This window comes from Anabaena sp. 54, from assembly GCF_017355725.1.
Lineage (GTDB): Bacteria > Cyanobacteriota > Cyanobacteriia > Cyanobacteriales > Nostocaceae > Dolichospermum > Dolichospermum heterosporum.
The window spans coordinates 1-56,929 of record NZ_JAAVWA010000035.1 but is presented as its reverse complement, the minus strand read 5'-3'; the positions used below and the strand labels follow the sequence as shown (position 1 = coordinate 56,929).

Genomic DNA, 56,929 nt, shown 5'->3' with positions numbered 1-56,929 from the left:
GATGTAACCTGGAATGGTGCGTTACGCTGTCGCTAACACACCCTACTTTTGCACCTTATTTAATTCACATTCCTTAGCTGTTCGCAAAGCTGTTAATTAACTTTCGCGGCTGGAAGTTTGGATGTAAAGCATGATTAAAAACACGGCGGGTACTAGTACGAACAAAATGCTCGCTACGAAACCCAAATCATTAACTTGCATAGCAAGATAGCCTTTTATGTAATTTCGAGTCAACTATTCCAGAATAGCATTATAGATGACAGAGTGAAGCCAAATTTTTTAAAAGCTCTTAAGGTTTGGTGATGACGGTAATAGGTCCGTTCACTACGGTTTGACAAGCTAGACGGTAGTTGTCAGGCTTGTTTTTGAATTTGCGGTTTTCTAAATCTGTACGTGGAGATAGGTTTTCTAGTCCTTCGATAATTTGGACAACACAAGTAGTACATTGTCCAGCACCGCCGCAATTGGTCATTTTGCCGAAAAATTTATAAATATCAATGCCATTTTCTACAGCTTTGAGTCGGAGATTAGCACCATCTGCGGCGATTATTTCTTTATTCTCTTTGACAAATTTAATGTTTCCCATCGTAGCTTCCTGGTAATTGAGGATGTAACTGGATTAATTATATTGATTTATTGCAAAATATTAAGAAATATTAATTTTACAAAAAAATAGGACAGGTGGATGTTACCTGTCCAAAAAATTGGAGATGGGTAATTTATCTAAAACCCACTGCTGCTTGCCAAACAAATGCAAGTAACAAGAAGAAGACGGGAATAACAGGTAATACATCTACCAAGGGGTCGAAAATTTGGTAAGCTTCAGGCAATTTCGCTAGTAATAGTGCTGCTTCCATGTTTGTTTAAATCCACCTAATAATCAAATATCTTTTATATGCGACATCCATTTTAACATGGTTAGGTGATCCGATTTTAGATTTTAGATTTTGGATTTTGGATTGATTGAGAATCCGGGCGACTAGAAGTCACGGCTACACAGGCGAAACCCACGCAGGTGGGTTTTAAAGGGATTGTGTTGATTCAGTTATCGGTTTTTTCTAGTAGTTCGTCAAATTTATTTTGACGGGTAATGATCGGAAAAAACTTCTGTTCTTCCCTCCCCTACCCCCTCCTACCTCCCCTACCTCCCCTACCCCCCTACCTCCCCTACCTCCCCCACCCCCCTGCTTACCTTCACCCATCATTTTCGGGTTGACAGACTACTAGTTCAATTTCTGATGGTTCTAACCAATGACCAAAATCTGTGACAAAACGATCGCTCAAAATTGATGCGCGAATCTTTTGAGTAAAGCGAATTAATTCGGTGATGTTATGAATAGTCAACAAAGTATAAGCTAATATTTCCTGCGATCGCACTAAATGAGATAAATAAGCCCGACTGAAATTTTCACAGGTATAACAAGGGCAAGTTGCATCCAATGGTGTAAAATCTTCACGAAACTTAGCATTTTTGATGTTCCAGCGTTCACCGGAGACAATAGCTGTTCCATGTCTAGCCCAGCGGGTGGGAATAACGCAATCAAATAAATCTACACCAGAAGCGATCGCAATGGCCATTTCTCGATAAGTTCCCACACCCATCAAATAACGGGGTTTATTCACCGGTAACAACGGCGCTGTAGTTTGGACAATTTGCGCCATTAAATCCGTTGGTTCACCCACGCTCACCCCACCAATGGCATATCCCGGCATATCCAACTGCGCCAATTCTTGAGCAGCACGGGCGCGTAAGTCTAAATATACTCCCCCCTGGACAATGGGAAACAATGCCTGATCCTGGCGTTGATGGGCAGATATAGAGCGTTTTAACCAGCGATAGGTTCGGTCTGTTGCAGCTTCTACTTCTTGACGGGTGGCAGGATAGGGAGGACATTCATCAAAAGCCATGATCACATCCGCCCCTAAAATATTCTGAATTTCAATAGAGCGTTCTGGCGTTAATTTAATGATTTGCCCATCATGAGGAGAACGGAAAGTTACACCTTCTTCAGTAATTTTCCGCATTTCGCTCAGACTGAAAACCTGAAATCCACCGGAATCGGTGAGCATGGGACCAGACCAACCCATGAACTTATGTAATCCACCACCACCAGCAACAATAGCTTCTCCCGGTTGGAGATGTAAATGATAGGTATTAGCTAAAACCATCTGCGCTCCTGTTGCTCCCAGTTGGGCAGGGGTGATAGTTTTGACATTAGCTAATGTTCCCACAGGCATAAACCTGGGTGTTTCTACAATTCCGTGGGGAGTAGAAAATATTCCGGCTCTAGCTTTGGTCTGGCTACAGGTAGCGAGACTTTCAAAGGAAAAATTGGCGCTCAAGGCAAAAATACTAATTAGCTAAATTTATCCATCAACTTAACATTTTTGGTGTTACTTAGGGCGTTCGTGGGGGTTTTTGTCTTGTGAGGGTCATACCCCGCAATCCACTATGACCCCAAAGAGGATATGATTTCTTTAGTTAAGGTTTTGTGATACCTCCTTTCTTCTCAGGAATTACGCAAAATATCCCTCAAACCCTCATTTCTCTGTGTTCTCTGTGCCTCTGTGGTTCGTTATTCCATGAATTATGCGTAAGTCCTACTTCTACTTCATTCTTTCTCCTGACGGTCACTGAGCGAAGTCGATAGCGTAGCGTGGCGTTAGCCATAGTGCTGACTCCTTTAAAAAGAATCACAGCAGTCGTCATCAATTTCCGCATCCCATCTAGCGGCTAGGACTTGATCCATCATCGCTTCTATAACCGTAACGTTAAATTGGCGATCGCGTCTTGCTTGCAAAGGAGTAGAAAGAGGAATCAACCGTAAACACATTTCCTCTTGAACTAAGTCGAAGTAGGTTTCTTTTTGTGGAGATAGTTTTAACTCCAGATAATCAAAACTATCCACATTCACATATAGTGCATTATTGGTGACTAAGGTAGACCGATGGGAATTAGCGAATACTTCCATTACATCCCCGTCACCCTCACTCAGTAGCTTATTTTCTTGGGTGTAAATGTAGTGGACTCTACCTAAATCATTCAGCAATCGGCGGATATCGAGTTTGTTGACAACTATGCCCATGTTGACTATGCACGGGGCTGGCGTTTTGGTGTGGGGTAGATGATGACTCATAGAGAAATAGCGGTTTATGAAAGGTGAGTGACAACGCAGCCAGACTATCAATGAGATGGATTGTTAATTTCCCATAGTTCCAAAATATCAAGTTTAGGAGGCGATCGTCTCATCTTTTGAGGTAGATTGTCAGTCTGGGAGTGATTTATGATGAGAACATTTATATTCATGAATACTGGAAGTATTTAGCTAATTGAACTCTTTCTAAAGTATGGCTAACGTTTTGCGCTGGTGGCAACAGCAATTGCTAAATTTAGTTGCGGCTGTGATTTTCTATACAGCTATTCCCTTACCCTATCTGCAAAATTTGGACTTCCAGAAGGTTGCTTGTTTTGCACCGGTGATTGGGTTGATGATTGGGGGGATTTTAGGTGGATTAGATACGGGAATGAATTATTTGGGTGTCCCCGTGCTAACTCGTAATGCCTTGGTAGTAGGTGCGTGGATAGCAATTACGGGAGGGTTACATTTAGATGGTGCGATGGATACGGCTGATGGTTTAGCGGTGGGTGATCCTCAACGCAGGTTACAGGTAATGATGGATAGTGCTACTGGTGCGTTTGGGGCAATGTCCGCTATTGTGATTATTATTTTGAAAACAACAGCTTTAACAGAGATAGCTGAAAACCATTATTTTGTATTAATGGCTGCTTGTGGGTGGGGACGTTGGGGACAACAAATGGCTATTTGTCAATACCCTTATCTTAAACCTACTGGTAAGGGTGCATTTCATAAACAAGCCATTCGTTCTTATTTTGATTTATTTCCCAGTTGGTTTTTGTTAATTGGTTTAAGTGGTGTTGTTTGGGTAATGAATCCCCATAATTTAGTTTTAGCTGTGGGGATGGTTTTATCTGGGAGTGTGATTTCTGTTGTTACCCCAGCTTGGTTTAATTATCAGTTGGGTGGACATACAGGAGATACTTATGGCGCTGTGGTGGAGTGGACTGAAGCGTTATTTTTGTGTATAATGACCAGTATTTAGGATTTACCAGATTTTTTAAATTTGGCAGATTATAATAAACATTATTACGGAGAAAAAGTGTTTATGGCAACATCAGAAGATGTATGGCAACTGTTAGCAGAATTAGCTACTGCTCAAAAAGAAACTGACCTACTATTGAAAGAAGTTAGTCAGCAACAGAAAGAGAATGCCGAACAACAGAAGGCAACTGACCGCCAACTCAAAGAATTAGGTAAACAAATTGGGGGACTCGGTGCAAAATTTGGCAGTTTTACAGAAGGTCTTGCCCTGCCTTCAATGGAAACTATTTTGGGACAACAATTTGGGATGGAAGTTATCAGTCCCAGTGTGCGAGTTAGTAAGGGAGGACAACACATGGAAATTGATGTTCTTGCCTATGCTAATGGTGAGCTAAATACTGCCTATATCGTCGAGGTTAAAAGTCATGCAAGGGAAGATTCTATTACTCAATTAAAAAGTATTTTACAACGGTTTCGTAACTTTTTTCCTGAACACAAAAACAAACGACTTTATGGCATATTAGCCTCTGTTGATTTGTCTAACGAATTACGCGAGAAAATTCTGCAAGAAGGGCTTTATGTGGCTCGTATTCATGATCAAGTTTTCGAGTTGGATATTCCCAATAATTTTCAGGCTCAAAGTTATTAGTGCGATTGCCAATTATTGCAGTGTAATATAAAGATCACCATTATTCCATTATTCCTATAGATTATGTTAAGGAAGACAACGAATTATTAAGCTAACCGACAAGAATGGCGATCGCTATAGGCTGGACTAAAGCGTTGTTTTTGTGTATAATTACCAGTATTTAGGGTTTACCAGATTTTTTGAATTTGGCGGATGATACTGTAATTTAGTAACTAAAGGGTCAATAAGATGGACGCATTAAATCATGGGGAAATCGTCGGTACTCATCATTTCCCAGATGCGGTTACTGATCATACGGCGCAAAACTTCAGTGATCCCCGACTTCTTTGAGAAGTCGGGGATCTGAAGATTTAAGGGGTTTCATTACCTGCTATTCGGGTTTGGTAGTGCAATTGTAGGGACATAATGTTATTATGTCCTTAAGTTATCTGATTTTAAGAAAGGATTTTACCAATGTTAGAAAAGCTAATTTCACTTTCGGAAACAGAAGACCAAATTTTGCAAAAAATATCTGATAATCTTGGCATTTCCGAAGAAAATTTAATTCGTCAGGTTTTAACTGATTTTTTGGCAAGACAAGCAGATGAACTTAATGAACAAACTTGGTTAGATGCTGTTACAAATAACCCTAGCCTTGCTTTTCTTAATGATCCAGAAGAAGATATTTATAACCTGAAAGATGGACAACCTGTAGCTCATGAAGGGTAAAATCGTTATCAAACAGCGAGTAGTGATATAACAAGAATAGTTATGAGAGATATAGATTATGAATACAACTCAAATGCGTAATCAAGTCAAACAAAATATTGATAAATTATCTCCAGAAAAACTAATAGTTATTGCTGAATTTTTACGTGATTTACTTAATGATGAAAATGAAGATGCAACAGAAGAACTATTAAAAATTTCTGGGTTTGAATCTGCTTTTGAACAAGCAAAACAACAAGTTCAAGAAGGGAAGGTAAAAGATTGGCGGATGATTAGAGATAACGTATAAAGTTCAATTATCATTAGAGGCAGAAAAAGTTTTTGCTAAAAGCAATAAAACCTTAGCGAAAAAACTAGCAAGATGTTTTCAAACACTTGAAGAAAATCCTAGTTTTCATCCTAATATTAAGCCATTAAAAGGTAATTATTCAGGTTATTATCGTTATCGAGTTGGAGATTATCGAGTTGTTTATTCCATTGATGATGAAGTAGTTTTAGTTAATATTATTCTGATCGCTCATCGTAGTAAGATTTATGAGTAACATTTATTTTCTTGGATAATAACAAGCGGTTTCTTGTGGCACAATTGATAGAGGTTAATCCATGCTAAAAACCGTTCAGGGAATTTATAAGGATGGAAAGATCCAACTTGCTGAAATACCAAAGGACATTCACGAAGGCACTGTATTAGTTACATTTCTAGAAAACAAAACTAGAACTTGGTCAAATCTAATTTTGCAACATCAAGGTTTTGCAGATAGTATTACCTTTGAGTCCTATCGAAACGAATTGCTGCCACCTGATGAAACCATATTTTCAGTTTAATATTTTTAATTGAATTTATGCAATATTTACTTGATACTTGTGTAGCTAAATATCGCCAAATTGTCCGCGAGTTACTAATTTCTCATGCGACAATAAACGAGCCAAATAATGTTAGAATAAAATCACCCCTCTTAGATTTAGCTATGCGTGCGATTGAAACCACTGGTATCCTAAATACCCAAGGGCAAATCAAACTTGATCATCCCATTCCCCAAGCAAAGGACAGGGTTGTGCGCGTTATTCTTTTAATGCCAGAAGATGAACTTAATGCACAAACTTGGTTAGATACTGTTGCAAATAACCCTAGTTTTGCTTTTCTGCATGATCCAGAAGAAGATATTTATACCCTGAAAGATGGACAACCTGTAGGTTATGAAGGGTAAAATCGTTTTAATTCAATTTCCCTTTGACGATTTATCTTCCAGTAAAGTCCGTCCTGCCTATTGTCTAACCAATACAATTGGAGCATATCAGCACATTATTTTTGCCCTAATCACCAGCCGTATTCCCGAAAATCCCCTTCATACAGATATTATTCTCAGACCAGAAAATCCAGATTTTATTATGAGTGGTCTTCGTAAATCATCAACCATCAGACTTGATCATTTGGTAACACTTCGATCCTCACTTATTCAGCGTGAGTTAGGCTCATTATCATTAAAGACTCAAACCTTAATTGTGGATATTTTGTGTGATATTCTACATTTCTAAAAAGCGTTCTGAGATTAATCCATACTAAAAACTATTCAGAGTATTACAGAGATGAATAAACTCAGAAACAAGGTAGTACAACGTTTGGAAGTTTGGAAGTCATCCCTGATGATAAATTACAAGAGGTTCTTAGCTTTTTAAATTATCTAGTTTGGCAAAGCGAAAATCCTCAAACCCAAGAAGATTAAGTGGCTTCTGTGCCGTTGGTTATCTCTTGTGAGACAATTTCTTTGTTGAATTAAAAATAATTCTTAAATCTATGAGCAATCAAACTTCTATTCCGGTTATTGTCAACGGTGCGGCTGGTAAAATGGGACGAGAGGTAATTAAAGCGGTAGCAGCAGCATCTGATTTGACTTTAATGGGTGCAATTGACACAACTCCTGAACATCAAGGTAAAGATGCGGGGGAATTGGCGGGTTTAAGTGAACCCTTGGAAGTACCAATTACGAATCAATTAGAGCCAATGTTGGCGTATGTGGCTGGGGAGAGACAGATGCAGCCGGGGGTATTAGTTGATTTTACTCATCCTGATGCAGTTTATAGCAATATTCGCAGTGCGATCGCCTATGGAATTCGTCCAGTTGTGGGAACTACGGGTTTAAGTCCGGCACAACTCGAAGAATTAGCTGATTTTGCCGAAAAAGCCAGTACGGGTTGTTTAGTTATTCCTAACTTTTCCATTGGTATGGTACTACTCCAAGAAGCCGCCCTCAGAGCTTCCCAGTATTTTGATCATGTAGAAATTATCGAACTCCATCATAACCAAAAAGCTGATGCTCCTAGCGGTACAGCCATTCAAACTGCTCAACTATTAGCGGAAATGGGCAAAACTTTTAATACTGCTATTGTGGAAGAAACGGAGAAAATACCCGGAGCTAGGGGCAGTTTAGCAGACGAAGGGATTAGAATTCATAGTATCCGCTTACCAGGACTAATTGCCCACCAAGAAGTGATTTTTGGCGCAGCAGGACAAATTTATACCTTACGTCATGATACCAGCGATCGCGCCTGTTATATGCCAGGAGTAATATTAGCCATTCGCAAAGTTAATCAGCTAAAGTCATTAGTATATGGGCTAGAAAAAATACTTTAACTGTTAGCAATTTTCGATTGGTGATTTTCCAATCCAAAATCCAAAAGCCAAAATCCAAAATGTAAAATATGCTCGTTCCCTTAACTCGCCAAAAATTTGAACAAATTATCCCCCTAATTGCCTCTGGACCACAATATAAATACTATTGGGGGAAAGTAAGCAGTTTTGTGCAACGGATACTAATTTCTGTGGTGATCTTAGCTGTACTACTGCTGATACAATTCTTGTTTAGATTAGAATTTGGATTAATATTCTTCTTTGGGGTATTTGGCGCTTTCTTTTGGCTTTGGTATCCCATATTCCAAGCAAGTATACGCAATAGAAAATGCCGCCGTTACAAATACAGTGGCTTTTTTCGGGGACGAGTGTTAGACTGGTGGATTACGGATCGGTTAATGGGTAAACAGGAAACCGTGAATAGTAAAGGTGAGTTAGTCATCATCGAAAACCGCGAAAAGCGGATTAACTTAGAAATAGGCGACGATACAGGATTTACTGTGGAGTTTGAAGCTCCACTACGTAACGCTCATAAAGTCATTGCTCGTGGACAAATAGCTGAAATGGTGGTTATGTCCAATAGTTCTGATTTAAGCACTATTGAAGAATTCAGCGATATATATATTCCTAGTCGTGATTTATGGGTAAGTGATTACCCCTATGTCCGCAGAGACTTTTTCAACGAGGTTAGTGTGCGCTTGCGTGCGAACCAGGAGAGAAAACCCCGCCGTCGTTCGGGAAATAGGAAGTAGGGGCGCAGGGCCTGCGCCCTTCATCAGGAGTCAGGAGTCAGGAGTCAGGAGTTAGAAAGAAGAAAGAAGGAAAAAAGAAAAATTGCTCCCTACTCCCCCTACTCCCCTTACTCCCCTTACTCCCCCTACTCCCCTTACTCCCCTTACTCCCCCTACTCCCCCTACCCCCTGCCCTACATCATCCGCCTACATTTCTATCCTGTCCATAGGCCTGCCAAGCCAAATCCACTAAACCATCAACAATAGCAGCAGCTACGACAGCGTTACCCTTGCGACCTTCGACAGTAATATAAGGAACTAAGGATTCTTGTAATCGTTCTTTTACAATTTTTGAATTGATAAAACCTGCTGGGGTAGCAACTATTAAAGCGGGTCTAATTTCTTCCGCTTCAATTAATTCCACCAGTGCAGTTAAAGCTGTTTGTGCTTGACCAACTACAAATATCCCTTCTGGATAACGCCTAGCCAGAGTTTCAATGCCCCAAGCTGCACGGGTTTTTTCCTTTTGGGGTCGTGTTATTGCTTCCATACTGCAATACACTGGATTAGCAAAAGTATTTTGAATATCGTGGGATATACCCACCTGCACCATTGGCGCATCTACCACAATAGTAGTTCGCGTAGCTAAGGCGGCTGCTCCAGCTTGTAATGCTTGTTCTGAAAACCGAATCAAGGATTTATACTCAAGATCGGCTGTAGCGTAAACTACGCGACGGACGATTTCATACTCTGCTGGTGAAAAAATATGATCACCAATTTCATTATCAATAATTGCCAAACTCTGAGCATCAGTTACGTGCCATTCCATTGCTATTTAGCTTCTTATATATTAGCCTTTAGCTTATCAGTATTTTGGAGTTTGAACTGTAAAATTGCAAATTTCCCTTCCTAATCCCTATTCCCCAGTCATTTTTCAGGATTCAGCATCGGGAGAAATCCGATTCAGCATGGGAGATAAATAAGCTACTAAAGCACCAATGGCAAAAGCGGAAATATTGCGGACTAGAGGCAACCAATCGGTTGTCCGGGTAATAACTGGAGCAATACCGAAGGCAATAAATAACATTCCCCATAAAGGTGAGAAAATTAATGCCCATTGCCAAGCAACTATTTTTTTATCGCCACGGGGTTGGCCAGCAAAACCACAAATAATCCCGCCAACAGCGGAGGTAACAAGGGTGAGTATCCATTGTTCTCTAGGTAGTCCTGGAACGACGTTACAACCACCTTTGAGTAAACAACCTTTAACTGAATTTAGAGCCTGGAGAATGGCTTGATCTTCTCCTTCTTCACGAACAAAATATAAGTTACCAAAGCGGGTTTGTAGTTCAATCCAGAACGTGCGAGGTAAGAATTCATAAACTGCATCACCCACACTAAAGCTGAGGATGTTACCACCACGGGCATCTGCTACCAAAAGAATACTTTTATCATCTAAACCCCAATATTTAATCACTGCTCTACCTGGGGTACGATCGTACTGAGTTAAAACGCGCAGTTTCCAACCGGTGTCAGTTTCAAACTGTTCTAATTCTTTAACTAGCTTTTCTTCTTGGGGGTCAGGGAGAGTTTTTGCTAAATCTACTACTGGTGTTACAAAGCTGGGTAGTAAATCGGGATTTTCATAAGCTAGGGCTGATGGGGAATCAATTGCTAAAATTGAGCCAACAAAGCAAAATACGGCAATTGATACTAAAATTCGTCGCCAAAAACACAGGTGCATGAACGTTTTTATACTATAAAATCAAGAGGATAATGTAACAAGTGCTTTTTAAAGCGTAATGTAAAAGTGATATTTCTTTACACTTCTTTACTTTACTCTAATATTTAGGTATCTTAACAAAATCTGATAGAGAAATTGGGAACAGGAGTCGGGAGTCAGGAATAAACTCCATAAAAATGCTTGATTTTTGATGGTATCAACACTTAAATATGCACATAGTTAAATTTGATACAGCAAATTGAAACGGTTCATAGTTTAACCAAATATGAAACCCCTCTGGTAAACCTCTCCTTTGCACCTCTCCCTAACCCTCTCCTAAGAGGAGAGGGAAAAGGAATAATATTTAATACTGGAGAGGCTTTGAACCTTGTTCTTTGTATGATAAAAAAGTCCAGCTTCTAGCCGTTTTGAGTATAACTGCAAAGCCAATTTTACTCCTGAGTCCTGACTTCTGCTGTATGTTTCGGTAGTTTCTCATTCGGTTTCGGATTGGCAAGTGTTTTTGTATTTTTCCTGGGATTTTTTTGGCGTGTGAAACTTTTCCAAGCGGCTTTAAAGCCAATGAAGACGCTACGAGTGCCGATTTGCATACTTTCTGCTTGTTTCTTGGCATTATCCAGGCTTTGATCAAATTGTTTAACAACTTGACCGGCGCTTTTGACACCTTCACTAACATCCTCAGTTAAGTCTGTTATTTCTATACTGGTGTCGCGGATAGCGTTGAGAGTGGCCGGTAACTCCCGTGAAAGGGTGTCAAAGAATTTTTCGGCACTACGAGCAGCACGGGCTAATTCCTGCAAAGCGGGGATGGCTGCCACTAAAACGGTTGTTAGACTGACAGTAACTAGGAGGATGGATAGTCCCAGCCAAAATAAAGGATCAATCACGGTTAAGTAGGTTGGCGTTGAAAATTGTCGTTATAGCAAGGGCAAGGGCAAGGGCAAGAGTAAAGAAGTTTTCAGCGATTTTATGTTTCTTTACACAGGTTGGTTTTATTGTGTTCACCTACTTATGGCATTTTTGAACGTTCTAGTTTTTCAGTCAGGGAATCGGTGTCGTCTGGGGTGCTGCTGATATCAACAGTATTTTGTTTGTGGAAACTTTGGCTTTCGCGCTGGGTAGCATCTATGCCAACAGCGATCGCTTCCCGCAATCTATCTACAGTTTCTTCCCAGTTGTCTAGGGTGCTACTAGAAAGACGATCTGCCTGAATTTGGACACTGGTAGAAATATCTTCCGCTAATTCGGGGATAGCATTGGCAGATTTTTTAATTAGTTTACGGGTTTCGCGGCCTGTGCGCGGAGCAACTAATAAACCGACTAAAGTGCCGATAGCTGTTCCTAACATCAAACCAGCAATAAAGATTCCAGAACGGTTATTAGACATTTTTTTATTTTTCTACTCCATAAAATTTAATTTTATACAGGAGTCTAGTACCCCAGGGCGGAAGTCAAAAGTCAAAAGTCAAAAGTCAAAACGAAGACAGTATAGGCTTTTTAACGATTTAGAATGGTTGGTTTATTTATGCCGTGTTGTACTATAGCAATCCTAAATGAAATGTGAACATCTCTTATTTTCCTACCTCTGTGTCCTCTGTGTCTCTGTGGTTCGTTAAAAAAACTAGTTCATAACTCAAATAGGAGTCCTATAGTTTTCTTTTAAGTATATACTTAAGCTTCTTCTTGACTCCTGCCATATTTTAACTATAAGTTGCCACTTTCTTCCCTACCAGCCAAAGATTAGATATAGCATATTTCAAACATACTGTTTCTTTGGCAGCATGACAAGAAACCTTAACTGTTTGTGTTTTCACATCATCTTTTATAAGTTTGGCGTGATAAGTGTAGAGAGTACCGGGAGGTTGTTCAAAACTCAACTCACCAATAATTGTATGATTATCTAAGCTTTTTTCGATGATTTTACCTGTTACTTGATAGTTAAACCAATCCCAACCTAAACGCAGCATGAGTTCTCTTTCCAAGATTTGGAGGGGATTTGGCAATATTCCCCAACCACGATAAACTTTATGTAAACATTGTATATCCCCAGTGTGGGTAAGAATTGATTTAAAGGTATCTTGATCGAGGATGCCATAATATCTTCCTTGGGGAAAATCTATGGCTGTAGGAGCAAATCTATGTCCTCCAAAGTGACTTGACTTCCAAATTCTGATGTGATTTAACTGTAAATCAGCAATTGTATTTTGAGAGTAAAAGTAAAAAGGATTGCCATATCTAGCACAACATTGATCATGGCTACCATGAGTACATATTAAGATATCTCTGGTAATACTGGATTCTATTTCATAATCAACACTCATCCCTGCTAACCATTTACTGACAACTCCGGCGACTTGTTCAATATTTGGTAATTTAAATTCTTGTTTTCGGTATCCTTGACTTAATCCCTGTTGCTGTTGATAAATTAATAGGGTTGTTTCTTGTCGTCTATGGGATTCATCATTGGCAATTAATAGAAACCGAATTGGTAGTTGATCGCGGGTTATATTTTCTACTAAACTGCGTAAGTTATCTGGTACCCATTTAGATTCAAAGGCTTCATAAACCCAAGGGGTAGGACATTCTATTAAAATGTAGGTTTGGTAGTTGGTAGCGCTACCAATGATATCTTCTTGGATTTCTCGTGAATTATCTGCACAAAAAAGTTTATTCATTTAGACTTACTCAAGTAGAAAGTTAATGGTCAATGTTTAGATAAAATCCTGATTTTTTAAATTGCTTTTGCTTAAATAAATCCTATTGAAAAAATTATCTCAAAAACTATTCAAAAATATACAATAATTAAAAATACAGCATTATTTTATAATTTACAGGAGTTATTTTAAAAATGGTTACGGCTAATTTATGACTTATTTGATGGATACCGAATGAAATACATTCGCTAAGTAGGTTGGCGTTGAAAATTGTTGTTATGGCAAGGCAAGAGGCAAGAGGCAAGAGTAAAGAAGTTTTCAGCGATTTTACGTTTCTTTACATAGTTTGGTTTTATTGTGTTCACCTACTTAGTTAGTAAATTATATCTTAATTTATCTATATTGCGAAATATTCTCAATTGTCTGATAAAAAAATATAAAGATGTAAATCTTTATCTTGAACTAATCGTGTATTTTAATTCCAGCCTAATCTACCTCCCCTACCTCCCCTACCTCCCCTACCTCCCCTACCTCCCCTACCTCCCCTACCTCCCCTACCTCCCACTTGCCTTCACCCGTCATTTTCGGGTTGACAGACTACTAGTTAGTTAGGTGAATTCTACAAAAATATATCTTTGTATTAATTTATTCTTCATGAAATTTAACAATGTCCATAGTCTAACAGAAATTTAGAATCACTGTGATTGGATTTACAAATGTAATGAATTAGGTTAAGTAGGTGAACACAATAAAACCAAACTGTGTAAAGAAACGTAAAATCGCCCAAACCCTCTTCACTCTTGCCTCTTGCCTCTTGCCTTGCCATAACGACAATTTTCAACGCCAACCTACTTACATATAGGACATAAGTATGATCAATATAGAAATATTTTATATCCAAATAGTGAAGACGGTTTCATAATGAACTACAGCAAAATTGTTATTCAGTAATAATGGTGAATGCTTGATAGTTGTTTCGTAAACTCCCTATTTTTAATTATATGACATTAATTTTAGCTCTAGACTTTGGCGGGACAAAATTGGCAGCAGCAACAGTTAAGGCTGGTGGTAAGGAGTGGTTGGATCATGAATCACGATTTTCTCCTACAAATGGTGATGCTTTGACTGATTTGGAAATCATGCGATCGCTCATTGATTCCGTGCTAAAAGGAAGAAAGCCGGATGCCATTGGTGTCAGCTTTGGTGGTCCAGTGGATGCCACCACAGGGTTAGTCCGCTTATCTCATCACGTTCCTGGCTGGGAAAATGTTCCCCTTAAACAAATACTTGAAGAAGATTATCACGCACCTTCCAGTATAGATAATGATGCTAACGTTGCTGCTGTTGGTGAACATCGCTTTGGGGCTGGTCAAGGATATGATAGCCTATTTTACATTACCATTAGTACAGGTGTAGGTGGAGGCTGGATACTTGATGGTAAGCCCTGGCGAGGTGCATTAGGCATGGCGGGAGAAATTGGACATATTGTGGTAGATCCTAGAGGTCCCTTATGCTTATGTGGAAAACGGGGATGTGTAGAACGTTTAGCTTCTGGTCCCTACATGGCGCAAAATGCACGGGAAATGTTGGAGAAAGAACCACCTAGCACTAACGGTAAAATCAGAGGAGACGTACTCAGGTATTTGACTGGTAATAATCTCAACTTACTTACAGGCAAAGTCGTCAGCACCGCAGCAGCCAACGGAGATGAAATAGCACAAGAAGTATTATACAGGGGTGCATGGGCTTTGGGGGTCGGTATTGGTAATGTCGCCAACCTCATGAATCCTCAACGGTTTGTTTTAGGTGGTGGTGTTACCAAATCTGGGGATAATTTCTGGACTGTGGTGCGAAAGGTGGCTAGGGAAACCGCACTCCCAGAGGTGAATTTTGAGGTTGTGCGGGCATTATTGGGTGATGATGCACCTTTATGGGGGGCTGTGGCTTTGGGTTTGAATGTTTTGGATTAAACTTCTTTCTCACGCAAAGGCGCAAAGGCGCAAAGAAGAATTAAGAGTCTGTCTCAAATATTCGCTTGTTGTCTTTGATAAAGTGACCAGTACAACCCTTTTTGTTTTAATAGTTCTAAATGTGTTCCTCTTTCGGCTATTACTCCTTTTTCCATGACTAAGATTAAATCAGCACGTTTGAGGGGGGCAAAACGGTGGGCAATTAAGAATACTGTGCGGTTAGAGGAAACATTTTTGAGGTTTTGTAATACTTGTTGTTCGGTTTCACTATCTAAGGCGCTGGTGGCTTCATCTAAGATGAGAATTGGTGCAGATGCTAGGAATAATCTGGCTAATGCTATGCGTTGTCTTTGCCCTCCAGATAATGCTGTTCCTCTTTCTCCTACGTTGTTTTCATAGCCGTAAGGTAGTTGACTAATGAAGTCATGGGCTACTGCTAATCTGGCGGCTTCGACAACTTGTTCGGAGGTAATATCTGGATTGCCTAATGTAATGTTTTCCAAGATTGAACCATTAAATAAAAAGTCTTCTTGGAGAACTACGCCTATTTGTTGTCTTAAAGATGCTAAGTCAGCACTTTTGATATCAAATCCATCAATTAGAATTCGTCCTGACTCAATTTGATAGAGTCTTTGGAGAAGTTTAGAAAGGGTACTTTTTCCTGAGCCACTTCTGCCGACAATGCCTACAAATTGTCCTGGTTTAATGTTAAAAGAGATGCCTTTTAATACTGGTTCGGTGTTGGCATGATAACGAAAGAAAACTTGGTCAAAATCAACTTCACCTTTGAGGGGTGGTAATACTAATCCTGTGCCGGCTTCTGTTTCTGGGGCAGCGTTGAGAATATCACCGATTCTATCTACTGATAATAGCACTTGTTGGAGGTTTTGCCACAACTGGACTAACCGTAATAGGGGACTTGTCACTCTTCCTGATAACATTTGGAACGCGATTAATTGACCAATGGTTAGTTGATGATCAATTACTAATTTTGCCCCAAACCACAGGATAATTAAGGTAGAAAAGTTAGTGAGAAAGTCACCAATATTACTACTAATATTAGATGTGGTGGAAGCTTTAAAACTGGTACGAATGAAGCGGGCAAATAAACCTTCCCACCGTTCTCTCGCTACTGGTTCTGCGGCATGGGCTTTAACAGAATGAATGCCAGTGATTGTCTCGACTAAAAATGATTGACTGTCCGCACTCCGGTTAAAGGTTTCATTTAGCCAATTTCGCAAAATCGGTGTGGCGATAATAGTTAATGTGGCAAATAATGGTAAGACAGCTAAGGCTACAAATGTTAGAGGAATGTTGTAATAAAACATTAATCCCAGGTAAACTACAGCGAAGATACTGTCAAGAATGACGGTTAAAGCTGTACCTGTGAGAAATTGGCGAATTTGTTCTAATTCTTGGACTCTAGCAACTGTATCACCCACTCTCCGCGACTCAAAATAAGCCAAGGGTAAACGCATTAAATGGCGAAAAAGTTGAGCCGATAAACTCAAGTCTAAACGCCGGGCTGTGTGGGTAAAGATGAATAGCCGCAGCATACCCAGGATAGATTCAAATGTCGCCACAAACAAGAGGGCGATCGCCATCACATCCAAAGTAGCTAAACTCTCCTGTACCATCACTTTGTCAATGATGACTTGAGTAATTAATGGAGAAGCTAAACCCAATAATTGCAAGGTAAAGGAAGCTAATAAAACTTCACCTAATAAACCCCGATATTTCCAAACTGCGGGAGTAAACCAAGCTAAATTAAATTTCTCTTGCTGGGAAATTAGTTCAGTTTGCCATAATGTACCATCCCAACAATTATCCACCACAGATTGAGGTAAATGTTCACAAATATAATCAGGATTTTGAGGATTAGCAATAATTAAAAAATTGCCTTTTATGCCATAAGCTACAACCCAATTAAATTGGGGATTTTTATCTTCCTGATTACCTTGATTCCACAACAATACGGCGGGAAAAGTTAATTGGCGTAATTCATACCAATTAACCTGTAATTTCCGCAATACTAACCCTAATTTCTCCCCTGCTTCTACCAGATTTTTCGGCTTTTGTCCTCGCAACTGACGTTGTACCCATTCTAATTGCACAGGATTTTGTAAATATTGCGCCACCATTGTTAAACAAGCTGCACCTGTATTTCCACTTCCCACAAAGGGATAATTAGAAATTGTGGGTTGTTCCCATTTCGCAGGATGTGAAGGTGAAGAAATGGGAGAATTAGGAACTGGTAAAATAGTTTCAATCTCTTCTACCTCTGCTGAATTATTCCAAAATTCATTAACTTGAGGATTTAAAACCTTTTTCCACAAAGCCGAATTCCAACACACAACTATAACTTCCTTACTAGCAGCTACAGCTTTACAATCAGCAAATAATGGTTGACAGTTGCCAAACCAATCTCCTGCTTGTAAAGTAGCTACGGTTTTATTTTCTTCTTCCTCTCGTAAACGCACTTTACCAGCGGCAATAAAAAATTGATAGTTTCGCTTGCCAAAAGCATCACTACCTAATTTTTGTGACCAAATTTTTTCGCCAAGTTTGTAGTTATGTATTTCTGCTTGCTGTTTTAATTCGTTTTGTTCTTCAGCATTTAGCCAGGATAGTGGCGGTTCATTCCAGGGTAAATTGTTTAACACATTTATTCGTTAAAATTGATTATTTAGAAGTTTTAATCCAATTGAATTTTGACTGTCAGATTTTGAATCTTATCCCCTAGCCATTTCTCAAATAACTCATTTTTTAGTGATTGTTGTAATTGAGTATCTTCTAAAGATGCTGGAAGAATTTGTTCTAATCTAAATAAAGCAAAACGTCCTTCTATTTCTATGGGATTGATCAATTTTCCAGGGGTGGTTGAGTCTACAGCCGCACGTAATATGTCTGGTATCGTCCCCCGACTAATTGGTCCCATCATGCCATTAAATACTCTTTCATCGGCTAATGAATACTCTTTTGCCAGTTGTTCAAAACTACTTCCTTCTTCAACTTGAGTTTGTAGTTCTTCTGCTAATTCCCGACTGTCAACTAGAATCCGCGACAGGATAACTCTATCCAAGTAAATTTTCTTTTCAATAAAGTATTCTGGTAATTTTGATTCTGTGACTAATTCTTTGAGTTTCTCTAACTGAAAGCTAAAGGTAATAGATGTATGAAAAGTTGTGTAATCTGTACCATTGCCTGTTAGCCATTCTTGAAATTTTTGGGCATCAGTTAGTTGATTTTTTAGACGAAAATCAATAATTGTCTGTTCAATTAAGGTGGAACTAATCTCAATATCTGTTCTAGCACTAATTTCTTTTTCAATTACGTGCTGACGCAGTACGTCACTCATGAAATTTCCTAGTCTACCAGATATTTGTAAGTATTTGACTACTTCAGATAGGGTAATTTCCTGATCATTTACAGTTAAAAAAGATGAAGATTCCATGAAGTGATTCTAAGGATAATGCTAAAACATCTATAAGACTTTCCATTAAATAATGGGGAAAACAGTAGAAAACTATATCTAGCAATAATAAAGATTCGATAAATTAAATATGTAATTAATAAGTAGTTACCAGATCCCCGACTTCTCAAAGAAGTCGGGGATCTATTTCTTAAAATGAACTCAATAATTTTATATTATAAATATTTTCAAATCTGTAAGCAGTATAACAAAAATAATAATGTTGGGTTTCCTTGTGTCAACCCAACCTACGAAAATTGTAATTTTAGTCAACAATTAAACAAAGATACTTTGGTAAATTAATGCCAATATTATCGCCGCAGTTGCACCAATCAGGGTATTAAAGATATTGACAACCTCATTGGTCAGCCAAGTATATTTAGATTGCAAAGTCGCACCAATGACACTTTCTAAATTCGTAGCGATAAATGCGGCTATGACACTCCATAAGATGCCAAGGGGATTAATTAAATTTACTCCCCAACCAATGAGTGCGATCGCTATTGATGCTACCATACCAGCTAAAGTCCCTTCTAAACTTACCGCCCCTTCTGTCCCTCTCGGAACTGGTTGTAGTGTCGTAATTAAAAAGGTGCTTTTACCATAAGCTTTACCAACTTCACTGGCTGTAGTATCAGAAAGTTTAGTGCTAAAACTGGCAACATAACCCAAACATAACAAATATTTAAAATCAGGTAAAAACAATACTCCCAACGCACATAAAGCCGCTATTAATGCTGAACCCCAAACGTTTTCTGGTCCTCTTGCACCGGCACGTTTTTCCGCAATTCCGGCGGCTTCTTTTTCTGCCATACCAATGCGCGTTACCCCAGAACCGACAATAAAATAAAATACCACCACTAGATATCCCTGCCAACCTAGTGTTCCCCAAATGATTACTCCTAATAATCCAGCATTAAGTATACCTGCCGGGGTGAGCAATTTTTTGGGAATAATTGCGACTATTCCTAGTAAAATTGCATTTAAGCCTACTCCCATTAACCAGGGATTAATAGAATCTATTAAAGATAACATCTGTGATAAATTATGAGTATTTTCAGATTTTTATGCTAATAAAATGATTTTATCCTCTTTTACCACATTCATATTAAGATTCCTTTCTCCCTTGCTTTTCTATTGCTTGTTGTACTACTTCAATTTTTAATTCCAGTGCTTCGGCAATTTGTTCTACACTCAAACCCATTTTCAAAAGACGAGGAATTGCTTCTAACTTAGTTTCTTCCTTAACTTCTTGATAAAATCGAGTTTGTCGCCATTCTGTTAATCCAAACATCGCTTCTAACTCCTGACGGGTATAGGTGGAAAACTTATAAATTAGCATCCTTTCTACTAATTCTAAAAGATAAAGACTGTTTGCTGCATCTGCTTGTTGTACTAAATTAATTAAACTTCTTGCTGTTTGTATTGCTTCATCTTCAGGCGCAACTACTAATTGAATTATTTCTAAACCAATTGAAGATGATGTATCAGTTAATTCATCTAAATAAACTACATGAATTTGTCCCGCAGCTAGTGAACTTTGATATGCCAAGGGTATTCCAGGATCGTTTTGTTTCCGACAATGTATTTCTAACATAGTTTTTCTATAAAAATCTCTTTTTGTCTCATTTCTGACTTCTTTAGTTACCGTTATTTCCTGTTTTTGATATGTCCAAATTATTTCTTTTACTCGATTACAAGCTGATTCAGCTTTACCATTTATAAATGCTATATGGCTTGTGAACAAATTTATTTAAATCATCTAGTTTTAAACTATCAGTATGGAGATTATAATGGCCGTAGTCTCCAGCAATTTTTCTAAGAAATTTAGCCTGGTTTGACTCAGATTTAGTTTTTGTAACTAGATAACCTACTGCTGAATCAACTAAGCAGAGATAAGGATTAATTGTTCCTAGTTCTTTCCGAAAATCTCTTTCAATCTTGCTAGGGGTTTCTTTTTCTTCAGTTTCGTGAGGGATTTCGATTTTTTTATGCTTTTCAGGTTTTTGAGTTTTTTTTGATTGTTTAACCATTGCTTATTCCATTGGACGGATGCATCGCACCATTCTTTAGTTACCTATTTTAACCAAGATTGATACTTTTCTATCTGCCGATTTAAATAATTAGCAGGAAGTCTCACCGTAGAATCATTCTTGAAACGCAAGAGCGCAGAATAAAGCTGATTAACAGTAGCAACATTCCTGGTATACTTTTCATAGATTTGCTCAGAGAATTCTTAGTTTAACCCGGTTTACTACCAAAATTTATAAAATAGTTATATTCTCTCACCCATCCCCACCATGAACCAACCCATATTTCACCTCGCCTTCCCCGTCACCAATATCCCCGACACCAAAGCCTATTATGTTGACGGTTTAGGCTGCATTCCCGGACGCGAAAACCCCCACGCTTTGATTCTCAACCTTTATGGACATCAATTGGTAGCCCACGTTACCAAGGATATTCTAATACCTCAAAAAGCAATTTATCCTCGACATTTTGGACTAATTTTCACCCAAGAAGCAGATTGGCAAGAATTATTAGAAAGGGCAAAAAATAAAGATTTAAAATTTAGAGAAGAACCCAAATACCGCTTTACCGATTCCCTTCTAGAACATCAGACTTTTTTCTTAGAAGATCCATTTTATAACTTAATGGAATTTAAGTATTATCGTCATCCAGACGCGATTTTTGGCAATGCTGAACATACACTCATTGGGGATACGCATTAATCGGTTCTACTAAAGCTGCGGCTACTTTTTCTAAAGTCCGATCATCTGTTAACATCCAAGGGTGAAGTGCAACTCGTAAAATAACTTCTTTACCTAAAGGTATTTGCGAACTTGTAGCAGGTAAAATCATCAAATCATAAGGTGTCCAAATAGATGTAAAATTCAACTGCTTTAACATCTCGACATCAGCATTTAAATCATTGAGAAAATCACTATGAGGACGCATTTGCAAAGCACCAGCCAGCCAAGTACCATAAGCAACTATAGTTCCATAATGAGGTGAAGAAATCGTAATAAATCGCTGGACTCTATTTATTCCCCCCAACCGCTGAATATAATAACGGCTGACAATTCCTCCCATACTAAAACCCACTATATCCAGTGGTTGCGCTGTTGCAAAGGTATCATTTACATAATTAGCTACCTGCTGGGCTAATTTCTCCAAAACCTCAGAACCATTATTAGGGATTAAATCCACCGTATGCACAGACAACCCTTGTTGTCGCAGATAAAACGCCATTTTATTGAAAACCGCCCCGGTATCGTTAATACCATGCACTAATAAAACGGGATTTTGCTGTTTTGTTGCCATAATCTTAATTAGTTATTATTGTTAATAATTTAACTCAGTATTGTAATCCTAAATATACAATTATGTGACAGTTTTGCAACTGAATAGAAATTATTAAGATTTATTAAAAAAGCTCTCATAATCTTATAGTTATAATAAAATTTAATAATTAATTTGCGTTATTTACCGAATACTGTTTTAGACAAAAAGAACCTACAAATAATTGCCAGTAGTAATTATGGGCTTTTAATCAGCAGATAGTAGGTCTAATGATTGACCGTAGATAACGCAATCAAATGTAATATTACACCGTAATTTTTAACAATTTCGGTAACGTTCCAAACTATTCAAACCAGGAGCATTTTTTATGGGCTTTATCAAAAATATCATTGCGGGTATTGTGGGTTTTATTACTGGATTGTTTAACAAAAAGGGTGATAGCTACTACCTAGAACTCAAGGAAGAAGCTAACGTTAGTCCATCTCCAGCAACAGTAGCAGCACAACCTACACCAAAAGTTGAACCAAAAGCTACACCGGCAGCAGTAAAAGTTACTAAGCCTGAACCAGTTAAAATATCAGTCCCCACTGAAGCCAATTTTGCCACCAAATATCTCATTCCTACTAATAGTCCTCGTCGTCGTCCTGGCGTAAATATGAATGTCTTTTTAGATATGGCACGTCAAGTTAAAACTCCCGGATAAGTATCAAAAAGATTATAAATCGTCGCTATATTAGTCCACTCAGGTGGACTTTGTTTGTGTAGTAGCGATTTATAATCGCCGATACTTTCAAAACACCCTACAAAGCATTTTTAGTAAAGATAATCCCACTATATAAATGAAAAGCTGTATCCCAATTACTTTGTTCTGGGCGAAATAGATTAATGTGAGATGGGATTTGTTTGAGGATGTCTGTTTGGTCTATAACTATTTGTGCAAAGGGTTTAAAATCTGACCACACCTTAACTTCAGGTAACTGGTTCTCAACCCATGCCATTAAATTATTCCAGTTTATTCTTATAGTATTATGGTTAGCTTGAGATTGAGAGTCTAAACCTTGCTGAAACTCATAGCCTTGATCATAAATTCGCAAAATACTCCGTCTATTTGGTAGATGTAAATCACAAAATTGAGCATAATCTTGAGTTTTAGTTTTTCGTTCTATTTTCCCCTTAGCATTAACATCTACAACTTGTTCAAAAATGGGTAAAAGTCCCATTACTCTATCAGTAACTTCTGATAAATCAAATTTCATCGAACCAGTTTGATTTGCTTCATTTTGACAAACTACTTTGATTTGAGATTTATTTATTGATAAATGTTTAACTTGAAATACTTGAATTTGTTGAATTTGAGGAATTTTTACCCAAAAACAGGGAATACCAGCCTGTTGTAATTGTGTTCCATAGAATGCTAATTCTCCAACTTGAGCAATGCGATAAACCCGCCAATTTTGGCTAGGTAATATCATTCTTGCTGTGTAAGCATCTACCTGCATGATTTGGGCAAAATTGCTGGCTGCGATGGTTTTCAGTTCGTTATTAATCGGTTCTAAAACTAATATTCCCAATTCCTTGTTATCAGGTGCGGTTGTTGCTTTAACTATAGCTCTTTGTTTTTCTTCTTGTTTAACTTCTTCTAATCGCTGTAAACCTTGACGGGCTTGAGAAATAATTTTACTATGCGTCGTCGTGCGAAGTAATTGACGATATACTTTTTCAGCTTCTAGGAATTGATGAGAAACTTCTTTTAACTTACCAAAATACAATTGTACCCAAGGATTATCCGGGGACTCTACCAACATTTGTTGGATTAATTTGGCTGCTGTTTGATAATCTTTACATTCAAAAGCTTTAATAACTTGCTCTATCATATAGTGTTTTTCTAATGAAGTGTCATAGCTACCCAACTTCTTTAATAAGTCCGGTATCTGAGTATTATTCCTAAATCAATAGCAATATTTACTACCTTCAGGTTTACTATTTTCCTTCGCGGTTCGCATTGCGCCTAATAAAGTGGATACAAAAACACAGCGCTTTGCTTGGCCGCCAGACTTACTAGATAGAGTGATTCGGCCTAATTGGCTGAGGGGAACACTACCTATGTAATCAAACTGGACTCGTCTTACACCATTAGACAATTTGTCTAATGTGGATTCATTTTCATCTAACTTCACACTAGCATCTAAGTCGTTCCATTGAGCATTAGATGGGTTAATTGTAGCCGGATGAATTGCCCATTGTACAATATTATTTTGTTCTCGAAAACTAACGTGGTAAGTTAACTTTTCCTTTCTGGCTTGGCTTTGGGCTTCACGCATGGCTCGATAAACTTGATCTTGGGCAACATTTAAGTTGCGAGTTTTTATAAACGCTAACCAGCTTGGTGCAACTATCGCTGATAATATCCCTATCATTAACACCACTGCAATCATTTCTATTAAAGTAAAACCGTCGTTATATCGCTTATTTAATAAATAAATCATCCCTAATTATTTGCCAATAAGATAATTATACAGCAGGAGTCAGCACTTCGGCTTCGCTCAGTGATCAGTCAGGAGTAAAACTGGCTTGCTGTCCGGTTTGGAATTTAGAGCCTGTACCGTTCGGCTGACGCTCACGGAAGCCTCATTAGTCTGCAATCTGCTGTATATATGTTGCTATATATAATGCCTTTTTATATAGCGGTTTTTTACTGATATTTGATTTTTTATAGATACTAATTAGTTGATATCTCTATTTATATAAAAATCCCCGTCCTTGCACTCTCACACTGGTTGTAGGAAAAAAATTTTTTTTAATTTCTGTATATTTAATTGCATTTGCATTGTTATAAATACGAGCTAGGGCATTACCTCGAATAAATACCTGCGCTGTTGTATTAGCTCTATCTACACAGGCATAAAAACCATTCATACTCGTTGGTTTAATTGCTGACCAAGTAATTCCCTGTGTTGTAGTTGTAGCTGCCATATCACTAGGACAAGTAGCTGCTAGTGGTGAATCTGTAGTTTGATCTACATAATCAATCAACACTATAGCATCAGCAGTATAAGTAGTTCCAGAATTCTTCCATTTGTTCATTCCTATTTCTAAACTATCAGAGTCTTGAAAATAATCATGAAATGGAGCAAAACCGGGACTCGGACAATTTTTGTCATTAACATACTTTTTAGTATATCCAGAACAAGTTACACCGCTAGGAAGTTCCACACCGTCTTTAATTTGCCATCTAGCAATACGAGCCGCTTTTGACCAAGTTGTATTACTATCTTTGATTAAATAATAAACAACTAAGGAATAGACAAAAGTATCATCATTGCCTGATACAGTGGGAACTACACCACTAACTAATTCCCGGTTCCAAAAAACCAATATAGGAGTTTTAGTATTATCACTTTGGTAAGCCATTTGAGCTTTTATAGCATTAATACCAGCAGCATCATAAATATAAACAGCCTGTTGTAAATCACGAGAAATATAATTAAGTGCAGTTTGAATTTCTAACTCAGAATTTGCCTTAGCTTGTTCATCTCTCTCTGCGGTCATGACACTAATCATAAAGTTGAATAATGGTGCAATAATTAAAAATGCAATCACCAAAGCTACTAATAATTCAATGAGCGTAAAACCGCCAGATTTATTAATAAATCTGGAAACTTTTATTTGATTTACAAGGATCAATTTCAGCGTTTTCATCATCGAATTTTACCTGTTAATTTAATGTAGGTTGGGTAAACGCAAGGAAACCCAACATGATACACCCACTACAAACTAGATAATAAGCAATCTATCCCACATTCCGCAGGTGTTTTTTGAATTTTCGGAATTATCCATAACCCAATGATAACAAGGCTTTCAGACAATGACACGCAATTCTATATTAGAGCGATCGCCGATATATTTAAAGCTCGAATCAAGTTTATTGAGAATAATGTCAATAAATTAGTTGGTTTGAGATTAAATTCATTGAATACCGACCTAGATAGCAAAAAGCATGAACTGGTTATTATGATTGGGTTTTAGCTGTTTTATGAAATTCTTTTTTTGACAAAATAACCTGCTGGGAAAAATATTTTGAGTATATTTACTCATGCTGAATGTGGGATCTATTGACAAGATTGATTATTACCATCCTGATCTTTTGCTAGTCCAAGACGGTAACATAGAGCCTGAAATGTAGTATTACTGTGGGCAATATCAACAGTTCTTTCTATTAATGGTGTTTGCTGATTACCTATACCAGATACAACAGATGAAGCTACTTTTTTGGCATTACTTGTACTCGCTAAAAGAGGCTTACTAAAATCAACATCTGAGCGATAAACCCGAACTGCTAGACGATAACCACTGGTTTTTGGATGAATACCACTAACGATTATGGGCATAGCTTGAATATAAAACTCGTTGAATAGATTTGTATGGTTTGGTTGACAAGCTGAATCACTGGCTATACAAGTCTTTCCATCTTCTTTGAAGAGATACAAGTTTACATCTACATCGCTTTTGCTTTTAGGAACTGGCATTTGTGTGATACCAATTAAATAATCTGCGGAAGTTCTGACCGTTGTCGGGTCTAAAGTAATTTTTTTACTTGGTGCTGTACTTGAACCCGTAACAATTGAACCAGTTTTAATACCATCAATAAAAGTATTTGCAGCCTGAGTTGCTTTTTCTACGCGCCGGGATTGAACACGAATAGCTGTCGACAGGACTAAGATAGGAGTGATAGATACTAGGAGAATACTAACTACAACCATAGCTATGAGTGATTCAATAATTGTAAAGCCGGAATCACGGTAAAATAATGTTTTGGATTGTGATTTGGGTTTCATCATTTACAGGTAGAAGGGCGCTGATTTTGAGCTAGGGCGTAGGGAGTACCGGAATTGGTCGTTTTAGCACATAACAAAGTCTCTACCCATTTATCATCTTTGCCAACTTCCCGGAAATACTCATCTGGTAAATCCGGTGATGTGAGTACCAATTTACTAGCGAATCTGTCGGGAGATTGTGATAAAAGCGCGACATCATAATTCCAATTTCTTGTGGGCGGAAGATAACCTGTAGCCGCACCACTATCATTTACAATAGGATATACAATGCTACTAGCTCCCACATTAACGTTATATGTCCCCGTAGCATAAGCACTTTTTTTCAATTGGATAAAAGAACCAGAAATCTTTGCTGTTTTTTGACCATTAGAAGATGCCCAATTCTCCATAAACCGGGTAAAGTTTTGTAAACCACCATTATCTTCTGTTGGCCGGGCTGGACTATCTCCTGCGGCGACATTCAAGTTAAAAGTAGTGTCTGCTAATACTGGTTGCAACCAGTTCCTACTATCTTGACTCTCTTTTGGTGTTTTTGATGTATCATTTACACTACTTATTACTGTAGTGTTAGTAGAGTCAGTTTCAGTGGCAAAGGGTTTTTGAATTTGTAAAACTGGTTCAAATACATTACTACTATTGGGTAGTAACCAAGGAACAAGAAATTGATTACCACTGGAGTCTAGGGCTAGTGCTGGTGAGGTTGTGCCACCTACTGGATATTCTGCTAGTTTATTGCCACTGGCAGGAATTCCGTAGATAGTTAGAGGAGTAGTTAGCAAAGTGGTAGTTAAATCGCGTTTAAAAGCCAGTCGCTTAAATGGTAATGCTTCCCAACCATTTGAATTTCCGCTAGAACTGTTATATCCATTGAAAGCAACATTATTTATTGTCCAGCGTTTAGTTTTGACAGCGCATTGAGCAGTGGTATCCGTTGCACTACAAAAACATTCGTCTTTCACTGCTGAACTACAAATTTCATAAGCATACTGTCTAGCTGGTATCATCCTCACCAATGGTGTGACAAAGTTATTTACATAGGAACTACCTTGGTATCCTGTTGTGGCTGTATCAAAGTCTTTAGGAAAACCAGAATTATTTATATCAGCCCATTTACCATTTGCACCAAAGAAATTAACTGCGGAAAACCCTGGCGCTGGTGTACCAACTAGACTATTATTCCAGTCATAATCTCCTTCATCACGAAAACCTTCTCTAAAGTTGCCAGAAAGCAAGGTAACCGCATCACCTAAGACTGTTGCGGGTCGCCATTCATCCCCAGTAGGACAATTGGGTAGTTGAGGATTACCAGAACGACAAGCAAAGTTAGGATTAAGGTTGGTGCTAGTACGAGTGTAAAAATTATTCCAGTCATTTGCTAGAGTTTGTGTAAATTCCTCTTGAGTATGGAGATTAAAGTTACCTTTAATGTATACGGGCAAATTACTGGCTAAAATTAAACCTTTTTCTTCTTCTCGGTAAGTATTTGTTGTTCCCCGTCCTAGTTTGCTTCCATTGATGAGCATAATTGCATTGGGACGACGAGTAGAATCAAGAATATGGTCAACAGGACTTACTAATTTTTGCGCGTCTGTTTGTATGCCTGATGTACCAGACGCATCTAGTAAAGCATCATTACGAGTTGCGTAGATAATACCACTACTAGGTAACAAGTATTCTTGCGATGGTGAGGAAGTACCAATGGTTTTTGTTCGCAGTTGGTTAAGGTCCAACACAGTAGCCCGAATTTCTAAAGGTTGTCTGTCTATGATGGGATAATCATAGGTTGTATTATTAGATGAACTATTACGGACAATTTCCCTGGAGTCCAATAATGATGTTTCATAAATTGCACCATGAGGAATGACGGAATTACTGGGACTAATAGTACCATCGAGAATTTGTAGGGCGCAGATTTGAGCATCAATAGTAGACTGTTCAGAAATAGTCCGGTTTGCTGTTTTTGCTAATGCTTTGACCAGTAAGCCATCATCTATTAATCGCCCATTGGGATAAGTTAATTGAGATAGATAGCTTAAGACTTTAGCATAATGACTCTCACCTTTAGTAGATGTAGGTGCAGGATAAACTATGCCATTGTTGGATAGTCCACCCGTGGCAACATTCCAAGGTAGTCCTGTGAGATTTTTGGCAGTAGTGCTGTTGGTAGGAACATAAAAACTACTCACACAAGCTATAGGAGTGGGTATTTTAGCGTTATAGTTAGCAGATTTGTAATGATATACTGCTGTAGCCCGCATTTTCAAATATGGTGTATTAGCATTGGTAATCTCACGCCATTTATATGTAATGGAAGAATCATATAGATAGTATGGTGCAATGGTTTTTGTCGTTGGTGCAGTCCCAGGAACTGGCATAGTATCTGACCATATTTCTTTAACTGTGCTGTTGACGGTAGTTGTAGTATCGGCTGCACTCAGATATACTCCTGCACCTGTAACAACTCGCAAACCACCTACCGGTTCTGTAATATCTTTGGGAATTTTAGCTGCGTCTAATTCCCATGCACCATCTCTACCTGTATCTGCTAAATTTGCTAATGGTTCTGTTTGGACAAAAGATTGTCTTGTCCGAGTTTTAGTTGTATCCCCTGCATTCCATTTAATCCCACTAATTTCTTGTACATGGGTAATACTATTCCCTAAAAATCCCTTGGGGTTGTTACTTGTATTCCACCATTGTTCAGGAATATTATTTCCTGAAGATGTTGCTGCGGTTGTATCCCACCAGATTTCCGATAAGTTATTGCTAACTATAACTCTGTCACCTAACGTAGTTTCTATACCACCAGCATTTTTAAGTGCCTGTGGTTCTGTAGCTTGTGGTTGTAGAGATGTACCCGTAGTATTCAAGGTTAATGTGCTGTAACCTGTCCCTATTTTACCATCACTGGGATCTGTGGCATACATCCATTTATCAATGGGACGCAATTTATCACCACTACCTTGAAGTACATTAGCAGGAAATGTCTCTGTACTGCCAAAATTAACCTCTTGATAAGGTACGCGACGAGTCCGTTTTTGGAAATAAAGCTGTAATTGTTGACGACGAATTGCATCAAATTCGGCTGTTGTGAAACTGGATAAACCTAAATCTTGTTTTTTCTTTTCAATACCTGTTTTCACTTCGGATGGATCACTACTAATAGCATTAGCAAATTGACTAGCAATCAGTTTATTAATCCGATTTATATAAGCGAGGTTATTGTACATGAGGTTACTAGAACTGTTAGTAACAGATGCCTCCCATGTAGAAGCAGCAGGATTAGTAGTGGTACCTTTGAATAAATCAACTTTAGTTGTGGTAGTTCCTGCACTTTTAAAACCACCTGCTCCTAAATTTCCACCGACGATAATTTTAGAATTTTGAGATTTGTAATAACAGGATTCTTTACTACTGATTTGATATAATTGAACTTGACCAGAACCACCTGTTAAAAAATTACTATTAGTAAATATTCCACCATTAAGATTTAGGGCTGTATCGGGATTAATTTCTAGATCATCGTTATAAATAGCAATGTTACTGGGTAGTATTTGGATGCGGTCTTGTTGATATTCTAGGGCGGCAAAACCTTTACTACCTTGATATTTTTCATAATTGGTAGTATCACTAGGCAAAGTTATAATTGGTACTGTAACTGTATAAACAAAAAAGGATTTTTTTAGCTCATTATTTTGTTTAATCCAACCTGTATTACCGACCAATATTGGGTTGTTATTTGTGGTGCAATTAGTATCTAAAATTCCTTTGATCATTGGTGAAGTTCTGGCTTCCAAGCGGTTTCTCGCTCGTGCATATTTACCACTAATATTTCTGGGAGTTCTAAATAAAATGCCATAGAGAGTGTAACTATCAAATTTCCCATTATTGTCAGTATCAACAGGAAATTTCCAGGCTGTATTTACTGTTTCGTTATCATATAATGATGTATTTATAGTAGGTTGCTCAATTACACTATTGCCACTAATATCAAAACTTATTTGCAGTTTGGTTTCGTCTGCAAAGGTGTATTTATTAATGTTGTCTATATTGTTTATGTCATCAAGAACTTTATATAATTCTGCGTCTGTGGGGGTGATTTTTGGTAATGATATATCTTCAAAGAGTTTGTTGATTTTAGCTCGACTACGATCAATTGCTGGAATAGCAGCACTAAGTACAATTTCGTTAATGCGGACATTACTAGCATTTTTGGCTCGGTCAAAGGAACGTAACATAATAGTAGTGGTCAATAATACTACTACCATTGAGACCATTGCCACTGTCGGTAATACGAAACCTGCGGTTGTTACTTTCCATTGTTTCCGAGTACCGAAAGTAGTCCACAGTAACCAAATAATTTGTTTTTTTGAGTGGGTCAAAAACCGCCGAATCAATTTGGTGAAGATTTTTGATAACTGACGTTTGCGATACATACCTGATAACTGTCTTAACACCTACATGATGGGCATAAACTTTCTGACCCTTACTATATTAATGATCCCTTGCTTATATATCTATCTAAGGTATGAGAAAATCTAGGATACTGGTTCGTGAATGTGATAATAAATAACAACGTGAAAATCCTTGAATTAAGACTCCCGGTTCGCCCATTTTTGCGAGAGTTAGAAGAATTCTACTCAGGAGTAAAAGATTGACCACTAAGCTGAGTATAAATAGTAGGGGGAAACCCAAGTAAAACAAGAATACGCTGCTGTAAAGGGGAAAGAGTAGTTAAATGAGTGTAGACTTCATTGTTAACCTCAATTAATATCAATGTGATTTCTTTAAATGCAACAAGAAGCATTTCAGCAGTAGGACGTGCCGTTTTACGCTGAGGATTACCAGCATAAAGTCCAGCCAATTTTTCTTGATTTTTGTCAAGATGGCGACGAACCTGAAACTCTAAAAGAGTCAAAACTCGCAAACCAATTGAAAGTAGTCGGATCAAACCAGTAATATGGTCTTCACGTTGTAAATAAATTGGAGTTAAAGAAAGAGGAAAGCCTTTAAGTCGAGCAAATCCTCGTTCTGTCAAATACTCATCTCTATAAGCACGAACTGCTTGTTTCAAACTCAGGTTAGCTTCAGTTTCATTAGTGACATAAACTCGCCAGCCTAACAGTTGAACTTGTTGTTTTACCGCGTCTTCATTAATTTTAAAATCTAAATTAAAGGAAACTTCTTCTATTATTTGAGATTGACGTTCGCCATATTGTCTTTTAACTTTTTCAACTCGCTGAGTTTGAATATCAATTTCAAATAATCCCCCAGTCCGATAACGCTTGAGAATCTCAGCTACAGATAACTCCCACTCTGGAAATGATGTCAGCTTTTTCTTGCCGCGTTTGGGGATTTTTAGTTGTTCAAGAGCATGAACGGTTTTCTGTATGCGTTCACGTAGATATTTTTCCTCTGTCTGGGCAATGGCATAAGAACGGACTACTAATTGTCGCTCTTCCCAAGATATTTCTTGCTCGTTAATCTTTTCTTTTTGGAGCAATTTTAGTTCAAATCCTTCAGCAATCTCTCTCGTTTTTCCATCTGCATAATCATAATTGATAGTTGTCAATTCTTGTTTTTCATCCCAAACTGGTTGCAGATATTCTCTTAATTTTTCTGTCGGTGTTTGCTTGGCATTTAAAGGACATAGATAAAAATCTCCCCCTGATACAATATGGATTCTTGTCCCCATTGATGCCATTTTACAGTCCCCAATATACAGTAATCCTGGCTGTTTTAGCGTCGAACGGACTCTCTCAATTGCGGGGATATATAAAGGGTCATCTGCTTTTTCTCCCGATAATATTTCTGTTGCTATTGGCATTCCTAATGGGTCTAATGTTGATAGCATGATTTTGACTTGTGCCAAATCTGGACGATGGTCTTTGCTATGACCCCATTGAAATAGCCCTTCAGTATTCACCCCGCAATAACTTGAAGCTGTTGTACTATCCAGTCTTACCCGTTCTGGTTTGATATCATACACTTGCAACAAATTACTTCCCAGTTCTTCCTCAAACGCATACCAGTTCTCGTCACAGTTAAGGTAACGCAATACTGCTTCTAATCGGTCATCGGTTAGGTCAAGTTCGTTTAAGCTTTCACCAATCAATTTTTTCAATGTTTCTAACCGTTTACCAGCCCAGGCTTGAACTTGATTTAAACGGTGGTCTGCTTGCGATAAGATATGTGTTAACCAGATCACTGCTACATTCCCCAAGCTTTGTCCTCGCCAATTTCCATGGGTGGGGAAGTTTTTATCTATTAGCTTTTGTACACCCATCCGTTCTATCTGTGTGAGTAGTACGGGTATGTCATCTACTCGTTCGTTTGTAATTATGGATTCAGTTGCCATAACGTCGAACATATACTTACTTAGCTTATTTTGTATAACCTGTCTCTGATTATACTTTTATCTGCACATTTTTCCTAACTCCCTAAAAAATGGGCGAACCGGGAGTTAAGAGACTTCCAATTAACAAAATTCCTAAAAGTTTCTTGTGGTACGGGTACTTCCCACCAAAACCCTCCAACGGTGATACTTACTACAAAACGGTCTTTTCTGACTGAGGTTGGGACTGTCTAAGTAGGTGAACACAATAAAACCAAACTGTGTAAAGAAACGTAAAATCGCCCAAACCCTCTTGCCTCTTGCCTCTTGCCTTTTGCCTCTTGCCTTGCCATAACGACAATTTTCAACGCCAACCTACTTATCACTCTACCACTTCCTCTAAGATACAAGGTTGAGTCGAACGCAGTGAAACCCAGCATTAGCAGTAGGATAGCAAGGGGAACTTCAGCATAAAAAATCGCCAAACTTCGCAAAATCCTGACATAATAAATTGCGTGGTTTGACGGTATTCAGAAAGGAATTTTTGCTAAAGAATTTATACTACGCAGTTATTACTTGAGTGCTAGATAGACTACTAAAAGAATAGGATTGGTTGCCAACGATTAAGTTAGTAAAACCAAATACATTCATAGTTGTAGCACCTTGCGTAACTGTCACAAAATTCTCATTATTAACAGTTGTAGAACCAAGAGTATAGCTACCACTAGATAATTTCAAGGTGTCCACACCGTCCCCACCAACAAAGTATCCCGTACCAAAACCCGATACAACGTCGTTACCGGCTCCTAAAAGAACATAACCACTACCGGAGAATCCATTTATAGCAGTAATACTATCGTTACCATCGCCGAGGTTAATAGTACCATCGTTATAGATGCCTTGAGTACCACCTGTAGCAGTGATACTATCGTCACCACTGCCGAGGTTAATATTACCCTTGTTCTCGATGCCGTAAAGACCACCTGTAGCAGTGATGTTATCGCTACCAATGCCGAATTGAATAGTGCCAGTGTTCGCGTTCTGGATGCCAATACCAACACCATTGCCAGTAGTAACGGTAGTAGTAGTAACGTTATTGGAGCTACCTTCATCAGAGCTATCATTACAACCTTGACCACTGCGGCTGTCGTCGTCGCGACCGTTGCTAGAGCTATATCTACCACTTGAAGATTGACTATTCCGGCTGTAATCGTGGTCGTCGTCTTCGTAATCGTCGTCACGACCTCCGCTAGAGCTATTAGAGCTACTATTTGAAGATTGAGTAGTGCTGGTCGAGACGCTGTAAGTACCACCTGTAGCAGTGATAGTATTCTTACCATCGCTAAGGTCAATAGTGCCGCTGTTCTGGATGCCGTAAAGACCACCTTTAGCCGTTATACTATCGTCACCAATGCCAAATTGAATAGTGCCAGTGTTCGCGTTCTGGATGCCAATGCCAACACCATCGCCTGTAGTAGTAACGGTAGTAGTAGTAACTTTATTAGAGCTACTATTTGAAGATTGACTGTTCCGGTTGTCGTCGTCACAATCTCTGGAAGAGCTATCATTGCAACCTTGACCACTGCGGCTATCGTCGTTGTTACGACCGCTGGAAGAGCTATATCTACCACTTGAAGATTGACTATTCCGGCTGTAATCGTGGTCGTCGTCTTCGTGGTCGTCGTCACAACCTCCGCTAGAGCTACTATTTGAAGATTGAGTAGTGCGGGTCGAGACGCTGTAGCTACCACCTGTCGCAGTGATGGTATTGTTACCATCGCCTAGTAGAATACTACCGCTGTTCTGGATGCCGTAAAGACCACCGATAGCAGTAATGATATCGTTACCACTACCGGATTGAATAGTGCCGCTGTTTTGGATGCCAGCACCATTGCCTGTAATAGTAAATGTAGTAGTAACGTTATTAGAGCTACTGTTATTAGAGCTATCATCATCGCAACCTTGACCAGTACGGCTGTCGTCGTCGTCGTCACGACCTCTGGTAGAGCTACCACTACAACCTTGACTTCGGCTATTGTCGTCGTCACAACCTCTAGTATTACTAGAGCTACCACTTGAAGATTGAGTAGTACTGTTCGAGACGCTGTAACTACCACCTGTAGCGGTGATGGTATTGTTACCATTGCCTAGTTCAATAATGCCGCTGTTCTGGATGCCGTAACTACCACCTGTCGCAGTGATGTTATCGTTACCATTGCCGAATTGAATACTGCCGCCGCTGGTGAAACGACTAGCAGCGCCATAGTTCCCGATGCCGTAACTACCACCTGTAGCGATGATGTTACCGTTACCATTACTGAATTGAATACCGCCGTTGTCGTTGAAGATGCCATAAGTAATGCCTGTAGCAGTGATGTTATCAACACTACTAGAGCTACCATTGTCAAATTGAATAGTGCCACTGTTCAAGATGCCGTAGGAACTACTACTTATAGCAGTTATACTATCGTTACCACCACTGAATTGAATAGTGCCATAGTTCTCAATGCCGTAGGAACTACTACCCTTAGCCGTTATACTATCGTTACCAGTACCAAATTGAATGCTGCCGTTGTTTAATAGACCAAGACTACCCGTAGCAGTGATGTTATCGTTACCAGTGCCGAATTGAATAGTGCCGTTGTTCTGGATGCCGTAGGAACTACTGCCTGTAGCGGTGATTTTATTGTTACCATTGCCGAATTGAATAGTGCCACTGTTCAAGATGCCGTAAATACTACCTGTAGCAGTGATTTTATTGTTACCATTGCCGAATTGAATAGTGCCACTGTTCAAGATGCCGTAACTACCTGTAGCAGTGACACTATCGTTACCATCGCCGAATTGAATAGTGCCACTGTTCAAGATGCCGTAACTACCACCTGTCGCGGTGATTTTATCGTTACCACTGTTAAATTGAATAGTGCCGCTGTTCAAGATGCCGTTAGTAGTTCCTGTAGCAGTGATTAGATAATTCCCGGTTGCAAATGCAAGTGTGGTGTTGTTGTTGGAGATGCCGCTGACACCACCTGTATATTTCCTAGTGATAGTTGAGGAAGAAGGCATGATGGTAAGTTAGGTTAATGACCTAATTAATTGGATCTAATCTTAATTGTATAAAAAAAAAATCAATTGTCTATAATATTTTTATAATTCAATGTTTATAATGAAAACATGGTTGGAGATTGCTGCTTTAAAAGTAATTAAATTAGCATAATACTTCGATGTAGCCCCTGACCACATACGTGAATATACTTAAAATGCTCTTCTCAACAGATTGTTTGGGAGAACTCCACACAAAAGATAATCCAATCTTGCGGGCTATGGGTTTTACGTTAAGTTGATACATATCAGCTTTTGCTTTATCCCTACAAATCTAGGTTTTTCGTAATTTCGTAAAAGTCCATGTCCCAAACGTGTTTAGTATATCTAACTGTAAATTCTGATTCAGGGTTCAGAAAATGAATTTTTCCTAAATTTTCATGAGATTCAGTAGTTTCATCAGTATCACCATCAAAAGCTATGATATACTATGACTATAGTCACTGGTGTAAACTTAACGTAAAACCCATAGTCCGACGGGGAATGAATTCCCAGTCTCATAGCGAAAGTCATCTGAAGATGACTGAATAACTAGAAAATTTTTTAAATTGTTTAGTAAACTTTAGTTTACTTTGGTTATTAGCCCGGAAATTCGTTTCTGGGCGGGTGTGGAAGAAAACACATAAGCTATTTCTGACTTAAGTTGACATCAATGGACTATAGTGATTCCCTATTAGGTGCGACTAAAATTTAAACCCATTCTTGATCTCTTCCTGGCAATTTACGCAATCAGAAGGTGAGGTTGTGTCTGGGTGAAACTGTGCTGAACCAATATTTTATGTGGCTCAATGATTCAAATAATCATTCTGTCTTTTAGGCTGCTTAGTATTAGTTCTAAGATATTATCAAATTTTATTTTTTCCAATTGTAGAAAATAATCATGGCGCAATTTGTGGGCGTAAAAACTTAACTGTAATGCAATTTGTTTGGTAACAATCAATTTGCCTGTCGCTACAGATTGCTCCTGTGAATTCCTGGCAGTAACAAGAGGTGCATTATGATGAAACTTTTTAACCGATTATCCTGGGAAAAAAACCCTCAAAAGTCACAGCAGGGATTTACACTTTTAGAAGTGCTAGTTGCCATTATAGTGATTACTGCGTTTATAAACGTAGCAATGATGGGATTAGTAACTGCCGCTCTCTTTAAAAGTAAGGCTAAAGCGTACTCTAATGGTATTACTTGGATTCAAGCGGATCTAGAAGCAGTCAGAGATAAGGCAGCGAATTTATCCATCTTATCAGCTAATGCTGCTGCTCAACAAAAAGAAGTTGTGTTGGAATCCGCTGTTGGATTAGCAAATAACGATCAGGTAAGAATCGGAACAGATTCCACGACCTATACAATTCAAAGTATTAGTGGAAATTCGCTTACCCTTACAGCTGATATTGCTATCGCTCAGTCTACCAATGCATCTGTCACTGCGGTCAGCAAGTGTGCAGCCACGTCCTCTACTGGTGGCTTTGCTTCTTACCTACAACAGAATTTGCCTACATTAACAATTACAAGATATATCGGTGGAAAACCATACACAGTTTCTCGCACTCCTACGATTCAGAATACTGCTCCCTACGAAGTTCTGCAACTTTCCTATACTGTGACTCCTCAAAGCAATATTAACGTCAAAGTGGCATCAATGTATTCTGAAGTTATTCCTAGTGCATTTTATCAATGTTAAGTATATTTTAATCAGTATTATAATCGTTAGTAATACCCTGATTTTATGGTGGAAATACTATGAATAAAAAAAATAAAACTCGATTAATACTTAGGAGGAAGGATGATGAATAAAAAATTGATGAATCAAAGACTAAAGATTGCTATTGTCTATCTCTCTGGCGAAGAAGGTTTTGTTATGCCTATTGCTGTGGGATTTGGGTTAGTCATGCTCATAATTGCTCTCACGATGATTATGAGATCTCAGAGCGATGTAGTAAGTGCATCATCTCAGAAAACTGTATCCGGAGCGTTGGCAGCAGCGGAGACAGGTATTGCTCGTTATCAAAGTTTTATCAGCAAAAATAAGGCTATTGCAGTCTACCCTGATTGTAACAGTCGAAGTGTAAATGGGACTTGTTCAGATACAGGTAATACTCAAAAGAGTTGGTCGAACGCTTCGGTGATATCAGAACTAAGTGGTGGTAGTAGTAGCAGTGGTAGCTGTGGTGCCACTACTACTAGCGGCAACACCGCGGCAAACACTGTTGCTGAAATAGCACAGCAATCTACCACGAACTGGCAAGATATAACAGACGCAAGTGGTGTAAATCAAGGACAATACAAGCTTGTTAGTTATTCAGGTGTACCAAGCAATACTGCTCCGGGAAATGCTACGCTAACGGTTCTAGGTCGAGTTAAGCAAAGTGGTACTGGCAATACAGCTACTTCTAAGTCTAATACAGCCACCACCAAGCTTGTAATCAGTATTCCTGTATCATCCACTACAACTCCAAATACGGTTACGAATACAGGTACAGCACCGGCTGGATTATGGGCAAATAGTTTTAGTTTTAGTGGTGGTAATGCCATAGCAAATGCAAATGTTCAGGATGCTAGTTGTGGTGGTACAGGTACTACTGCTTTTCCTACGACTAAGGATGCCAGTGGCAACTATACTAGGATAGGAACTGTGGATGATGGTAATCCTGCTACTGCTAATCCAAGGGGTACACTCACCTTATCTACTCAGGCATTTCCGGATCTACCTAATGGTAATCAATATACGCCTCCGACATTGAATGTTAACAATATTTCCACTGGAATTAATCGTAATAATGGCACTCTAACACTTCCTGGTACGGGTGATATCAATAGCAATGGAGTAGCATTTAGTGCTACAGTACCGCAAAATTCAACATACATATATCGTATAGGCGCAAGCGGTAGCAATTCCATTAACTTAAGTGGAAATGCCAGTATAACTTTTGGATCTTCACGTGGTGCTTGTAACGAAACAATAATAATTTATGCCGATGCTGATCTTAATCTGAGTGGTAACGGTCTTGTTGCTCCAACTGTATGTGCAGGGGGACTAACAACAAAAGTTATTTTTTATACGGGACCCAATGCGAGTTTAACATTGACGGGTAACGGTGCAACTTACAACCCAAAGTATTTTAAATTTTATATGTATGGCACTGGGACCGAAGAAGTAAATCTCACGGGTAATGGTTCATCCTCCGCTTTCATATTTGCACCTTTTATAGCCACAAGATTAACGGGAAATGGTAACGTTTCTGGTTCTTTGTGGACAAAAAGTTTTACTGCTACTGGGAATGGAAATATTAATCAGTCTGCGGTTTCATGGACTGATTTATCAGAAATTTCTCAGCCTGCCTCTGGTAGTATTCAAACGATAAATCTTGGCAATGTTAATTCATGGCAGCGTCAGAGTGTAAATTAAGTAAGTGGATGATAAAAAACCGAAGTATTAACAAAAAGTAAAGTTGCCCAAAACTTCTTCTCTGTTCCTTTGTTATAAAGACAATTTTTAACGCCAACCTACTGAAATGATAGCTAATGTTACCTGATCATCTCCATGAAAATAGTCAGGGTTTCACTCTGATGAAAACGTTAACGATCCTTATTATTGGCATTTTAAGTGCAATAGCTTATACCCAGGTAATACTATATGAATCATGACAACACCCATTACAGTGAAGATGGATTTACTTTACTAGAATTAATCGTGGTTATGCTTTTTGTCGGCATCCTAGCTGCTATTTCTGCTCCTAGTTTTTCAGCTTTAAATCAAAGGAATAAAGTTACTCAGGACCTAACCAGCACTAAAAATGCTTTATTAGAAGCACAAATAGGAGCTATGCGTCGAGGTCAAAGCTGTACACTTTCTTTTTCTACTGCTACACCACCAACAATTAGTAGTTCTACTGGCAACTGTCTATTGACAGGTACACGAACGTTATATAACGTTTCTATGAATGTATACAAAGATGGAACAGGTGCGGCTTCTAGTTTGACATTTGATTATCTGGGTAATATGACGGAAACAAATCCCATAACAATTGTATTGCAATATAGCAACAATATTGGAGATAAAAAATGTATAGTTGTCTCTCAACCACTAGGGTTAATTGCAACTGGCAAATATACGGGTAGTGGTGCTACTTATTCATCCAATTGTACACCTTAAAAAATATGTTAAACAATACTTTTAATATCAAAAAAAATATCCAATTTTATCTTCAAAATTATAAAACTATTCAATTTTCTCTCAATGGCAATGAGGGATTTACTTTGATAGAGTTGTTAGTAGCAATAGCTATCATGTCTGGTGTTTTGACTATAGCTGGTATTGGTATTGTGGCTATGTTGAAACAAAATAGTAAAGCATTATCGGAAAGTGACAGACGTGCTAATTTGAATCGGGCTTTGGATTATATTAGCAATGAAGTGAGAAGCGCAAAAAGTATAACAACTAGTGCTAATACTGGTGATAATTTAGCATTACCTAGTGGTTTTAATATACCCTCAAGTACCAATGGTCTTGTGCTGACATTTCCTGATAATACAAAAAGTGTATATTTTGTAGCTCCTAGTGACAAGGCGAGTACCTGTAATAAAACAACTAGTTTATGGCAGTGTCCATTTGCCCTTTTTCGTGCCAATGGTACTTATGCTAGTGGTTCTACTATACCAGCAAACACTGGTGTGATGCTTGTTGATGGTCTGAAAGCACCGACTAGTATTCCTTCCTGTTCTAATGTGTCTGTAGGTACTAGTGGTTTCTATGGTTGTATTTCCAATACTCGCCAGGTTATTCTATCTTTATATGGTAAATTAACAGAAACAGATTCAACAACTCTACAAGTAAGTTCTACTGCTGTTGTAAGGGCTAAATAATTGCGAAATTTGTTACAGTTACAGTCTCAGAATCCAGGGAATAAATTCCCTGTCTTATAGCTGAAGTCGGTTAAAACCGACTAGTTTTAGTTTATTTGTTTTATTTAATTTAGGATATAAAAGTTAATTTTTATTTAATCAGAGTGCGTTAAAACGCACTTTAGCTATGAGACCGGAAATTGATTTCCGGGCGGGTGTGGAAGCCAACAAATAAGGTATTTTGAAATGAACCGGGGTGAGAAATATGGACTTTTGTAAAATCCCGAAAAACCTACATTTGTAGGGGCAAAGCAAAAGCTCATTGGTGTCAACTTAAGTTGGAAATGGCTTATCTGTTTGCTTCCACACCCGCCCAGAAATGAATTTCAGGGCTAATAGCCAAAGTTTACTAAAGTAAACTGGGGATTTTTAGTCATCTTCAGATGACTTTTGCTATTAGACTGGGAATTCATTCCCAGGCGGGCTATGGGTTTTACGTTAAGTTGACACCAATAAGCACTGCTAAACCCCTACCCGCATAATCAAATATTTAAGCCGTGTTGAGTATACAAGCAGGATTAGTCGCTAAAATCAAACATTTTGAGGAGGAAACTAAAAGTGCTTCACCCAGTAATTCTAATTGGTCAATTGTTAATGTGGGAATTGTGTCAATTAATGATGATTCAATTTCACCAATTCGCCGATTTAGTTGCCGGATAATTAGCTGTTGTTCTCGTTGTATACCCTGTTGTATTCCTTTTTGCTCACCCCGTTCCATTGCCAGTTCTTCTGTTGGACTAATAAAAGGCATTTTAGTTTCCTCCTCTATCACCGATTTAGAACAATGGTTACAAAATTTGTAGGTTGAGTTGAGGAACGAAACCCAACATTATAAATCCAACATTTCAGCCTACATTTCTCATGGGCGCAGGCCCTGCGCCCCTACGTTTTTATGATAAGTTAGACTTTTTGTAATTGGGCTACTCTGGGGTCTACAATTTTTTGTCCTAAACTCAGGAATTTAATCGCTACAGACACCTTATTTCCTTCTCCGAAAACGTGGGTAATTTCCCCAAGTCCGAAGGACTTATGTAATACTCTGTCACCTACTTGCCAAATTCCGGGAGTGGTTTGTTTACTAGTGGTTGCAGGTGTGGTTTTAGTCGAACTCCGGGTAACTTTATTTTGGGTGGTTAATAGTTCTGCGGGGATTTCATCGAGAAATTGCGATCGCATTGCCGGTTCTCTGGACCCATATAAACGTCTTTCTCTGGCATGGGATAAAAACAACCGTTCTTGAGCGCGGGTAATTCCCACATAACACAAACGCCGTTCCTCTTCTAACAATGAAGGATCTTGTAAAGAACGATAACCCGGAAAAAGTCCCTGTTCTAATCCCACCAAAAAGACAACAGGAAACTCCAACCCCTTAGAAGCGTGTAAAGTCATTAAAGAAACCGCTGTTTGTCCCTCTTTTAAATTATCTAAATCAGAACTCAAAGCCGCACTTTGCAAAAATGCCTGTAAAGAAATATCTTCTCCAGCATTTTCTTCTTGAAATTGCAGCATAGCATTATATAATTCATTGACGTTACTGATTCTATTATCAGCTTCATCTGTAGCTTGATCTTGCAATTCCTTAATATAGCCAGAATCCTCTAAAACCCCTTGTAAAATTTCCGAACCGGGAACAACTTTGATTTGTTCTTGACGATTTTGAATCATGGCGGCGAAATTATTCACCGCTTTCGCCGAACGTCCTGCTAAAGTATTTACAGATGTTTCATCACTTAATATTTCCCATAAAGTTGTTCCTAATTGTTGGGAAGCATTCACCAAAGCATCAACAGTAGATTTACCAATTCCCCGCCGAGGTGTGTTGATAACTCGTAATAAACTGACAGTGTCCGCTGGGTTATTAATCGCCCTTAAATATGCCACAGCATCTTTAATTTCTTTGCGATCGTAAAATTTCATGCCTCCCACAACCGTATAAGGAATTTGATATTTTACTAATAATTCTTCAAAAGGTCGAGATTGGGCATTTGTTCGATATAAAATTGCAAAGTTACCCCAATTTAATTCCGGGTGTTGATGTTCTAAATTTCTAATTTGGTTAATCACAAAAGCTGCTTCTGCCATTTCTTCATCAGCTTTATGACAATAAATTCCTTCTCCTGGTTCTCTTGTGGCTTTGAGGATTTTATCAATCCGTTGAGTATTATTTTCAATTAATTCATTAGCCGCTTGGAGAATATTTTCACATGAACGATAATTTTCTTCTAATTTCACCATAGAACGAGTATCATCATCTGCTAAACCATCCCCAAAATTTTCCTGAAATTCTAGCAAAATGGTAAAATCTGCCATTCTAAAACTATAAATTGACTGGTCAGCATCACCAACCACAAACACAGAGCGATTTTGCCATTTCCATTCACTTTTACGGGTTTCTCCATTTGTCACCAAAAGCTGAATTAGATCATATTGAGTCCGGTTGGTATCTTGATATTCATCAACTAGAATATGAGAGAATTTTTGATGCCAATAAGCTAAAACTTGCTCATTTTGTTGAAATAATCGGGTAGGAATCAAAATTAAATCATCAAAATCTAAAGCGTTATTTTGGGCAAGTTTATCTTGATAGCGATTATAAACATCAGTAATAACTCTACCCCGATAGTCTGGTTGTTCACTTTCAAATTGTTGGGGAGAAAGTCCTTGATTTTTGGCGTTACTAATAGCGTAGCGAATAGATTTAGGTTCAAATTTTTTACTATCTAAATTCAAATCTTTGGTGACAATTTCTTTAATCACACTTTGGACATCCGATTCATCAAAGATAGAAAAGTTTTTATTCCATTTTCTGCCTTTTTCATCTTGATACTTTTCGATATCCCAGCGCAGAATCCGCGAGAATAAACTGTGAAAAGTTCCACACCACATATCTTTAATAGTAGTGCGGTAAACCTGTGTTTTTAGTAAGCTTTGTTCATATTCTGTCAGCAAATCAAACTTTTTACCATGTTGTGATATTGCTAATTGTTCAGTAAATATCCTTTGAATTCTTTCCTTCATTTCCCTAGCAGCTTTATTGGTAAATGTCACCGCGAGGATATTTTCAGGATTAACACGATGTTTAATAATTAAATTGGCAATGCGGTAAGTCAGCGCCCGGGTTTTCCCAGAACCAGCACCAGCCACCACTAACAATGGTCCGCAGTAGTGTTCGACTGCTTGACGTTGACTAGGATTAAGGTGAGCAAGAAAATCAATATTTGTGGTCATAAACTACAACAATGATGAAAAGGACAATTTGTTATCGGGTTATTCTGTCAACGTCGAACTCAGTACAAAGAATCAAACAAAAGCAGCATAATGGGGCAAAAATGATAAAAATTTACTTAAATTGCTAAACTTTGAGAAAATTTGATATAGTATGAGATTATTTAGTTTTATCCTTGCCTGTTCCATAACTAGCAACTTCATGTTACTGGATTTTGTGTAAAGTTTTATCATAAGAATACCCGGTAAGTGGGAAACGAGCGTGGCTTTAGCCCTGAGAGGGATGGTTCGACGCAGCTCACCAGCCACGACACGAGCAGTTCGACCTTTGACAGGCTCAGGGCATCGCAAGCTCACTGACCACGGTTTTAACCGCTGTGGATATTAAAATTGAAACCAGATTTTTGATTGGAATCTGGAAACCAACTCCCATTTCTGGGGTAATGTTAGCTTCGACCAGTTATAAGAGCTTGCTTGAGCTTGCAACACTGTTCCAGTGACCTTAGAACTGTTTAATCACAAGCGACAGAGCGGGGAACTAGCTTCGCATTCCGAGGTGTCGTGACTCAAATAACGGCTACCCTTCGACTATGCTTAGGGTGGTCTGGTCAGTATGGCTTGCTTGATTACTCTTGCAAGCCCAGTCCCTTTAGGGCTGGGTTACTGACACTTGTGAAGAACTCTAGATGTAAGATAAACCAATAATCTCTAATCTCTCACTCTGATTAGCGAGGGAAAGTGCCGGTTAACAGCCTTTTGGTTGTAAATATCTAGGTAAGAAACTCAACTTTCAAAATCATGGAAACAAAAATGCAAGAACCAGAATTTAAAGAAACCCAGTCTAAAGAAACAACCATACCCGAAATTAACACTCAAACCGGGAATTTGACCAAACTTCAACCTCCTATGCAGTCTCAAGAACAATGGCTGAAATATGGACAACAAATTTCTGGTTTTTTGGGGACATTACCAGACTATGTAGGTAAATTCTTTGGTCAATATCAGCAGCCCATTGTTAGTATTGGCTTAGTAGTGACAGGAGTAATCACAGTTAAGGTACTATTGGCTGTATTAGATGCTCTTAATGATGTTCCTTTGGTAGCACCTACCTTTGAATTAATTGGCATTGGTTATTCTGTGTGGTTTGTTTATCGCTATTTACTCAAAGCTTCTAGCAGACAGGAGTTATCTGAAGAAATTACCACCCTCAAATCCCAAGTTGTGGGTAAGCACACTTCTAAATCTTAACTCACAAATTTAGATCATTTTAGATACCCGATTTCTTTAAAGAGTCGGGTATCTTTTTTCTTTTTTACAAAGCCAAGAGTTCGTTGTTCTTTTGTGAATTTAGAATATGTCACATACGTGAGTTCAAATATGTGTTACAAAAAGATTATTTATAACTGAAAGATCACGGTTGTGTTTACAAATAACACATCTTACCATTATATACATTTTTAACCTGTTTGGATAAGAATTTGTAGAGGTTTACCACTGCTCAACAGTGTCAAGTACCTTCAAGCCAGGGAATTAATTCCCTGTCTAATAGCTCAAGTCGGTTGAAACCGACTATTTTGGCGGTATTTGTTCTAGAAATAGGATAATTTTTGATTTCGATGTCATCAGAGTACGTTTCAACGTACTTTAGCTATTAGCCTGGAACTTCAGTTCCAGGGCAGGTGTGAAAGCTTATTTACCAAGTGCAAAGGAAAAAAATATGTTTAGCAACTCTTTTCTCAGTCAAACCGCGACAACTATTGTTTTTATTGATGCCTCCCTTTCCGACTATCAGACTCTACAAACAGGAGTTGTAGAGGGTGTAGAAACGGTGATTCTTTCCCGAAATCAAGACGGGATTGAGCAAATTAGCCAAGTTTTACAACAACATCCCCAAATTACCACCATTCACATCGTTTCTCACGGTTCTCCGGGATGTTTGTATTTAGGAAATGGTCAACTGAATTTAGATAATATCAGTAAATATGCTGAATTGTTGCAGCATTGGCAAAGCGAGAATATTTTACTCTATGGCTGTAACGTCGCTGCTGGGGATGCTGGAGAAGAGTTTATTCACAAGTTACATGAGATTACCAATGCAACCATTAGCGCGTCAGCAACAAAGACGGGAAATGCAGCATTAGGGGGAAATTGGGAATTAGAGGTGAATATTCCCGTTACAGAGACGTTCCATGGAACGTCTCTACCTTATTTGCCGGATATTGTTTTTAGTGCAGAAACCCTCAACACCTACCAGGGAGTATTTGCACCCACATTAGTGGGCAATTATGATGGCTTTGCTAGAGGTGTGCAAGTAGTGGGTAACTACGCTTATGTAGCTGGTGATAGTTTAGGACTGCAAATCATAGACATTAGCAACCCCACTACCCCCACCCTCAAAGGCAATTATAATACATCAGGCAATGCTTCAAATGTACAAGTAGTAGGCAACTACGCCTATGTTGCTGATCAGGATTCAGGACTGCAAATAATTGACATTAGCAACCCTACAAACCCCACCCTCAAGGGCAATTATGATACATCTGGCCATGCTAGAGGTGTGCAAGTGGTGGGTAACTACGCTTATGTTGCTGATGGTTATTCAGGACTACAAATCATTGATATTAGCAACCCCACTACCCCCACCCTCAAGGGTAATTATGATACATCTAACTATGCTGTAGATGTGCAAGTAGTGGGTAACTACGCTTATGTTGCTGATGCTCAGTCAGGACTACAAATCATAGACATTAGCAACCCCACAACCCCCACCCTCAAGGGCAATTATGATACATATGTCGCTGTAGATGTGCAAGTAGTGGGTAGCTACGCTTATGTTGCTGATGATGGTGCAGGACTACAAATCATAGACATTAGCAACCCCACAGCCCCCACCCTCAAGGGCAATTATAATACTTCTGGCTATGCTTATGGTTTGCAAGTAGTGGGTAACTACGTTTACGTAGCTGATTATGATAAAGGACTGAAAATAATTGACATTAGCAACCCCACAACCCCCACCCTCAAGGGCAATTATGATACATTTGGCGGGGCTGATGATGTGCAAGTAGTGGGTAACTACGCTTATGTAGCTGACGGAGGAGGTGGTTTAAAGATTATTGATGTGAGTGAGTTTACTAGTCCATCTTTAAACCAAGCACCAACAGACCTCACTCTCTCCACCAGCACAGTTGCGGAAAACCAAATTATTGGTACAGTGGTTGGTAATCTCACCACCACAGACCCAGATACAGCAAACACCTTTACCTATAGTTTAGTCACCGGAGACGGTGCAACGGATAATAGTTTATTTAGCATTAACGGAAATCAACTTACCACCAACTCTGTCTTTGACTACGAAACCAAAAACAGTTATAGCATTAGAGTCAAAACCACAGACCAGGGTGGGTTATCCTTCGAGAAACAACTAACCATTGGAGTCACTGACCTTAACGATAACGAAAGCTTTACCACCACAGCCCAACAAGATATCATAGATGCTGACTATGGAGAAGACACCATCACCAGCACCTTTGCCAATTTACAACAAAACGACACCATCAAAGGTGGTAATGGCACAGATACCCTGATCATCACCGGAGGAACAGTTAATGATCTTATCTCCATTGATGCCAATAACACCACCAATCAATTAGATATTCCAGGGACAACAGTATTCGGGTTTGAACGCTTTGATTTAACTAGCTTTGCAGGTACAGTCAGCTTTTTAGGTACTGCGGGTAATGATTGGGTTAAAGGTGGTACAGGAAACGATGATTTAAGTGGTGGAGACGGTAATGACACTCTGAACGGGGGAACAGGTGCAGATTTATTAGGTGGTGGTAAAGGTAATGACACTTATGTGGTAGATAATGTGGGTGATGTCATTGCTGAATTTTTAAATCAAGGTATTGATACCGTTGAATCTTCTATCACTTGGACTTTAAAAGCCAACATAGAAAACCTCACCTTAACTGGTACAGCTTCTATTAACGGTACAGGTAACACCCTCAATAATACCCTCATCGGTAATACTGGCAACAACACTCTTAATGGTGGCGCTGGTGCGGATACCCTCATTGGTGGTATAGGTAACGATTCCTATTATGTGGATAATGTAGCAGATACCATCATAGAAAATATCAATGAAGGAACAGACAGTGTTTCCAGCACTATCAGTTACACTCTAACCACCAACGTAGAAAACCTGACTCTGACCGGAATAGACGCGATTAATGGTACAGGTAACAGCCTCAATAATAGCATTGCAGGTAATATAGCCGCAAATATTCTCATCGGTGGTGCTGGTAATGATATCCTCAATGGTGGCGCTGGTGCAGATACCCTCATTGGTGGTATAGGTAACGATTCCTATTATGTGGATAATGTAGCAGATACCATCATAGAAAATATCAATGAAGGAACAGATAATGTTTTCAGTGGTGTAACTTACACCCTAACTACCAACCTAGAAAACTTGAACCTGACCGGAATAGACGCAATTAACGGTACAGGTAACAGCCTCAATAATAGCATTACGGGAAATATAGCAGCTAACATTCTCACAGGTGGAGATGGTAATGATTACTTAAATGGAGGTGCTGGTGCAGATACCCTTATTGGTGGAATTGGTAACGATGATCTGTATTTGGGTTTAAACGATAATGTTGTAGATAACGTTAACTACGCTTTTGGTGATGGTACGGATACAGTTTACCAATTTGTGCGCGGTGCCGGTGGTGATAAACTGAATTTTACAGGTATTGCCAATTTTGATGTGATTACATCGGGTACTTCTACATTAGTAAGAGTTGGTGATGGGATTGGTGGTAATACTGGTTTTGGTACTGGTCAGTTATTAGTGACCTTATCAGGGACATCTGGATTTACCAGCGCCAATGCGAATATCAACCTCTTTGGTGGTAATTTCTTGTTCAATTAAAACGAACTTTAGCTAGAAGAGAGCATAAATAAACGGAGTAATCTGTAGTTTATGTGAACCAAACCACTCAAAACATGAGTAAACGTTATCTAGGTCATAACACCTTGGGATTCGCTAGTCCCCTGCCATGTTGCTACTTATTAAACAATCCGCAAGGATAGTGTATTTAGCATAACAAGCTTAGATAACAAGGTTGAAGCAAACATTACCCTGGAAAGGTGAAATTTAAATGTCTAATTTTGTTCTAGTTCTTGATACCAACAAAAAACCACTTACTCCAATCCATCCAGGAGATGCACGTTTTTTATTAAATCAACAAAAAGCTGCTGTATTTAGAAGATTTCCATTTACCATAATTTTGAAAGAACCTAAATCTGACGTTCCAACTCAACCGATTGAATTAAAAATAGATCCAGGGAGTAAAACTACAGGTTTTGCGTTAGTTCAAAATAATAAAGTCATCTGGGGTATGGAATTACAACACAGAGGTTTAGCTATTAAAGAAAGCCTAGAAACTCGAAAAGGAGTAAGGCGAGGAAGACGTTCTAGACATACTCGTTATCGTCAAGCTAGATTTCTTAACCGCACTAAACCTCAAGGTTGGTTAGCACCTTCTTTAAGCCATAGAGTTTTAACTATTAACACTTGGGTCAAAAGATTATGTAATTTTGCCCCAATAACTGACATAGTTCAAGAGCTTGCTAGGTTTGACCTACAGCAGTTAGAAAACCCGGAGATATCAGGCTTTGAGTATCAACAAAGGAGAGTTACAAGGGTATGAAGTCCGTGAATATCTTTTGAATAAATGGAATAGAAAATGTGCATACTGTACTGCTGAAAATGTCCCTTTACAAGTTGAGCATATTAAACCAAAAGCCAAAGGAGGAACTAATAGAATTTCTAATTTGTGTCTAGCTTGTGAGAAATGCAATATCAAAAAAGGTACTCAAGATATTGAGAAGTTTTTAGTAAAAAAGCCTGAGTTGTTGAAGCAAATTTTATCCCAAGCCCAGCGGACACTAAAAGATGCGTCTGCTGTAAATTCAACGAGATGGGCTTTATTTAATAAGTTAAAAGAAACTGGATTACCTATAACAACAGGTTCAGGAGGTTTAACTAAGTTTAATAGAACTCGTTTAGGATTGCCTAAAACTCATTGGATTGATGCTGCTTGTGTAGGGAAAGTTGAAACTCTCAAAATACTTACAACAAAAATTTTAACAGTAAAAAGCACGGGGCATAGTTGCAGAAGATTCTGTAGGATCAATAAATTTGGTTTTCCTTGCACCGAGCCTAAAAAAATATTCACTCATGTTTCTACAGGAGATTTTGTTAAGGCTACTTTGCACAAAGATCGTAAAAACATAACTTCTGGAAGGTATGTAAGTCGTGTTAAAACTCCCACAAAAAACGGATGTGAGATTGTTATCAATGGTTTTAGAGTTGAATTTTCAACAATGAAAGATATTACTAAGGTTCATTGTAGTGACGGATATAGCTACGTTTGACTACGGAAAACTACAATTTTATGAGATTAAATGCAGAGACAGGGAATCAATTCTCTGTCTTCCTGATTTATACTAAACACGGTTGAGACATGGACTTTTACAAAATTACGAAAAACCTAGATTTGTAGGGGTAAAGCAAGAGCTTCATTGGTGTCAACTTAACGCAAAATCTTCATCCCGCAAGAAACTCAAGTTCCTTGCTAATAGCGAAAGTCATCTAAAAGATGACTAAATACTAGGAAAATTCATTAGTCCGTTTTAACGGACTTGAGCTATGAGACAGGGAATTTATTCCCTGACGGGTGTGGAAGCCAAACAAATAAGCCGTGTTAAGTATACATCATCACCCCATGATGTTTCGCTAAAAAACGCAAAAACGCCAACCAAAAAAGAGATTTATGGTATTGACAAACAATTTTAAAAATGTTATCATGAAATTGATAAGGAAGAACTATCTTATTGTTAATTAATAATAGAATGACAATATCCCCGACTTCTTTGAGAAGTCGGGGATATTTTGATGTTTTTATGTTTCAAAGCACTCGTAATACGCTGGGAATACTGTCTATTGATTCCATTGCTTGAATTTCTGTTAAGGCTTGTCTAAAGTCCCCTTCCCGGACATTGTGGGTAACAACGACAATCTCGGCTAGTTCTCCCTGAAAGCCAGTTTGGACAACTGACTCTAAACTCACGCCATAATTGCCAAAACAAGTTCCCAATCTCCCAATGACTCCCGCTTGGTCTTTGCTGAGGAAACGGGCATAAAACCGGGTTATTAACTCGGTAATGGGGGTAATTTGCGAGTAATGTTGATGTCTACAAGCGAGGAGAGAATTTGGTTTCGTGGTATTGGTTTTGAGGGTAGCAACAAGATTTAAGATATCTGATGATACTGCACTAGCGGTAGCCCCAGCCCCAGCCCCAGGACCGAATAACATCACTTGTCCTATCGGTTCTCCCTCGATCAGAATAGCGTTATAAACACCGTTAATACTAGCTAAAGGGTGGCTGTGGGGAACTAGGGTAGGATGAACTCTCACGGAAAGTTGGGAGTTATCTTCATCTAAATGTTGAGCTATTCCTAGTAATTTAATTACGAATCCTAATTTAGCAGCATAGGCAATATCTGTTTTTGTAACTTGACGAATTCCTTCACAATAAACATCATCTCGATTAATTCGTCCATCAAATCCTAAAGATGCCAAAATAGCAATCTTATCTCCGGCATCCAAACCATCAACATCCGCTGTCGGGTCAGCTTCAGCATAACCCAACCTCTGAGCATCTGCTAAGACATCATCAAATTCACTCCCTTCTGTTTGCATCTTGGTGAGGATGTAGTTGGTTGTACCATTGACAATACCCATGATAGCGCTAATGCGATTAACGCTTAAAGATTGTTTCAGGGGTTGAATTACAGGAATACCGCCACCAACGGCGGCTTCTAGCAGCACATAGACACCCGCTTGATTAGCAGCGGTGAATATTTCGCCACCAAATCGAGAAATTACGGCTTTATTGGCGGTAATTACGTGCTTACCATTTTTAATAGCTGTCAACATGAGTGTGCGGGCGGGTTCTAATCCCCCCATTAACTCTACAACTATATCTACGGCTGGATCATTAACAATGGCTTCTAAATCCGTAGTTATCACCTCTGATGATAATTCTACAGATCTGGGTTTCGTGAGCGATCGCACACCCACTCGATAGATTTCAATGTCCTGTAACAGCGGATGACGACCTACATTGTCTTGCAACAGTTGCACTGTCCCCGTTCCCACCGTACCTAATCCAAGTATTCCTAATTTGACAGCCACAGATTTTGCACCCACAATGAACTTATATAGAAATATAGAACAATAAAACAATTGTAGGCAGAGCATAAGCCCTACCTACTAATTATCTTCTTTTAATTGTCCAATGACCAATGACTAATGACCACTGACTAAATTAGTATGTTTCTACGTGCCAGCGGTGAGCTTTTTTTAGATCCTTTTGGTAATCACTCCAAACTACACCTTCTTTAGCCGCAGCAGCACTTAAAGCAGCATCAATGCCATCTTCCATACCGCGCAAACCGCAGATGTAAGTGTGAGTTTTTTCATTTTTAATTAACTGCCACAATTCATCAGCGTGTTCTGCAACCCGGTCTTGGATGTACATTCTGCCACCTGCGGGGTTATTTTGTTCCCGGCTGATAGCATAGGTGAGACGGAAGTTTTCTGGATATTTCTCTTGCATTGCTTCCAATTCTTCTTTGTAGAGAATATTGGGAGATGTTGGCACACCAAACAACAACCAGGAAAATCCTTTAAATTGATATTCTGGGTTAGCTTTTCTTTCTGCATCCTTAAACATCCGCCACAGGTAAGTCCGCATAGGCGCAATACCTGTACCTGTTGCTAACATGATCACATTAGCTTCAGGATCTTCCGGCAATAACATTTCCTTACCAACAGGACCAGTGATTTTGACATCATCACCTGGTTTAATTTTAGTCAGATAGGTAGAACAAACACCATAAACCGTTTCACCTGTTTCTGGATGCTTGTACTCTAACTGACGAACACACAGAGATATTGTTTTATCATCTAGATTATCGCCGTGACGAGTAGAAGCAATGGAGTACAGTCTGAGTTTTTCAGGCTTACCATTCTTATCTACACCAGGAGGAATAATCCCAATACTTTGTCCTTCTAAATACCTCAAGTTGCCAGCAGACAGGTCAAACTTGAGATGTTGAACAATCCCAATTCCACCTTCTTTAACTAATGTTTCATTAGAAATACACTTACCAATAAACGGAGCATTAGGACGGTAAATGTTCACAGGAACATCAGCATGAGCATCTTTTTTGGCTTTTGCTTGAGTCATGGAGTTGCCTTTCTTATCCTTAGCTGGTGTTTTAGCAAAGCCTTTAGCTTCACTAACATTACTTACAGGTGTGGATTTGCCATGTTCATCTTTGTTAGCACTTACTTCAGCCGCGACTTCGCTGCTAACTTTAATGTCAGCAGTTGCCAATTCAACTTTTTCGTTAACTACTAAGTCAACTTTGCGATTGAGTTGCTGTAAAGCTGTAACAGATTGGATACTAACAATTTTACCGCCCAGGCGAGTGATCCGTCGCATTTCTTGATTCATGCGGTTGTAAGGTACTCTGATGAATACACTGCCACTTCTACGAATTTGGTAGTTGGTTTGATCAGTTTCTTCAACCTGACGCAGACCCACCACTTCGTAAACGAAGACGCGGCTACCTGATTCTATATTGGCAGCACCCTCAACAGCACCTTGATTGTACATTCCTTCTAACACTCCGATATTTACTTAACCGTTTATCAAAAAAAAATCATTCCCATCCTTATGCGAGGTTTAGTTTACCGGATTTTCGGATCACAAAACTAGCCATCTGGGAAAACGACATCATTTATGATGATGCCTTGCTCAGTACACTCGCCCAAGACCAGTAGGCATGGCAAAAAACACACCTGTTCACCTTCTAAATTAGAGGATAAGTCTTTGCGAGAATGTTAATAGTGAATCACTTTAATCTTTTTTTCTCGAACTACATAGTTTTAGGCTTGTTAATCAAATATTCTACTGCATATTGATCCTGCAAAAATCCTGGGTTTGCAAAAAAAGCTTTTTGATTTCTAAAACTACCAGTACCATCTTACCATGACGGTGCAGTAACGGACTTTATTAATAATCAATTTTATATAGGACTCCTATTTGATTTTTAAACAAGACTCAATAGGTATCAATTCTGTCTTTCCTGTTCCCTGTTCCCTTTTCCCTGTTCCCTTTTCCCTTTTCCCTGACCACACAAGTAAATTCACAGAATCAAACCGGATTCCTATAGGTACAGTACATTCCAGGTAAATTAAGTACAGTGTTAAAATAATACATGAATTTAGCGTAGTGCGAGTTGAGCCATACGCCACGCTGTACTATCAAATACTCACAAGCTTTCTTCCTTCTTCCTGACTGGTAACAGAGGGACTTGTACTGAGTTTGTCGAAGTCAGCCGAAGTGCTAACTCCTATTTTCTCTCAAATCTAAAAAAATGTATCATCTATGGCAGAATGTTAAACAGATAATTGCTAGGGAACTAGATTCGTTCTTAAGGTAAATCTTGTGAGAGTACACCCCATTCTGTTAAAATTTAGGGCAACACTAAGATTAAATACTTACCAGCCATAAAATTAGGCTAATTAGGACGAGTAACTGCTATAGGCGTACAAGTTATTTGTTGAAATCTGTCATCGTTATGCTGGATAGCCAGAACGTAGGACAATACCGTTGGGGTAAGCTCCTAGATTCAGAATCTGCTGTGAGAAAAATTATTGATTGACACATTTAGTATTTAGAGGGAATTTATGACTAAGCCGGAACGCGTGGTACTAATTGGAGTAGCCGGAGACTCTGGGTGCGGTAAATCTACGTTTTTGCGTCGGTTGATTGATTTATTTGGCGAAGAATTTATGACAGTTATCTGTTTAGATGACTATCATTGCCTAGATCGTAAACAACGTAAAGAAACAGGCATAACTGCACTTGACCCCAGAGCAAATAACTTTGACTTAATGTATGAACAAATTAAGTCTCTTAAAGAAGGTCAGGCGATTCATAAGCCAATTTATAACCATGAAACTGGCATGATTGATCCACCAGAATGGATTGAGCCAAATCATATTATTGTTGTAGAAGGGCTGCATCCCTTGTATGATGAACGAGTAAGAGCGCTTCTAGACTTCAGCGTTTATTTTGATATCAGCGATGAAGTCAAAATTGCTTGGAAAATTCAACGCGATATGGCTGAAAGAGGTCACCGCTATGAAGATGTTCTAGCACAAATCAATTCTCGTAAACCTGATTTTGAAAAATTCATCGAACCACAAAGAGAATTTGCTGACGTGGTTCTGCAAGTATTACCCACAAACTTAATTAAAAACGATACAGAACGTAAAGTTTTACGGGTACGGATGTTACAACGGGAAGGTAAAGAAGGCTTTGAGCCAAGTTACCTGTTTGACGAGGGTTCAACGATTCAGTGGACTCCTTGCGGACGCAAACTGACCTGTTCTTACCCCGGTATGCAGCTTTACTACGGTACTGATGTTTACTATGGTCGTTACGTCTCTGTTTTAGAAGTAGACGGTCAATTTGATAACCTCGATGAAGTAATTTACATCGAAACTCATTTGAGCAAAACATCCACCAAATATCAAGGTGAGATGACTCACTTGTTACTACAACACCGTGAATATCCAGGCTCTAATAATGGTACTGGTTTATTCCAAGTATTGACAGGGTTGAAAATGCGTGATGCTTATGAGCGATTGACAGCTAAAGAAGCAAAATTAGCAGTTCAAGTCTAAAACAGCAGTTTGTGTCAAAGTTCAGGGGGAACAGTTAAATATGTTCCCTCTTTTTTTTGTCTGAATCAGGATGTCCAGGATTTGAGGATTTGCAGGATTGTTATTGGGATATTGTTTGATTGTGGCAGAATTAAGTGAATATTTTGTCTGAATCAGGATGTCCAGGATTTGAGGATTTGCAGGATTGTTATTGGGATATTGTTTGATTGTGGCAGAATTAAGTGAATATTTTGTCTGAATCAGGATGTCCAGGATTTGAGGATTTGCAGGATTGTTATTGGGATATTATTTGATTGTGGCACGTAGGGGCGCAGGGACTGCGCCCTCCATTGTATTTCATTAGAGCGAGAATTGCTGTATTGTTTGATTGTGACAGAATTAAGTGAATATTTTGTCTGAATCAGGATTTCCAGGATTTGAGGATTTGCAGGATTGTTATTGGGATATTATTTGATTGTGGCACGTAGGGGCGCAGGGACTGCGCCCTCCATTGTATTTCATTAGAGCGAGAATTGCTGTATTGTTTGATTGTGACAGAATTAAGTGAATATTTTGTCTGAATCAGGATTTCCAGGATTTGAGGATTTGCAGGATTGTTATTGGGATATTATTTGATTGTGGCACGTAGGGGCGCAGGGACTGCGCCCTCCATTGTATTTCATTAGAGCGAGAATTGCTGTATTGTTTGATTGTGACAGAATTAAGTGAATATTTTG

At 38.7% G+C, this 56,929-nt stretch carries 48 protein-coding genes and 2 pseudogenes; 23 read left to right on the top strand and 27 right to left on the bottom strand.

Annotated elements, in window-relative coordinates; translation table 11 throughout:
* Positions 1 to 96 precede the first annotated feature (96 nt).
* The 5 genes from psbM to HEQ36_RS22375 form a co-directional block, all read right to left on the bottom strand.
* On the bottom strand, positions 97 to 201 hold the full coding sequence (gene psbM / locus HEQ36_RS22395; protein ID WP_071992815.1) for a photosystem II reaction center protein PsbM: 105 nt from the start codon (positions 199 to 201) through the stop codon (positions 97 to 99).
* 88 nt (positions 202 to 289) lie between these two features.
* Positions 290 to 586: a 2Fe-2S iron-sulfur cluster-binding protein gene (locus HEQ36_RS22390; protein WP_168635781.1), complete on the bottom strand. Its 297-nt coding sequence runs from the start codon at positions 584 to 586 to the stop codon at positions 290 to 292.
* A 133-nt stretch (positions 587 to 719) separates the two neighbouring features.
* Complete coding sequence (locus tag HEQ36_RS22385; RefSeq protein WP_006195022.1) at positions 720 to 857, bottom strand: photosystem II reaction center protein K; 138 nt, start codon at positions 855 to 857, stop codon at positions 720 to 722.
* A gap of 337 nt (positions 858 to 1,194) precedes the next feature.
* Positions 1,195 to 2,343, bottom strand: coding sequence for a tRNA guanosine(34) transglycosylase Tgt (gene tgt, locus HEQ36_RS22380; RefSeq protein WP_168635780.1), 1,149 nt, complete (start codon positions 2,341 to 2,343; stop codon positions 1,195 to 1,197).
* A gap of 341 nt (positions 2,344 to 2,684) precedes the next feature.
* On the bottom strand, positions 2,685 to 3,137 hold the full coding sequence (locus HEQ36_RS22375) for a hypothetical protein (protein ID WP_168635779.1): 453 nt from the start codon (positions 3,135 to 3,137) through the stop codon (positions 2,685 to 2,687).
* 211 nt (positions 3,138 to 3,348) lie between these two features.
* Here HEQ36_RS22375 and cobS point away from each other — a divergent pair, with 211 nt between their 5' ends.
* The 10 genes from cobS (at position 3,349) to HEQ36_RS22325 (ending at position 8,859) form a co-directional block, all read left to right on the top strand.
* Positions 3,349 to 4,122 carry an adenosylcobinamide-GDP ribazoletransferase gene (cobS, locus tag HEQ36_RS22370; RefSeq protein WP_168635778.1) on the top strand — a complete coding sequence of 258 codons (774 nt, stop codon included), beginning with the start codon at positions 3,349 to 3,351 and terminating at the stop codon, positions 4,120 to 4,122.
* Between the two features lie 63 nt (positions 4,123 to 4,185).
* Positions 4,186 to 4,770 carry a DUF3782 domain-containing protein gene (locus tag HEQ36_RS22365; protein ID WP_053540732.1) on the top strand — a complete coding sequence of 195 codons (585 nt, stop codon included), beginning with the start codon at positions 4,186 to 4,188 and terminating at the stop codon, positions 4,768 to 4,770.
* Positions 4,771 to 5,223: 453 nt separating this feature from the next.
* Positions 5,224 to 5,478, top strand: a complete 255-nt coding sequence (locus tag HEQ36_RS22360; protein ID WP_168635725.1) for a hypothetical protein — start codon at positions 5,224 to 5,226, stop codon at positions 5,476 to 5,478.
* Positions 5,479 to 5,536: 58 nt separating this feature from the next.
* Complete coding sequence (locus HEQ36_RS22355) at positions 5,537 to 5,767, top strand: hypothetical protein (protein ID WP_168635777.1); 231 nt, start codon at positions 5,537 to 5,539, stop codon at positions 5,765 to 5,767.
* A complete protein-coding gene (locus HEQ36_RS22350; RefSeq protein ID WP_053540729.1) occupies positions 5,757 to 6,020 on the top strand; it encodes a type II toxin-antitoxin system RelE/ParE family toxin in 264 nt (87 codons plus the stop codon). The genes HEQ36_RS22355 and HEQ36_RS22350 overlap by 11 nt, the downstream gene beginning before the upstream one ends.
* A gap of 61 nt (positions 6,021 to 6,081) precedes the next feature.
* Complete coding sequence (locus tag HEQ36_RS22345; RefSeq protein WP_027403257.1) at positions 6,082 to 6,303, top strand: hypothetical protein; 222 nt, start codon at positions 6,082 to 6,084, stop codon at positions 6,301 to 6,303.
* A 17-nt stretch (positions 6,304 to 6,320) separates the two neighbouring features.
* Complete coding sequence (locus HEQ36_RS22340; protein ID WP_205748495.1) at positions 6,321 to 6,686, top strand: hypothetical protein; 366 nt, start codon at positions 6,321 to 6,323, stop codon at positions 6,684 to 6,686.
* Positions 6,676 to 7,014, top strand: a complete 339-nt coding sequence (locus HEQ36_RS22335; RefSeq protein WP_168635776.1) for a type II toxin-antitoxin system PemK/MazF family toxin — start codon at positions 6,676 to 6,678, stop codon at positions 7,012 to 7,014. Before HEQ36_RS22340 ends, HEQ36_RS22335 begins: the two co-directional genes overlap by 11 nt.
* A 259-nt stretch (positions 7,015 to 7,273) precedes the next feature.
* The gene (gene dapB / locus HEQ36_RS22330) at positions 7,274 to 8,110 is read left to right on the top strand and encodes a 4-hydroxy-tetrahydrodipicolinate reductase (protein ID WP_027403260.1); all 837 of its coding nucleotides are present in this window, start codon (positions 7,274 to 7,276) and stop codon (positions 8,108 to 8,110) included.
* Positions 8,111 to 8,178: 68 nt separating this feature from the next.
* Complete coding sequence (locus tag HEQ36_RS22325) at positions 8,179 to 8,859, top strand: hypothetical protein (protein WP_053540725.1); 681 nt, start codon at positions 8,179 to 8,181, stop codon at positions 8,857 to 8,859.
* A gap of 178 nt (positions 8,860 to 9,037) precedes the next feature.
* On the opposite strand, the gene HEQ36_RS22320 is transcribed toward HEQ36_RS22325, so the two are convergent.
* The 5 genes from HEQ36_RS22320 to HEQ36_RS22300 form a co-directional block, all read right to left on the bottom strand.
* Entirely contained in the window at positions 9,038 to 9,667 is a 630-nt protein-coding gene (locus tag HEQ36_RS22320) for a precorrin-8X methylmutase (protein WP_039204879.1), read from the bottom strand.
* A gap of 105 nt (positions 9,668 to 9,772) precedes the next feature.
* Positions 9,773 to 10,582 carry a TPM domain-containing protein gene (locus HEQ36_RS22315; RefSeq protein WP_039204881.1) on the bottom strand — a complete coding sequence of 270 codons (810 nt, stop codon included), beginning with the start codon at positions 10,580 to 10,582 and terminating at the stop codon, positions 9,773 to 9,775.
* Positions 10,583 to 11,013: 431 nt separating this feature from the next.
* Positions 11,014 to 11,469, bottom strand: coding sequence for a DUF948 domain-containing protein (locus HEQ36_RS22310; protein ID WP_168635775.1), 456 nt, complete (start codon positions 11,467 to 11,469; stop codon positions 11,014 to 11,016).
* Positions 11,470 to 11,591: 122 nt separating this feature from the next.
* Positions 11,592 to 11,969 (bottom strand): YtxH domain-containing protein, encoded by a 378-nt coding sequence (locus HEQ36_RS22305; protein ID WP_168635774.1) that lies wholly within the window; start codon positions 11,967 to 11,969, stop codon positions 11,592 to 11,594.
* 313 nt (positions 11,970 to 12,282) lie between these two features.
* Positions 12,283 to 13,257 (bottom strand): sucrase ferredoxin, encoded by a 975-nt coding sequence (locus tag HEQ36_RS22300; RefSeq protein ID WP_053540722.1) that lies wholly within the window; start codon positions 13,255 to 13,257, stop codon positions 12,283 to 12,285.
* Between the two features lie 980 nt (positions 13,258 to 14,237).
* Here HEQ36_RS22300 and HEQ36_RS22295 point away from each other — a divergent pair.
* Positions 14,238 to 15,206, top strand: a complete 969-nt coding sequence (locus tag HEQ36_RS22295) for an ROK family protein (protein ID WP_053540721.1) — start codon at positions 14,238 to 14,240, stop codon at positions 15,204 to 15,206.
* A gap of 53 nt (positions 15,207 to 15,259) precedes the next feature.
* Here the strand turns inward: HEQ36_RS22295 and HEQ36_RS22290 are convergent.
* The 5 genes and pseudogenes from HEQ36_RS22290 to HEQ36_RS22270 all read right to left on the bottom strand — a co-directional run bounded on the left by HEQ36_RS22290 (position 15,260) and on the right by HEQ36_RS22270 (position 20,711).
* Positions 15,260 to 17,911 (bottom strand): annotated as a pseudogene (locus tag HEQ36_RS22290) (type I secretion system permease/ATPase).
* The gene (locus HEQ36_RS22285; RefSeq protein ID WP_053540719.1) at positions 17,902 to 18,660 is read right to left on the bottom strand and encodes a peptidylprolyl isomerase; all 759 of its coding nucleotides are present in this window, start codon (positions 18,658 to 18,660) and stop codon (positions 17,902 to 17,904) included. Before HEQ36_RS22285 ends, HEQ36_RS22290 begins: the two are co-directional and overlap by 10 nt.
* A gap of 294 nt (positions 18,661 to 18,954) precedes the next feature.
* A complete protein-coding gene (locus HEQ36_RS22280) occupies positions 18,955 to 19,713 on the bottom strand; it encodes a TIGR00297 family protein (protein WP_168635773.1) in 759 nt (252 codons plus the stop codon).
* A gap of 73 nt (positions 19,714 to 19,786) precedes the next feature.
* Positions 19,787 to 20,425: an Rpn family recombination-promoting nuclease/putative transposase gene (locus tag HEQ36_RS22275; protein WP_233455449.1), complete on the bottom strand. Its 639-nt coding sequence runs from the start codon at positions 20,423 to 20,425 to the stop codon at positions 19,787 to 19,789.
* Positions 20,391 to 20,711 (bottom strand): hypothetical protein, encoded by a 321-nt coding sequence (locus HEQ36_RS22270; RefSeq protein ID WP_053540717.1) that lies wholly within the window; start codon positions 20,709 to 20,711, stop codon positions 20,391 to 20,393. The genes HEQ36_RS22275 and HEQ36_RS22270 overlap by 35 nt, the downstream gene beginning before the upstream one ends.
* Positions 20,712 to 20,978: 267 nt before the next feature.
* Here HEQ36_RS22270 and HEQ36_RS22265 point away from each other — a divergent pair, with 267 nt between their 5' ends.
* Positions 20,979 to 21,410: a VOC family protein gene (locus tag HEQ36_RS22265; RefSeq protein ID WP_053540716.1), complete on the top strand. Its 432-nt coding sequence runs from the start codon at positions 20,979 to 20,981 to the stop codon at positions 21,408 to 21,410.
* On the opposite strand, the gene HEQ36_RS22260 is transcribed toward HEQ36_RS22265, so the two are convergent.
* Positions 21,391 to 22,002: a triacylglycerol lipase gene (locus HEQ36_RS22260; protein WP_053540715.1), complete on the bottom strand. Its 612-nt coding sequence runs from the start codon at positions 22,000 to 22,002 to the stop codon at positions 21,391 to 21,393. The two genes, HEQ36_RS22265 and HEQ36_RS22260, sit on opposite strands and share 20 nt — an antisense overlap.
* A gap of 346 nt (positions 22,003 to 22,348) precedes the next feature.
* Here HEQ36_RS22260 and HEQ36_RS22255 point away from each other — a divergent pair, with 346 nt between their 5' ends.
* A complete protein-coding gene (locus HEQ36_RS22255; RefSeq protein WP_053540714.1) occupies positions 22,349 to 22,684 on the top strand; it encodes a hypothetical protein in 336 nt (111 codons plus the stop codon).
* A 97-nt stretch (positions 22,685 to 22,781) separates the two neighbouring features.
* On the opposite strand, the gene HEQ36_RS22250 is transcribed toward HEQ36_RS22255, so the two are convergent.
* The 3 genes from HEQ36_RS22250 to hpsC all read right to left on the bottom strand — a co-directional run bounded on the left by HEQ36_RS22250 (position 22,782) and on the right by hpsC (position 25,683).
* A complete protein-coding gene (locus tag HEQ36_RS22250; protein ID WP_053540713.1) occupies positions 22,782 to 23,855 on the bottom strand; it encodes a M48 family metallopeptidase in 1,074 nt (357 codons plus the stop codon).
* A 75-nt stretch (positions 23,856 to 23,930) separates the two neighbouring features.
* A complete protein-coding gene (locus HEQ36_RS22245) occupies positions 23,931 to 24,467 on the bottom strand; it encodes a type II secretion system protein (RefSeq protein WP_053540712.1) in 537 nt (178 codons plus the stop codon).
* Positions 24,468 to 24,717: 250 nt separating this feature from the next.
* The gene (hpsC, locus tag HEQ36_RS22240) at positions 24,718 to 25,683 is read right to left on the bottom strand and encodes a hormogonium polysaccharide secretion pseudopilin HpsC (protein ID WP_325064598.1); all 966 of its coding nucleotides are present in this window, start codon (positions 25,681 to 25,683) and stop codon (positions 24,718 to 24,720) included.
* A gap of 141 nt (positions 25,684 to 25,824) precedes the next feature.
* Between hpsC and HEQ36_RS22235 the strand changes: the two genes are divergently transcribed.
* Positions 25,825 to 26,007 carry a hypothetical protein gene (locus HEQ36_RS22235; RefSeq protein ID WP_039201592.1) on the top strand — a complete coding sequence of 61 codons (183 nt, stop codon included), beginning with the start codon at positions 25,825 to 25,827 and terminating at the stop codon, positions 26,005 to 26,007.
* Positions 26,008 to 26,090: 83 nt separating this feature from the next.
* Here HEQ36_RS22235 and hpsB read toward each other — a convergent pair whose 3' ends face one another.
* The 4 genes from hpsB to HEQ36_RS22215 form a co-directional block, all read right to left on the bottom strand.
* Positions 26,091 to 26,819, bottom strand: coding sequence for a hormogonium polysaccharide secretion pseudopilin HpsB (gene hpsB / locus HEQ36_RS22230; protein ID WP_168635772.1), 729 nt, complete (start codon positions 26,817 to 26,819; stop codon positions 26,091 to 26,093).
* A complete protein-coding gene (gene hpsA, locus HEQ36_RS22225) occupies positions 26,816 to 31,252 on the bottom strand; it encodes a hormogonium polysaccharide biosynthesis protein HpsA (protein ID WP_168635771.1) in 4,437 nt (1,478 codons plus the stop codon). Before hpsA ends, hpsB begins: the two co-directional genes overlap by 4 nt.
* 200 nt (positions 31,253 to 31,452) lie before the next feature.
* The gene (locus HEQ36_RS22220; RefSeq protein WP_053538855.1) at positions 31,453 to 33,174 is read right to left on the bottom strand and encodes an IS1634 family transposase; all 1,722 of its coding nucleotides are present in this window, start codon (positions 33,172 to 33,174) and stop codon (positions 31,453 to 31,455) included.
* A gap of 537 nt (positions 33,175 to 33,711) precedes the next feature.
* Positions 33,712 to 36,216, bottom strand: a complete 2,505-nt coding sequence (locus HEQ36_RS22215; protein ID WP_168635770.1) for a hypothetical protein — start codon at positions 36,214 to 36,216, stop codon at positions 33,712 to 33,714.
* A 1,033-nt stretch (positions 36,217 to 37,249) separates the two neighbouring features.
* Between HEQ36_RS22215 and HEQ36_RS22210 the strand changes: the two genes are divergently transcribed.
* The 4 genes from HEQ36_RS22210 to HEQ36_RS22195 all read left to right on the top strand — a co-directional run bounded on the left by HEQ36_RS22210 (position 37,250) and on the right by HEQ36_RS22195 (position 41,112).
* The gene (locus HEQ36_RS22210) at positions 37,250 to 37,930 is read left to right on the top strand and encodes a type II secretion system protein (RefSeq protein ID WP_168635769.1); all 681 of its coding nucleotides are present in this window, start codon (positions 37,250 to 37,252) and stop codon (positions 37,928 to 37,930) included.
* Between the two features lie 105 nt (positions 37,931 to 38,035).
* Complete coding sequence (locus tag HEQ36_RS22205) at positions 38,036 to 39,655, top strand: hypothetical protein (RefSeq protein ID WP_290708468.1); 1,620 nt, start codon at positions 38,036 to 38,038, stop codon at positions 39,653 to 39,655.
* Between the two features lie 228 nt (positions 39,656 to 39,883).
* Positions 39,884 to 40,402 carry a type II secretion system protein gene (locus tag HEQ36_RS22200; protein WP_168635767.1) on the top strand — a complete coding sequence of 173 codons (519 nt, stop codon included), beginning with the start codon at positions 39,884 to 39,886 and terminating at the stop codon, positions 40,400 to 40,402.
* Between the two features lie 5 nt (positions 40,403 to 40,407).
* Positions 40,408 to 41,112 carry a type II secretion system protein gene (locus tag HEQ36_RS22195; RefSeq protein ID WP_168635766.1) on the top strand — a complete coding sequence of 235 codons (705 nt, stop codon included), beginning with the start codon at positions 40,408 to 40,410 and terminating at the stop codon, positions 41,110 to 41,112.
* A gap of 529 nt (positions 41,113 to 41,641) precedes the next feature.
* Here HEQ36_RS22195 and HEQ36_RS22190 read toward each other — a convergent pair.
* Both HEQ36_RS22190 and pcrA read right to left on the bottom strand, forming a co-directional pair.
* Positions 41,642 to 41,902, bottom strand: a complete 261-nt coding sequence (locus HEQ36_RS22190; protein WP_233455448.1) for a DUF4351 domain-containing protein — start codon at positions 41,900 to 41,902, stop codon at positions 41,642 to 41,644.
* Positions 41,903 to 42,051: 149 nt separating this feature from the next.
* Positions 42,052 to 44,379 carry a DNA helicase PcrA gene (gene pcrA / locus HEQ36_RS22185; RefSeq protein ID WP_168635765.1) on the bottom strand — a complete coding sequence of 776 codons (2,328 nt, stop codon included), beginning with the start codon at positions 44,377 to 44,379 and terminating at the stop codon, positions 42,052 to 42,054.
* 807 nt (positions 44,380 to 45,186) lie between these two features.
* On the opposite strand from pcrA, the gene HEQ36_RS22180 reads away from it, so the two are divergent.
* From HEQ36_RS22180 to HEQ36_RS22165, 4 genes and pseudogenes are all read left to right on the top strand, one after another.
* On the top strand, positions 45,187 to 45,624 hold the full coding sequence (locus tag HEQ36_RS22180) for a CAAD domain-containing protein (RefSeq protein WP_027403284.1): 438 nt from the start codon (positions 45,187 to 45,189) through the stop codon (positions 45,622 to 45,624).
* A gap of 469 nt (positions 45,625 to 46,093) precedes the next feature.
* Positions 46,094 to 49,315, top strand: coding sequence for a DUF4347 domain-containing protein (locus HEQ36_RS22175; protein ID WP_168635764.1), 3,222 nt, complete (start codon positions 46,094 to 46,096; stop codon positions 49,313 to 49,315).
* A 229-nt stretch (positions 49,316 to 49,544) separates the two neighbouring features.
* A pseudogene (iscB, locus tag HEQ36_RS22170) lies at positions 49,545 to 50,823 on the top strand (RNA-guided endonuclease IscB).
* Positions 50,824 to 51,097: 274 nt separating this feature from the next.
* Positions 51,098 to 51,244, top strand: coding sequence for a hypothetical protein (locus HEQ36_RS22165; protein WP_168635763.1), 147 nt, complete (start codon positions 51,098 to 51,100; stop codon positions 51,242 to 51,244).
* A 112-nt stretch (positions 51,245 to 51,356) separates the two neighbouring features.
* Here the strand turns inward: HEQ36_RS22165 and HEQ36_RS22160 are convergent, their stop codons facing one another.
* Together HEQ36_RS22160 and petH are read right to left on the bottom strand one after the other, a co-directional pair.
* Positions 51,357 to 52,646 (bottom strand): homoserine dehydrogenase, encoded by a 1,290-nt coding sequence (locus tag HEQ36_RS22160; protein ID WP_168636173.1) that lies wholly within the window; start codon positions 52,644 to 52,646, stop codon positions 51,357 to 51,359.
* 133 nt (positions 52,647 to 52,779) lie between these two features.
* The gene (gene petH, locus HEQ36_RS22155) at positions 52,780 to 54,135 is read right to left on the bottom strand and encodes a ferredoxin--NADP reductase (RefSeq protein WP_168635762.1); all 1,356 of its coding nucleotides are present in this window, start codon (positions 54,133 to 54,135) and stop codon (positions 52,780 to 52,782) included.
* 1,076 nt (positions 54,136 to 55,211) lie between these two features.
* Between petH and HEQ36_RS22150 the strand changes: the two genes are divergently transcribed.
* The gene (locus tag HEQ36_RS22150) at positions 55,212 to 56,213 is read left to right on the top strand and encodes a phosphoribulokinase (RefSeq protein WP_053537890.1); all 1,002 of its coding nucleotides are present in this window, start codon (positions 55,212 to 55,214) and stop codon (positions 56,211 to 56,213) included.
* The last annotated feature ends 716 nt before the right edge of the window (positions 56,214 to 56,929 follow it).

Excerpts from the sequence above, each read along its gene's own strand:
- psbM (WP_071992815.1), bottom strand. The coding sequence starts at position 201 with ATGCAAGTTAATGATTTGGGTTTCGTAGCGAGCATTTTGTTCGTACTA.
- HEQ36_RS22390 (WP_168635781.1), bottom strand. The coding sequence starts at position 586 with ATGGGAAACATTAAATTTGTCAAAGAGAATAAAGAAATAATCGCCGCA.
- HEQ36_RS22385 (WP_006195022.1), bottom strand. The coding sequence starts at position 857 with ATGGAAGCAGCACTATTACTAGCGAAATTGCCTGAAGCTTACCAAATT.
- HEQ36_RS22375 (WP_168635779.1), bottom strand. The coding sequence starts at position 3,137 with ATGAGTCATCATCTACCCCACACCAAAACGCCAGCCCCGTGCATAGTC.
- cobS (WP_168635778.1), top strand. The coding sequence starts at position 3,349 with ATGGCTAACGTTTTGCGCTGGTGGCAACAGCAATTGCTAAATTTAGTT.
- HEQ36_RS22365 (WP_053540732.1), top strand. The coding sequence starts at position 4,186 with ATGGCAACATCAGAAGATGTATGGCAACTGTTAGCAGAATTAGCTACT.
- HEQ36_RS22360 (WP_168635725.1), top strand. The coding sequence starts at position 5,224 with ATGTTAGAAAAGCTAATTTCACTTTCGGAAACAGAAGACCAAATTTTG.
- HEQ36_RS22355 (WP_168635777.1), top strand. The coding sequence starts at position 5,537 with ATGAATACAACTCAAATGCGTAATCAAGTCAAACAAAATATTGATAAA.
- HEQ36_RS22345 (WP_027403257.1), top strand. The coding sequence starts at position 6,082 with ATGCTAAAAACCGTTCAGGGAATTTATAAGGATGGAAAGATCCAACTT.
- HEQ36_RS22340 (WP_205748495.1), top strand. The coding sequence starts at position 6,321 with ATGCAATATTTACTTGATACTTGTGTAGCTAAATATCGCCAAATTGTC.
- HEQ36_RS22335 (WP_168635776.1), top strand. The coding sequence starts at position 6,676 with ATGAAGGGTAAAATCGTTTTAATTCAATTTCCCTTTGACGATTTATCT.
- dapB (WP_027403260.1), top strand. The coding sequence starts at position 7,274 with ATGAGCAATCAAACTTCTATTCCGGTTATTGTCAACGGTGCGGCTGGT.
- HEQ36_RS22325 (WP_053540725.1), top strand. The coding sequence starts at position 8,179 with ATGCTCGTTCCCTTAACTCGCCAAAAATTTGAACAAATTATCCCCCTA.
- HEQ36_RS22320 (WP_039204879.1), bottom strand. The coding sequence starts at position 9,667 with ATGGAATGGCACGTAACTGATGCTCAGAGTTTGGCAATTATTGATAAT.
- HEQ36_RS22315 (WP_039204881.1), bottom strand. The coding sequence starts at position 10,582 with ATGCACCTGTGTTTTTGGCGACGAATTTTAGTATCAATTGCCGTATTT.
- HEQ36_RS22305 (WP_168635774.1), bottom strand. The coding sequence starts at position 11,969 with ATGTCTAATAACCGTTCTGGAATCTTTATTGCTGGTTTGATGTTAGGA.
- HEQ36_RS22300 (WP_053540722.1), bottom strand. The coding sequence starts at position 13,257 with ATGAATAAACTTTTTTGTGCAGATAATTCACGAGAAATCCAAGAAGAT.
- HEQ36_RS22295 (WP_053540721.1), top strand. The coding sequence starts at position 14,238 with ATGACATTAATTTTAGCTCTAGACTTTGGCGGGACAAAATTGGCAGCA.
- HEQ36_RS22285 (WP_053540719.1), bottom strand. The coding sequence starts at position 18,660 with ATGGAATCTTCATCTTTTTTAACTGTAAATGATCAGGAAATTACCCTA.
- HEQ36_RS22280 (WP_168635773.1), bottom strand. The coding sequence starts at position 19,713 with ATGTTATCTTTAATAGATTCTATTAATCCCTGGTTAATGGGAGTAGGC.
- HEQ36_RS22270 (WP_053540717.1), bottom strand. The coding sequence starts at position 20,711 with ATGGTTAAACAATCAAAAAAAACTCAAAAACCTGAAAAGCATAAAAAA.
- HEQ36_RS22265 (WP_053540716.1), top strand. The coding sequence starts at position 20,979 with ATGAACCAACCCATATTTCACCTCGCCTTCCCCGTCACCAATATCCCC.
- HEQ36_RS22260 (WP_053540715.1), bottom strand. The coding sequence starts at position 22,002 with ATGGCAACAAAACAGCAAAATCCCGTTTTATTAGTGCATGGTATTAAC.
- HEQ36_RS22255 (WP_053540714.1), top strand. The coding sequence starts at position 22,349 with ATGGGCTTTATCAAAAATATCATTGCGGGTATTGTGGGTTTTATTACT.
- HEQ36_RS22250 (WP_053540713.1), bottom strand. The coding sequence starts at position 23,855 with ATGATAGAGCAAGTTATTAAAGCTTTTGAATGTAAAGATTATCAAACA.
- HEQ36_RS22245 (WP_053540712.1), bottom strand. The coding sequence starts at position 24,467 with ATGATTTATTTATTAAATAAGCGATATAACGACGGTTTTACTTTAATA.
- hpsC (WP_325064598.1), bottom strand. The coding sequence starts at position 25,683 with ATGATGAAAACGCTGAAATTGATCCTTGTAAATCAAATAAAAGTTTCC.
- HEQ36_RS22235 (WP_039201592.1), top strand. The coding sequence starts at position 25,825 with ATGATAACAAGGCTTTCAGACAATGACACGCAATTCTATATTAGAGCG.
- hpsB (WP_168635772.1), bottom strand. The coding sequence starts at position 26,819 with ATGATGAAACCCAAATCACAATCCAAAACATTATTTTACCGTGATTCC.
- hpsA (WP_168635771.1), bottom strand. The coding sequence starts at position 31,252 with ATGTATCGCAAACGTCAGTTATCAAAAATCTTCACCAAATTGATTCGG.
- HEQ36_RS22220 (WP_053538855.1), bottom strand. The coding sequence starts at position 33,174 with ATGGCAACTGAATCCATAATTACAAACGAACGAGTAGATGACATACCC.
- HEQ36_RS22215 (WP_168635770.1), bottom strand. The coding sequence starts at position 36,216 with ATGCCTTCTTCCTCAACTATCACTAGGAAATATACAGGTGGTGTCAGC.
- HEQ36_RS22210 (WP_168635769.1), top strand. The coding sequence starts at position 37,250 with ATGATGAAACTTTTTAACCGATTATCCTGGGAAAAAAACCCTCAAAAG.
- HEQ36_RS22205 (WP_290708468.1), top strand. The coding sequence starts at position 38,036 with ATGAATAAAAAATTGATGAATCAAAGACTAAAGATTGCTATTGTCTAT.
- HEQ36_RS22200 (WP_168635767.1), top strand. The coding sequence starts at position 39,884 with ATGAATCATGACAACACCCATTACAGTGAAGATGGATTTACTTTACTA.
- HEQ36_RS22195 (WP_168635766.1), top strand. The coding sequence starts at position 40,408 with ATGTTAAACAATACTTTTAATATCAAAAAAAATATCCAATTTTATCTT.
- HEQ36_RS22190 (WP_233455448.1), bottom strand. The coding sequence starts at position 41,902 with ATGCCTTTTATTAGTCCAACAGAAGAACTGGCAATGGAACGGGGTGAG.
- pcrA (WP_168635765.1), bottom strand. The coding sequence starts at position 44,379 with ATGACCACAAATATTGATTTTCTTGCTCACCTTAATCCTAGTCAACGT.
- HEQ36_RS22180 (WP_027403284.1), top strand. The coding sequence starts at position 45,187 with ATGCAAGAACCAGAATTTAAAGAAACCCAGTCTAAAGAAACAACCATA.
- HEQ36_RS22175 (WP_168635764.1), top strand. The coding sequence starts at position 46,094 with ATGTTTAGCAACTCTTTTCTCAGTCAAACCGCGACAACTATTGTTTTT.
- HEQ36_RS22165 (WP_168635763.1), top strand. The coding sequence starts at position 51,098 with ATGAGACAGGGAATTTATTCCCTGACGGGTGTGGAAGCCAAACAAATA.
- petH (WP_168635762.1), bottom strand. The coding sequence starts at position 54,135 with ATGTACAATCAAGGTGCTGTTGAGGGTGCTGCCAATATAGAATCAGGT.
- HEQ36_RS22150 (WP_053537890.1), top strand. The coding sequence starts at position 55,212 with ATGACTAAGCCGGAACGCGTGGTACTAATTGGAGTAGCCGGAGACTCT.